Source organism: Actinomadura chokoriensis (genome assembly GCF_039529475.1).
GTDB classification, from domain to species: domain Bacteria; phylum Actinomycetota; class Actinomycetes; order Streptosporangiales; family Streptosporangiaceae; genus Spirillospora; species Spirillospora bangladeshensis.
The window spans coordinates 171,689-228,221 of the sequence record NZ_BAAAMW010000011.1; the positions used below are offsets into that span (position 1 = coordinate 171,689).

Below are 56,533 nucleotides of genomic sequence, written 5' to 3' on the forward strand. Positions count from 1 at the left end.
GAGGGGTTCGGGGTCGTCGGACAGCAGCGCGCGGGAGCGTGCGGCGAGGCCGAGCGCCCAGCCGGTGCGGGCGGCGCCGGCCATCTCGGCGAGGCGGTCGCGGGCGTCGGCGGCCGTCTCGCCGCTCCCGCCGCGCGCGGCGGCCTCGACGAGTTCCACGACGGCCCAGTTCGCGATGCCCGGATACCGCAGCTCGGGGTACCGCTGGTGGTCGAGGGCGCGCTGGGCGGCGGCCGCCGCCTCGGGATAGTCGCCGAGGCCGTTGCGCAGGACGGCGGTCGTCCATTCGGCGACGGCCGTCCCGATGCCCTCGCCGCGCCGGGCGACCTCGGCGCGGGTGCGGTCGACCAGGGCCGCCGCCTCGTCGGCGTCGCCGCGGAACGCGGCGAGGGCCATGGCGCTGTAGGGGGCGAGGTTGCCGCCGGTCGCCTCCGTGACGGCCGTGCCCTCGTCCGTCAGGGAGGCTGCGGTGGCGAGGTCGCCGGCGAACATGAGCATGTGGGCGCGGGTGCTCAGGGCGAGCGGAAGCTCGCTCAGCGCACCGGTCGTGCGGGCCAGGTGGACGTACCGGGCCGAGAGCGCGTCCCAGCGCTCGTCGTCCCACAGGTGCAGCGCGGCCTCGTTGAACAGCCACAGCCTGCGCAGTTCCTCGTCGGCGGACATGCCGTCGCCGAACGCCGCGAGCGCCCGCCGCAGGATCGGCACGCCGGCCGCGTACCCCTCCGTGAAGTTCGCCGCGAGCCCGGACAGCAGCAGGTCGGCCGCACGCTCGACCGGCGGCGGAGGCGCGGTGCGGGCCGCCGCCGCCACCTCGGGCGCGCCGCCTCCCGGGCTCGCGAGGCGCCCGGCGAACATCGCGGCGGACAGCGCGTCCAGATAGGTCGTCCGGGCGAGGGCGGCGTCGACCGGCGCGAGCCGGCCGGCGGCCTCGACCAGCAGGAGCGGGGCGTCGCCGCCCCGGTTCGCGACGAAGGCGAGCCGCGCCCGGACGAGGTCGGCGCGCGCGTGCTGCAGCTCGTCCAGCGGCCCGGCCTCGGCCACGGCGAGGAGGTTCCGCACGGCGTCGTAGGCGCCGGTCTCGTACTTGGCGAGCGCCGCGTCCAGCGCCCGCCCGGCCCGGCGCGCCGGGTCCAGGGTCAGCGCCGCCGCGCGTTCGAGGAACGCGGCGGCCGCGGCGGGCCCGCCCCGCGCGCGGGCCCGGCCCGCGGAGCGTTCGAGCTCACCGGCGACGTCCTCGTCGGGTCCGGCGGCGCCCTGGGCCCGGTGCCAGGCGCGGCGGTCGGGGTCGAGCCGCGGGTCGCTCGCCGCCGCCAGCGCGCGGTGCGCGGCGAGCCGCTCCGAGGGCGCCGCCGACCGGTAGGCCGCCGAGCGCACCAGCGAATGGCGGAACCGCACGCGGGTCCCGAACTCCGCGAGGTCGGCGTCGGCCACCGGCGGCGCGGCCTCGGCGCCGATGCCGAGGCTCCCGGCCGCCCGCCACACCAGCGCGGGGTCGCCGGTCGGGTCGGCCGCCGCGAGCAGCAGCAGGCGCCTGCTCGCGGCGGGCAGGGCGGCGGCCCGGCGCCGGAAGATCTCCTCGACGCCGCCGGAGAGCGGGACCGCGCCGGGCAGCCCGAAGCCGCCCGCCAGGTCCGCCGCCGTCAGGACGCGGGGCAGCTCCAGCAGGGCGAGGCAGTTGCCGCGCGCCTCGGCGATGATCTGGTCGCGGACCCGCTCGTCCAGCGGCCCGGTCAGCACCGAGTCCAGCAGCTCCCGCGCCTCCTCGTCCCGCAGCGGGCCGATCTCCAGGTCGGGGAGCCCGGCGAGGTCGTCGCCGGGCTCCCGGTCCGCGAACACCAGGCCGACCGACTCCGCGCCCAGCCGCCGGGCCACGAACGCGAGGACCCGCGCCGACGTCCGGTCGAGCCACTGCAGGTCGTCGATCAGGCAGAGCAGCGGGCGGTCGTCGGCGGCGTCGGCCAGCAGGCCGAGGACGGCCAGCCCGAGCAGCAGCCGGTCCGGGACGGGGCCCGCGCTCATGCCGAACGCGGTCCGCAGGGCGTCGCGCTGCGGCGCGGGGAGCCCGCCGAGGCCGTCCAGCATCGGCAGGCACAGCTGGTGCAGGCCGGCGAACGGCAGCTCCATCTCCCACTGGACGCCCGCCGCCCGCGCGATCCTGAGGTCCGGCGCCCGCCCGGCCAGCTCCTCCAGCAGGGCCGTCTTGCCCGCGCCCGGCTCGCCGTGCAGCACGAGGGCGCGGCTCTCCCCCGCGCGGACGGCCTCGACCAGGCGGTCGAGCGCGGCGCGTTCGGCCCGGCGGCCCGTCAGCTCCGGCGCCATGGCTACGCGGTGCGGGTGCGGGCGACCAGGAGGGCCACGTCGTCCTCGTTGGGGCCGTCCCCGGTCATGAGCCGTACGACGGTGGAGCAGAAGTCGTCGAGCGGCAGCGCGGCACGGGACCGGCCGGCGTGGGACAGCGCGCTGCCCAGGCGGCCGATGCCCGACTCGATGTCGGACTCGCGGGTCTCGATGAGGCCGTCGGTGTAGAGGGCGATGACGCTGCCCTCGGCGAGGTCGAGGGTGAGGGCGCGGTACGCGCCGAGGCCGAGGCCGATCGGCGTGCCCTCGGGCGGGCGGGGGAAGCTCACGACGCCGCCCGGCTCGACGATCGCCGGCGGCGGATGGCCCGCCGCGGCCACGGTGCACCGCCGGGAGGCCGCGTCGTAGACGGCGTACACGCAGGTGGCGCCGGTGATGTCGTAGGACGTGCCGTCCTCGGCCGCCTGCCGGACGACCAGCTCGTCGAGCCGGGCGAGCACCCGGTCGGGCGGCAGGTCCAGGTAGGCGAGGGTGCGGACGGCGGTGCGGAGCCGCCCCATCGTCGCCGCGGCGTTGATGCCGTGCCCGGTCACGTCCCCGACGACGAGGGCGACCCGGCCGCCGTCCAGCGGGATCGCGTCGAACCAGTCGCCGCCGACGCCGGCGTGCATGTCGGACGGCACGTAGCGGGAGGCGAGCTCGACGGCCTCGCCGCCCGCCAGGCTGCGCGGCAGCAGGTTGCGCTGGAGGGCGAGGGCGGCGGCGTGCTCGCGGGTGTACTGGCGCGCGTTGTCCAGGCTGAGCGCGGCGCGGGCGCCGATCTCCTCGGCGAGGACGAGGTCGTCCCTGGTGAACGGTGTCCGGTTGTCGGTGCGGACGAACACGGTGACCCCGAGGATGTCGCCGCGGGCCTTCAGCGGGACGATGATCAGCGTGTGCATCCCGGTGGCGCGGATGATCCTCGCCCGGTCCGGGTCCTGGCCGAGCCAGCCGCCGGGCGAGGTGTCGAGCTCGGGCTCGAAATGGGAGCGCCCCGAGGCCAGGACCTCCATGAAGGGCGACGCCGGCGGCACGAACACCGGCTCCCCGATCGGCCACAGCGACTCGGGGACGCCGTCGTGGATCGAGGCCACGCCCGCGCGGCGGAACACCGGGACGCTCACCTCCGTCGACGTCAGCCGCTCCAGGGGCTCGGCGTCCGGGAGGACGGACTCGGCGAGGTCGACGGTGACGTAGTCGGCGAGGACCGGTACGGCGAGGTCGGCCATCTCCTGCGCGGTCTGCCGGACGTCGAGCGCGGTGCCGATGCGGGTGCTGGCCTCGCGGAGCAGGGCGAGGCGGCGGCGGGCGCGGCTGTGGCTGATGTCCAGCGCCATCGAGCATACGCCGAGCGGCCGGCCGTCCACCCCGTCGAGGCGGAAGTGCGAGATCGAGAGGGTGATGTCGGCGCCGCCGTCCGGCGACGTCCGGTGGACCTCCTGGTCGAACAGCGGGTCGCCGTCGGCGAGCACCTTGCGGAGCGCCTCCTGCGCCGGCCCGGTGTCGACGCCCGGCGGCGGGTCGGTGAGCACGCTCCCCACCCGGTAGTGGGGGAAGGCGGGCAGCAGGCGCTCGGTCGCGGCGTTCACCCACACGCACCGCAGGTCGGTGTCCCAGATGAGCATGGCGATGGGCGTGCGGCTCATCAGCGGTTCGAGCACCGAGCGCGCCGGCTCGGGCGCGCCGTCCACCGCCGTCATGGCCACCGACCAGGAGTGCGGCGTTTCCGGGCCGTGCAGCCGCGCGACGTCGGCGCGCACGAGGACCATGCCGCCGTCGCGCCGCCGGGCCTCCAGCAGGCCCGACCAGTGGTCCCGGCCGCCGAACCTGCCGTCCCAGTCCGACGCGCCGCCGCACGTGAACGGGCGGGCGCCGCCGCCGGGGTCGGCGCCGGCGTAGCCGAGCAGCTCCTGCGCCGCCCGCGTCCAGCCGGTCACGGCGCCGTCCCGGCCGACCGTGACGACCGCCGGCGGCCGTTCCGCCGGTGCGTCCTGAATGCCGTCGGATGCGGCCATCGCGCGGCCTCCGTCCCTACCCCCGATGAACCCCGTTCCCAGGGTTATGCACGGCGGGCCCCGCTGTATTCCCGGCCGGGGCGCTCACCCGGAGGTCTGCCGCGCGTGCGGCCGGACGTGGTGCCGGCCGATGGGCAGCATCAGCGGCCGTCCGGAGACCGGGTCCTGGATGATGCGGCTGTCGAGGTCGAAGACCGCCCGGACGACCTCCTCGGTGAGGACGTCGGCGGGCGCGCCGGACGCGTGCAGCCGCCCGCCGGCGAGGGCGATGAGGTGGTCGGCGTAGCGGGCGGCGAGGTTGAGGTCGTGCAGCACCATCACGATGGTGGTGCCCCGGGTGCGGTTCAGGTCGGTGAGCAGGTCGAGGACGTCGACCTGGTGGCTGGCGTCGAGGAAGGTGGTGGGCTCGTCCAGCAGGAGCAGGTCGGTGTCCTGGGCGAGCGCCATGGCGATCCAGACCCGCTGGCGCTGCCCGCCGGACAGCTCGTCGACGCTGCGGTCGGCGAGGCCGGTGGTCCGGGTCGCCTCCAGGGCGGCGGCCACGGCGGCGTCGTCCCCGGCGTTCCACCGGGAGAAGATCCCCTGGTGGGGGTGGCGGCCGCGGCAGACGAGGTCGAGCACGGTGATGCCCTCGGGCGCGACCGGCGACTGCGGCAGCAGCCCGAGCGTGCGGGCCAGCTCCTTGGCGGGCATGCGATGCACCTCCCTGCCGTCCAGGACGACGCGCCCGGCGCGGGGCGCGAGCAGCCGGGACAGGGAGCGCAGCAGCGTCGACTTCCCGCAGGCGTTGGCGCCGACGATGGCCGTGACCTCGCCGGCCGGGACGGCCAGGTCGAGGGACTCGATGACGGCGCGGTCGCCGTACCCGAGCGTGAGGCGCTCGGCGGCGAGGGAGTGGGACGTGGTCACAGCGAGCCTCCGGACCGGTGGGTGCGGACGATCAGGTAGACGAGGTAGGGCGCGCCGAGGACGCCGGTGACGACGCCGACCGGGTAGCGGGTGTCGAACGCGAACTGGCCGGTGAAGTCGGCGACGAGGACGAGCAGCGCGCCGACGAGCCCGGCCGGGACGAGCAGCGAGCCGCCGGTGCCGAGCAGCCGTGCCGCGATGGGGCCGGACAGGAACGCCACGAACGCGATCGGCCCGGCCGCCGCGGTGGCGAACGCGATCAGCCCGGCGGCGGCGACGATCACGGCGATGCGGGTGCGCTCGACCCGGACGCCGAGCGCGGACGCCGTGTCGTCCCCGAGCTGCATCGCCGACAGGTCCCGCGCGAGGAACAGCAGCGCGGGCCCGAGGACGGCCAGCGCGGCGAGGGCGGGCAGCACCTGCGCCCAGGTGGCGCCGTTGAGGCTGCCGGCCAGCCAGCGCGTGGCCTCCTGGAGGTCCCACTCGGCGGCCCGGGACAGCACGTAGGAGGTGATGCTGTCGCCGATCGCGGCGACCCCGATGCCGATCAGGATGAGGCGCGTGCCGGCGACGCCGTCCCGGAACGCCAGCACGTACATCAGCACGGCGACGCCGATCGCGGCGGCGATCGCGAAGACCGACACCTGCGTCCCGCCGAGGGAGAACACGACGATCGCGACGGACGCGGCGGCGCCCGCGCCCGCGCTGATGCCGATGATGTCGGGGCTGGCGAGCGGGTTGCGCAGCATCGTCTGGAAGGTCACGCCGGCCAGCCCGAAGGAGAATCCGGCGACGACGGCGAGGACGGCCCGCGGCAGCCGCAGCCGTCCGACCGTGAAGGACGCGCCCGGGACCTGCTCGCCGAGCACGACGCGGACCACGTCGCCGGGCGGGTAGAAGGTGTGCCCGGCCATGAGCGTCACGGCGAACGCGGCGGCGGCGAGCAGCGCCAGCGTCAGCATGACGAGGCGGCGCCGGGCGGCGCGACGCCGCCTTCCACGGGCGACGAGCACCGCGGCCGGGCGCGTGGCGGTCGGGGCGCCGGGCGGGGCGGGTGTCACAGCTCACGCACCTTCTGCCGGCGGACGATCTGGATGAAGAACGGCGCCCCGATCAGCGCCGTCACGATGCCGACCTCGATGTCGGAGGGGCGTGCCACCACGCGGCCGACGACGTCGGCGGCAGTGAGCAGCGCCGCGCCGGTGAGGGCGGACAGCGGCAGCAGCCAGCGGTGGTCGACGCCGGCGAGCAGCCGGCACGCGTGCGGGACGATGAGCCCGACGAACGCGATCGGCCCGGCGACGGCCGTGGCGGAGCCGCAGAGCACGACGGCGCCGAGGGCGGCGGTCCCGCGGATGAGGGCGACGCGCTCGCCGAGCCCGGCCGCGATCTCGTCGCCGAGGGCGAGCGAGTTCAGGGACCGCGCGCACAGCAGGCAGATGGCGCATCCGGCGGCGAGGAACGGCAGCACCTGCCCGATGCGCTCGTAGGACGCGCCGCCGACCCCGCCGATCTGCCAGAGCCGGAAGCCGCCGGCGATGTCGTTGCGCGGCAGGACGACGGCGCTGACCAGGGACGCGAAGGCCGCCGAGGTGGCGGCCCCGGCGAGCGCGAGCTTGAACGGGGTGGCCCCGCCGCGGCCGAGCGACCCGACGGTGTAGACGAACACGGCCGAGGCGGCGGCGCCCGCCATCGCGACCCAGATGTACCCGGTCGGGGACGTGAGCCCGAAGAACGCGACGGCGGTGACGACCGACAGCGACGCCCCCATGTTGACGCCGAGGATCCCGGGGTCGGCGAGCGGGTTGCGGGTGACGCCCTGCATGACGCAGCCGGACAGGCCGAGCGCGGCGCCGATCGCCACCGCGAGCAGCGTGCGCGGGATCCGCTTGGCGACCGCGGCCTCTTCGAGGGTGCCGTCGGCGCCGCCGAGCGCGGCCCACACGTCCGACCAGGCGACGTCGCGCGACCCGAACGCGACGGAGACCACCATGAGCGCGGCCAGCACCAGCACGGTGGCCAGCAGCCACAGCAGGCGGGCGCGCGCCGGACGCCGCACGAGGGCGGCGTCCGGCGCGCGGTCGGCGGCGACCGCCGTCACTTGACCTTGCCGGCGGCGTCGGCGAGCGCCTTCACGTAGTCCTCCAGGACCCACGAGATCGCCAGCGGGGTCGGGTTCGCGGCCGTGCCGAGCGGCTTGGTCTCGGGCAGCAGGTAGACCGAGCCGCGCTCGACGGCGGGGATCTTCGACAGCAGCGGGTCGCCGCTGATCTTCTTCAGCAGCTTGTCGTCGCCGTAGCCCACGATGATGTCGACGTCGTCGAACACGTCGATCTGCTCGGCGCTGCGGGTCAGGACGAACTTGTCGGTGCCCTTGGACGCCTCGGCGATGCTGCCCGGGATGGTCAGCCCGAGGTCGGTGAAGAACTGGGTGCGGGTGTCGTGCGTCGTGTAGAAGCCGATCTGGCTCACGTCGTTGGGGTCGACGTGCGTCAGGAACATGACCGACTTGCCCTTGAGCGCCGGGTGCTTCGCCACGGCCGCCGTGACGTCGCCCTCGATGTCCTTGATGAGCTTCTCGCCCTCGTCGGCGAGACCGATGGCCTTGCTGTTGATGCGGATGATCTCGCGCCACGGGGTGGCCCAGGGGGCGTCGGGGTAGGCGACGACCGGGGCGATCTGGCTGAGGGTGTCGTAGTCCTGCTTGGTCAGGCCCGAGTAGCCGGCGAGGATGACGTCCGGCTTGGTGTCGGCGACGGCCTCGAAGTCGATGCCGTCGTTCTCGTCGAACAGGACGGGCGTCTCGGCATTGAGCTCCTTCAGCCGCTTCTCGACCCAGGGCAGGACGCCGTCGCCGTTGTCGTCGCCGAAGTTCGCGGCGGCCATGCCGACCGGGACGACGCCGAGGGCCAGCGGCACCTCGTGGTTGGCCCAGTTGACCGTGGCCACCCGCTTCGGCTTCGCCTTGATGGTGGCGGTGCCGAGCGCGTGCTCGATCGTCACCGGGAACGCGGCCGACGAGCCGCCGCCCGCCTTCGCCTCCTGCGTCTCGGACGAGTCGCCGCATGCCATGAGACCGCCGAGCAGGACGGCCAGTACGGCGATGACCCGGAGGCCATGGGGACGTTTCACTTCGTACTCCACTGTCAGAAATCCGCTGGTGCCGGGCCTCGCACGACCGGATCGCGGCTCTGCGTCCGTGGAGCGGTGCACCGTACTGCCGAGGCGAGCCTTGCTTAGGTAAGGCTTGCCTTGGTTGGACTGTAAGAGGAAGCGCCGCCGCGTCGCAATCGAGCGTTTGGGACGTCCGTTATCGAGATCGGGACATTCGGGCTAAATTCCCCGCACTCGGAACGCGCCGGGCGTCAGTCCCGTCGCCCGCCGGAACGCCACGCCGAACGCGCTGGCCGACCGGTAGCCGACCTCCTCGGCGACGGCGTCGATCTCCCACCCGCGTCCGAGCAGCGCGACGGCGTGCTGGGCGCGGACCGCCGCGACCCACCGCGCGAAGCTGGTGCCCGTCTCGGCGTGGAAGGCGCGGGTGATCGTGCGGGCGCTCACGCCGAGCGCGGACGCCCAGTCCGCGAGCGTCCGCCGGTCGCCCGGGTCGGCGCGGACCGCGTCCGCGATCGGGCGCAGCAGCGCGGAGGCGGGCATGTGCACGAGCAGTTCGCGCGGGGACGGGGCGAGCACGTCGAGCACCATGGCCTCGGTCACCGTCCGCGAGCCGGCCGGCAGCCCCGGGTCGGCGAGCCGCTCCAGCAGCAGCCGGAGCAGCGGGGTGATCTCCACGGCGACCGGCGTCGCGGAGATCGAGGTCGTCGCGCCGAAGCCGAAGAACCCGGCGCGGCACCGGGTGCCGGCGGTCGCCGAGCCGGAGTGCAGGGTGCCGGCGGGCATCCACAGGCCGAGCGCGGGCGTGACCGTCCAGACCCGCGACCCGACGACGGCGGTCGACGCGCCGCGCTCGTTCCAGAGCAGCTCGTGGAAGGGGTGCGAGTGCTCGTTCCAGGTGGTGTCGCGGGCGAAGTCCTCGCGCCAACTCGTGATCGCGAACGGCATCTCGGCCGGGCCCGCCGCGAGCGCGGGCAGTGTGCGGGTCTCCCTGTCCATGGCGCGTCCGGGCCTCGTTCCCTCTCTTCGGTAAGGCTTACCTTATAGTTCGGGCCATGCCCCCTAGTGAGCCGCGCACCGGCGAAACGCGCACGTCAGAGATGCACACGTCCGAGATGCGCGCGTCCGGGATACGCACATCCGAAATACGGGCCGTGCGGACCGAGGCCGAGCTGCGCGAGATCGTCCAGGAGCCGTCCCAGGTCATCTGGGACAAGGACATCGGCCGGATCGACGCGCACGCGCGCACGCTCATCGCGCACTCGCCGTTCGTGCTGGTCGCGACCTCGACCCCGGACGGGAGCTGCGACGTCTCCCCCAAGGGCGACCCGGCCGGGTCGGTGCTCGTGCTGGACGACCACCGGCTGGCGATCGCCGACCGGCCCGGCAACCACCGGGTCGACGGCTTCCGCAACGTCCTGCGCAACCCGCACGTCGGCCTGCTGTTCCTCGTACCGGGGATGAACGAGACGCTGCGGGTGAACGGGCGTGCCACGCTCGTCTCGGACGCGCCGTTCTTCGACGACCTGGCCGTCCAGGGCAAGCGGCCGCGGCTGGCCCTGCTCGTCGAGGTCGAGGAGCTGTACCTGCACTGCGCGAAGGCCCTGCTGCGCTCGTCGCTGTGGCGGCCCGAGACCTGGCCGGACCGGGGCGCCCTGCCCACGGCGGGCCGGGTCTTCAAGGACCACATCGGCATCAAGCAGTTCTCCGCCGAGCAGATCGACGAGGACCTCGACCGGGACGCCGAGACCAACCGCTACTGAGCGGGCGCCGCCGGGACCCGGTCAGACCTCGAGTTCGCGGCCGAGCCGGTGCAGCCGCAGGGCCAGCTGCACTTCGAGCGTGTGGTCCGGGCTGCTCCAGTCGACGCCGAGGAGGCGCTTCACGCGGTCGAGGCGCTGGGTGACGGTGTTCGGGTGGATGTGCAGCCGCTTCGCGCTCGCGACGAGGCTCTGCCCGGTCGCGAAGTAGGTCTCCAGGGTCTCCATCAGCATGGTCGAGCGCTGCTCGTCGTGCCGGATGACCGGGCCCAGCGTCCGCAGCACGTACCGGGTCGCGGACGCGCCGTCGCCGAGGAGCAGCCCGGCGTACCCGAGGTCGTCGGCCGTGGCGGAGGCGCCCTCGCGTTCGAGCCGGAGCAGCGCCTGCGCGCACGCCAGCGCCTCGGCGTAGGCGGCGGGCAGGTCGGCCGGGTCGTCCACGGGACCGGCCGCGCCGACGGTGACCGGCGACCGCAGCCGCACGGTCATCGACCGCGACACCTGCCGGCCCGTCAGCGACGGGTCGTCGGACGGGATGACCAGGACCGCGCGGCCGTCCCGCACGGTGCTCAGTCCGTCGCGGGCGGCGGCAAGGTCGGACGCCACGGAGGCGAGGCCCCGCCGCTTCTCCGGCCGGATGTGCGCGACGACCACGGCATGCCGCTTCTGCGGCTGGTACCCGATCCGCAGCGCGCGCTCGGCGAGCGAGGAGTACGTGCGGGCGTCGGGGGTGAGGAGGTCGTCCAGCAGCTCGCCGCGCACCCTCGCCTCCGCGGCGGCGAGGTTGCGGCCGAACAGCTGGAGCAGGGAGGCGACGACGGCGGCCCGTTCGAGCAGGCGCCGGTCCAGGTCGCCGACCCCGGCGGACGCGGCCGGCGGCGCCCAGACCAGGGTGCCGAGGTTCTCGCTGCCGGCGACGAGGTCGGTCGCCCAGTACGTCGCGCCGGGCCCGCGGCCGGGCTCGGCGTCCGCCGCGGCGCCGCTCGCCGCGGCGGACATGCCCTTCAGGACGTCCCCGGGCGCCCCGGGCGTCCACGCGACGGCGGTCTGGAACTCGTCGAAGATGGCGAGCACGCCGCCGAGCTGGTCGCCGGTCGCGGTCACGACCTCCTGCACGCCGCCGCCGCGGAGCACGATGTCCATGCTCTGGTCGTGCGCCGCGACGGCCCGCTCCTCCTCGACCGTGTGCCGCCGCAGCGCCTCGTTCGCCTGCCGCAGCGTCGCGAGCGCCTGGTCCTGGCGGTGCCGCAGCCGCGCCTGGTCCAGGGCGGACGCGGCGAGGGCGGCGAACGAGCCGAGCAGGGCGATGGCGTCGTGCGAGAACGGCCCCGGCGTGCGGTTCGAGGCGAACAGCACCCCGAGGACCTTTCCGCCGCGCAGCGGCACGCCGACGATCGACACCTGCCGCTCCGCGCGGACCGAGGCGTCCACGGCGGGGTCGTGCGCGAGCCGCTCGTCGCTGAAGTAGTCGGGCGTCGAGAACGGCGTGCCGGTGGCGGCGACCCGGCCGCCGATGCCGACGCCGAACGGGATCCGGACGTCCTTCCAGGCCGAGGACGTCGCGCCGACCATCACGCTCATCCGGGTCGCGCGGTCCTCGTCGTCGTTCAGGCTCAGGTAGGCCATGTCGCAGCCGAGCAGCCGCTGCGCCTGGCTCACGATCAGGGTCAGGATCGCCTCGGGGTCGCCGCGGTCCTCCGCCAGCTCCTTCGCGCACTCGACCAGCGCCCGCTGCTGCTCCTGCCGGGTGCGCTGCTTTTCCAGGGTGTCGCGCAAGCGGAGGGCGAGCGTGTGCTCGGCCTGCAGCTCCTCCAGCTCGGCGGGCGAGGCGGCCTTCGCCGCCATGCCGCGCAGGACGTCGTCGTAGTGCGGCAGCGGTGCCCCGTCGACCAGGAGCCGGAGATAGCCGTGCCCGTTTCCACCGTTCACGCCGTTCACACCACCGTCGGCCCTTCTCCGTCGTGAGCCCTCTATAGTGAGTAAGCGCATAGTCATCGCTGCGGGCGCACGTGTCAAGGCGCCGATAGCATGCCCCCCGGACTCGAAGGAGGCGAGGATCGCCGATGGCCAGACGGCAGGCCCGGTTCACCGCCCAGGACCTGGCGGACGATCCCCGGCTGCACGACCACTCCCCCGACCTCTGGCGGGAGGACCTCGGCGCGGTGCAGCGCGGCCTGCTGACCTCGGCGGTGCGGTGCTTCGCCGCGAACGGCTTCCACGCCACGACCACCCGTGACATCGCCGAGGGCGTGGGGCTGAGCCCGGCGGCCCTCTACGTCCACTTCCCGTCGAAGGAACTGGTCCTCTACGAGATCATCCGGGTCGGCCACGAGCGGGTCCTGGAGCACCTCCGGATGCCGTCGATCACGACGGTGGACGGTGCGGCGGACCGGCTGCGCGCCATCGTCTCGGCGTACACCGCCTGGCACGCCCGCCACCACGTGGCCGCGCGCGTCTGCCAGCTGGAGCTCAGCGGCCTCTCGGCCGAGCACTACGACGAGATCGTCGAGGTGCGCCGCCGGACCAACGCGTTCTTCCGCGAAGCGGTCGCGCGGGGCGTCGCCGAAGGGTCGTTCGCGCAGGTCGACGTCAACCGGGTCACGCGGGCGATGCTGTCGCTGAGCATCGACCTCGTCCGCTGGTACCGGCTCGACGGCCCCGACTCCCCGGAGCGGCTCGGCGAGTTCTACGCCGACCTCGCGCTGAAGCTGGTCGCTCCGTCTCCGGCCCTGTCTCCGTCCCCGGCCGGCGAGTAGCCCCCGGGCTCACCGTGACCGAACCGGCGAGAACCCCGGCCGACGCCCTGACTATGCGCTTAGTTAGAGCTACGATGTCCGGATCGGAGACCATGCCCGCCGCGGTGCTGGAGGTTCCATGCACGGTCTGATGCAGGACCGGCCTCTCGACGTCTCGATGCTCATGCGCCGCGTCGAGCGGCTGTTCGCCCACAAGCGGGTCGTCACCGCGACGGCGGACGGCGAGGTCGCCGCGACCTGGCGGGAGGTCGCCGCGCGTGCGCGCCGGCTCGCCGCCGCGCTCGACCTGCTCGGCGTCCCGCGCCACGCCCGCGTGGGGACGTTCGGCTGGAACTCCCAACGCCATGTCGAGCTGTACCTGGCGGTGCCGAGCGGCGGCCGCGTGCTGCACACCCTCAACCACCGGCTGTTCGCGGACGAGCTGGCCTACATCCTCACCGACGCCGAGGACGACGTCCTGTTCGTCGACCGCTCCCTCATCGCGGCGGTGTGGCCGCTGATGGAACGGGCCCCGGCCGTGCGCCACGTCGTGGTCATGGACGACGGCGGCGGGGACGAACCGCCCGACGACCCCCGGGTCATCGACTACGAGGCGCTGCTCGCGCGGGCCCCGTCCCCCGCGTCCCCCGTCCCGGTGGACGAGAACGACGCCGCGAGCCTCTGCTACACGTCCGGCACGACCGGCCGTCCCAAGGGCGTGCTGTACAGCCACCGGTCGATCGTCCTGCACGCGCTGATGCTCCTCGGCGCGGACAACTTCGCCATCAGCGAGCGCGACGTCGTGATGCCGATCGTGCCGATGTTCCACGTGAACGCGTGGGGGCTGCCCTACGCCGCGATGCTCGCCGGCGCCGACCTCGTCCTGCCCGGTCCGGCGATGAGCCCGGCGGCGCTCGCCCGTCAGATGGCGCGGCACCGGGTGACGTTCACGGCCGGGGTCCCGGCGATCTGGCGCTCGGTCCTGCCGCTGCTCGCCGATGTCGACGTCTCGTCGCTGCGCATGGTCCTGTCGGGCGGCAGCCCCGTGCCGGACGCGCTGGCGCGGGCGTGGCAGGAGGCCGCCGGCGTGCCGCTCACCAGTTCGTGGGGCATGACCGAGACCAGCCCGGTGGTGGCCGTGTCCCGGCTCGGGACCGTGCACGACGGGCTCGGCCCCGACGCCCGGCGCGCGATCCTCGCCGGTCCCGGCCCGTCCCTCCCGCTCACCGAACTGCGGCTCGTCGACGACGACGGGAACACCGTCGAGCACGACGGCACGACCCCCGGCGAGCTGCAGGTGGCCGGGCCCACCATCGCGTCCCGCTACTTCGGCGCCGACCCCGGCGGGGCGGGGTTCACCGAGGACGGCTGGCTGCGCACCGGCGACGTCGCGACCATCGACCGGTACGGGCACGTCCGCATCGTCGACCGCACCAAGGACCTCGTGAAGTCCGGCGGCGAGTGGATCTCCTCCGGCGTCCTGGAGAACGAGATCATGGCCCATCCGGGGGTGCTGGAGGCGGCGGTCATCGGCGTGCCGGACGACCGGTGGGGCGAGCGCCCGCTCGCCTGCGTCGTCCTCGCCCCCGGCGGCGCCCTCGACGAGGCGGGCCTGCGGGCGCACCTGACCGGGCGCGTCGCCTCCTGGTGGATCCCCGAGCGGCTCTGGATCCTGCCCGAGATCCCGAAGACGGCGACCGGCAAGTTCTCCAAGGTCGCCCTCCGGGAGCGGTTCGCCGCGCACATCGATGGCGGCATCCCGCTCTGAGCGATTACGGTCGACCATCCACCACTCCTGGGAGGGCATCATGGCGGCGACGGCGAGCACGGTGATCAGCGGCTTCCGCTTCCTGGAGGCGCCGCGCTGGCGCGACGGGCGCGTCTGGGTCTCCGACTTCTACACCCACGAGGTGGTCTCGGCGCGGGAGGACGGGTCCGGTCTCCGCGTCGAGGCCGAGGTCCCCGGGCAGCCGTCCGGGCTCGGCTGGCTGCCGGACGGCCGGCTGCTCGTCGTCTCCATGCGCGACCGGAAGATCCTGCGCCGGGAGCAGGACGGCACGCTCGCCGTCCACGCCGACCTGGGCGATCACGCGACCGGCCACCTCAACGACATGGTGGTCGACGCCGAGGGGCGGGCCTACGTGGGCAACTTCGGGTTCGACCTGATGGCCGGCGCGCCGCTGGAGCCGGCCGCCCTGCACCGGGCCGACCCGGACGGGACGGTCACCGAGGTGGCGTCCGACCTGTGGTTCCCGAACGGGAGCGCGATCACCGCCGACGGCGTCCTGCTGGTGAACGAGACGTTCGGCGACCGCGTCAGCGCGTTCGACGTGACCGGCGACGGTCGGCTCGTGAACCGGCGGGTGTGGGCGGAGTTCGGCCCGCTGCCGGCGGAGCGGTCCGTCGAGCGGATCCTGGCCGGGGTGTCGGTCGCCGCCGACGGCGGCTGCCTGGACGCCGAGGGCGGCTGGTGGCTCGCCGACGCCCTCAACGGCCGGGTGGTCCGGGTCGTCGAGGGCGGCGGCATCACCGACGAGGTCGCTCTCGGGACCGGCGTCTACGCCTGCGGGCTCGGCGGCTCCGACGGCCGGACGCTCTTCGCCTGCACCGCGCCCGACTTCGACGAGACGGCCCGCAAGTCCGCCCGGGAGGGCGCGCTGGTCGCCGTCCCGGTCACCGTCCCCGCGGCCTGACCTGCGCCGGGCCGGGCGGCCCGCCGCCGGGCGGCGAGCAGGTGGCGGGCCGTCCCCCAGATGCCCCGGCGGAACAGCAGCACGATCACGATGAAGATCGAACCGGTGACGATGCCGGTCTCCTGGAACCCGGCGGTCGCCAGGTAGTCTTGGAGCTGGACGACCAGGGCCGCGCCGATGGCCCCGCCCCACAGCGTGCCGATGCCGCCGAGGATCACCATCATCACGGCCTGCCCGGAGGTCGTCCAGTAGACGCCTTCGAGCGAGGCGAAGCCGTGGCCGATGGCGAACACGCCGCCGGCCAGCCCGGACAGCCCCGCCGACAGGACGAAGGCGAGGAGCTTGTACCGGTCGACGGGGTAGCCGAGCGCGCGGGCGCGGGCCGGGTTGTCGCGGATCGACACGAGCACCCGGCCGAACGGCGAGCGGACGATCCGCCAGGCGGCGAACAGCCCGGCCAGCACGAACGGCAGGCCCGCGTAGTAGAAGGAGAACGGCTCGGACAGGTCGAGGCCGAACAGCTCGCGCGGGATGCCCTGCAGGCCGTTCTCGCCGCCCGTCGCGTCCCGCCACTGGTTGGCGATGAAGTACACCATCTGCGCGAAGGCCAGCGTGACCATCGCGAAGTAGATGCCGGTCAGCCGGACCGACAGGTAGCCGATCGGCAGCGCGAGCAGCGCCGCGAACGCCGCGCCGCCGAGGATCGCGACCGGGAACGGCAGGCCGCTGTGCAGCGCGATCAGCCCGGTGCAGTACGCCGACCCGCCCCAGAAGGCGGCGTGCCCGAACGACAGCAGCCCGGTGAAGCCGAGCAGCAGGTCGACGGCGGCGGCGAACAGCGCCCAGCAGGCGATGTCCATCGCGACCGGCGGATAGACCATCCAGGGCAGGGCGAGGGCGGCGGCGAGCCCGATCGCGAGGAGCAGCGGCCCGCTCCGCCCGGAGCGGGCCAGCCTGGACAGGATCACCGGAACGCCTCCTCGCGTCCGAACAGGCCGGCGGGTCGCCACAGCAGGACGGCGGCCATGAGGATGAACACCAGGGTCTGGGAGAGCGACGGGATGTACAGGTTGCCCAGTGCCGACACCACGCCCACGGCGAAGCCCGCGGCGACCGAGCCGAACACCGACCCGAGCCCGCCGATCACCACGACCGCGAAGACGGTGATGATGAGGTCGGAGCCCATCAGCGGGTTGACGGCCCGCATCGGCGCGGCCAGCACCCCGGCGAGCGCGGCCAGCGCGATGCCGAAGCCGAACACGGGGGTCACCCACCGGCCGACGTCGATGCCGAGCGCCCGGGTCAGCTCCGGGCGCTCGGTCGCCGCCCGGACGATCATGCCGACCCGTGTGCGGGTGAGGACCAGCCACACCGCGGCGCACACCACGGCCGAGACCGCCAGCACGAACACCTGGTAGGCGGGATAGGTGAACAGGCCGAGGTCGAACGTCCGGTCCAGCTGGGAGGGCCGGGGGTACGGCTGGGAGTTCACCCCGTACTGCCGCTTCACCAGGTCCTGCAGGATGAGCGCCAGGCCGAAGGTGAACAGGAAGTTGTAGAGCGGGTCCAGCGGCGCGAGCCGCCGGACGAACAGCCGCTCCAGGACGATCCCGGCGATGCCGAGCAGCGGCGGCACCAGCACCAGCGCCAGCCAGAAGTTCAGGCCGAACGAGTCGAGCGCGATGAACGCTCCGAACGCGCCGAGCATGTAGAAGGCGCCGTGCGCGAGGTTGACCACGCCGAGCATCCCGAAGATGACGGACAGGCCGAGGGCGAGCAGGGCGTAGAACGCCCCGCCCACCAGCCCGTTGAACGCCTGCTGGAGCACGCCCGCCGCCTACAGGTTGCAAGCCGGGTCGGGCTGCGGCTGGAACGCCTCCGCCGCCGGGATGGTCTTCAGGACCTTGACGTAGTCCCAGTCCTCCTTGACCTCGCTCGCGGGCTTCACCTGCCCGAGGTACGCGTCGTGCAGCAGCAGGTGGTCCTTCGCTCGGATGGTGGCGTTACGGGCGAAGACGTCGTTGAACGTGTGGCCTTCCAGCTGCTTCACCACGTCGTCGGACTTGTCCGTGCCGCCGCGCTGCACCGCTTCCAGGTATTGCAGGGCCGCCGAGTAGTTGCCGGCCATGTTGGCCGTGGGCCGCTGACCGGCCTTCGCCTGGAACTTGTCGGACCAGGCGCGGGCCGTGGGGTCGAGGTTCCAGTACCACATGTCGGTGTAGCGGGTCCCGGCCAGGGCGTCCGCGCCGAGCGAGTGGATGTCGGTGATGACCAGCAGCCCGACCGCCAGGCCCACGCCCTTGTCCTTGAGCTTGTACTCGTTGTACTGCTTCACCAGGTTGATCAGGTCGCCGCCGGCGTGCATCGTGCCGATGACCTGCGGCTTGGGGTCGAGGTCGGGCGCCTTGAGCAGGAACGTGGAGAAGTTGTCGTTGGGGAACGGCGTCGGGTCGGTCTTGACGACGGTGCCGCCGGCCTCCTTGATCGCCGCGCTGAAGGTCTTCTGCATGTCCTGCCCGAACGCGTAGTCCGGGTAGATGATGTACCAGTTCTTGGCGCCGTCCTTGGTCACCTCGGCACCGGTGCCGTGCGCGAGCATGTAGCTGTTGTAGCCGTAGTGGAAGGTGTACTTGTTGCACTGCTTGCCCTCCATCTCCGTGCTCGCGGCGCCGACGTCGATGAACACCTTCTTCTTGTTCTTGGCGATGGTCGCGACGGCGAACGCGGCGGACGAGGTGGGCACGTCCAGGATCACGTCGGCGTGCTTCCGGTCGTAGAGCTCCTGCGCCTTGGAGTTGGCGATCTCCGGCTTGTTCTGGTGGTCGGCGGACAGCACCTCGATGTTCGTGGTGACCGCCTTGTCGCCGTACTTGGCCTTGAAGTCGGCGACCGCCATCTCGACGGCCTCGACCGTCTTGCGGCCGGAGGTGTCGGCGTAGATGCCCGACTGGTCGTTCAGCACCGCCAGGACGATCTTGTCGTTGCTGATCTTCCCTCCGCCGCCGCCCGGCCCGCCCCCGCACGCGGCCAGCAGCAGCCCCGCGGCGACCAGGCCACCGCTCCACCCCATCGTTCTCATTCCGGCGTCTCCTTCGGTCTCCACGGTTCGGTTCCACGGGCTCGGCCCCGTGGCGGTGCGCGGCGGTCAGATGCCGAGGTACTCGAGCAGCTCGTGCTCGCGTTCACGGACCTGGGCGTTGTCCAGCGCGTCGACGATCCGGCCCTCCGCGAGCAGGTAGTGGCGGTCGGCGACGGTCGCCGCGAAGTGCACGTTCTGCTCGATGAGCAGGACGGTCACCCCGGCCGCCTTGACCTCGCGGAGGATCGCGCCGATCTGCTGGACGATCAGCGGCGACAGGCCCTCGGTCGGCTCGTCGCACAGCAGCAGCCGGGCACCGGTCCGCAGCACCCGGGCCAGCGCGAGCATCTGCTGCTCGCCGCCCGACAGCTTCGTCCCGGGAAACCGGCGCCGTTCCTTGAGGCGGGGGAACGTCTCGTACACCTGCTCCAGCGACCACGGCTTCGGCCCCATGCGCGGCGGGAGCGTCAGGTTCTCCTCGACCGAAAGCGTGGCGAAGATGCCACGGTCGTCAGGGACGTAACCGAGGCCGCGCCGCGCGCGCTTGTGGGAGCTCATGGCGGAGATGTCCGCGGCGGACAGCGCGACCGTCCCGGTCGTCCTGCCGTGCGCCGCGTGCAGGCCCATCAGGCAGCGCAGCAGCGTGGTCTTGCCCGCGCCGTTGCGGCCGACGAGCGTGACGATCTCGCCCTCGTCCACCCGCAGGGACACCTCGCGCAGGGCCTGCGCCTCGCCGTACCAGGCGGACAGCCCGTCAACGCTCAGCATGGGAGTCCCCCAGGTAGGCGGTGATGACGCGCGGGTCGTGGCGGATCTCGGCGTAGGGGCCCTCGGCCAGCACCTTGCCGTGCTGCAGGACGGTCACCCGGTCGGCGAGGCTGGCGACGACGTTCATGTTGTGCTCGACCAGGACGACGGTGCGGCCGGCGCGGATCCTGCGGATCAGCTCGATGGTGCGCTCCACGTCCTCGACGCCCATGCCGGCGGTCGGCTCGTCCAGCAGCAGGACCCCGGGGTCGAGGGCCAGCGCGAGCGCCAGTTCCAGCGCGCGCTTGCTCCCGTACGACAGCGAACCCGCGGGGACGTCGCCGCGGCCGGACAGCCCGACCTCGTCGAGCAGTTCCCCGGCGCGGCCGGCGAAGCGGCTCAGGGTCCGGTCCGAGCGCCAGAACCGCCAGCCGAGGCCGGTGCCGCTCGCCAGCGCCAGCTCCAGGTGCCGCAGCGGGGTCAGCTCGGCGAACAGGCTGGTGATCTGGAACGAGCGCGCCACGCCGAGCCGCGTGATCGCCTCGGGGCTGCGCCCGGCCAGCTCGCGGCCGCCCTCCAGCAGCACGCTGCCCGCGGTCGGCTTCAGGAAGCCGGTGAGCAGGTTGAACAGCGTGGTCTTGCCGGCGCCGTTCGGGCCCACCAGCGCGTGGACGGACCCCTTCCCGACGTCGAGGTCGACGCCGTCCACGGCCCGGAAGCCGCGGAACTCCCGCACGAGCCCCCGTGCTCGAAGAACCGGTGCTTCCAGAGCCGGCGCCTCCGGGGCGGGTGCGCCCATGGGCCCTCCTCCTGCGTCCATCCGGTGACCCGCGCCACACCGGGCCGCCGTGGTCGTGAACGCTAGGCGGCGCCCGCACCGGCGAACCAGGTGACCCGGCACATATTCGGGCCGCCGGCTATGAGGCGGCGCACACCGCAGGGGGCCGGCACCACTGGACGCGCGCGAAGAGTGTGCCCGGCGACGTGGCACCGCCCGGAACGCCTCGCGCAGCATGGCCTCTCGCGCGGGGCGGACCGACGAGCCCCGTCCCCACCCCCGGAGGCCGCACATGCCCTTTCTCCGCAGATCCTCCGTCCTCTCGATACTGCTGGGGTCGCTGCTGGCGGCCCCCCTCGTCGCGGTGACCGGCGCGTCCGCGCAGGCGGACGGCCGCTGCGCCCGCATGGACACGGTCCGCGTCCCCGGAGCGGAACGCCAGGTCGCCGCCTGCCTGGACGACCTGACCACCGCCGGCACGGTCGCGTCCGGCCACACCGTCCAGGCCCAGTGGGCGGGGCTGAACGCCGCCGCCACCCGGAACCCGAGCGGGGTGCCGGGCATCCAGATCGACGGCTACTTCCACGACACGTCGACGTTCAACACCACCCACGGCTGGAACCACGACTCCCAGTTCGTGATCCGGCTCCCGGAGAACTGGAACGGCGGCCTGGTGGTGTCCGGGGCACCGGGGACGCGCCTGCAGTACGCCAACGACTTCACCATCTCCGACTGGGTGCTGGCGAAGGGGTACGCGTTCGCCTCGACCGACAAGGGCAACAGCGGCAACACGTTCTACAAGGACGGCACGCGCCCCGGCGACGCCATCGCCGAGTGGTACCGCCGGATGACCCAGCTCACCGTCGCCGCCAAGGTCACGGTCGCCCGCCACTACCGCAAGCCGCTGCGCAGGACGTACGCGGCCGGCATCTCCAACGGCGGCCAGCTCGTGCGCTGGGCCCTGGAGAACCACCCCGAGCTGTACGACGGCGGCATCGACGCCGAAGGCACGTACTGGCCGCAAGACGACGCGAACAACGCGCTCGTCTACCTGCCCGTCGCGCTGCGGAACTACCCCGAGTACGCGGCGACCGGCGACCCGAAGGCGCACGCCGCGATGCTCAAGGCGGGCTTCGCTCCCGGCTCGGAGTTCCTCTGGGACTTCAACTACACCGTCCTGTGGGACAACACGCAGCGCATCTACCGTGAGGAGGTCGACCCGACCTACGACGGCGATCTGGAGGCGGGCATCCCGTACTGCGAGAGCGGGACGCCCAACTGCGACACCGATTACAACTTCTACGCGCGCCCGAAGAGCGTCCACCGGACGGTGAAGCGGCTGGGCATGACGGGTCGCATCGGCAAGCCGATGATCACCGTGCAGGGGACGCTGGACACCCTCCTGCCGATCAAGGTGCACGGCGACGCCTACGACCGGAAGATCCGGGAGCAGGGCAGGGGGAGCATGCACCGCTACTACCGGATCGAGGGCGCGTCCCACCTCGACCTCGAATACGACATGTTCCCCGACCGGATGCGGCCGCTGCTGCCCTGCATGCGGACGGCGTTCGACGACCTCGAACGCTGGACCGCCCCGCGCGGCGGCCAGGCGCCCCCGCCCAGCGCCACCGTCCCGCGCCAGACCGCCGGCGACGTGGTCAACACCTGCTCCATCGGCTGACCGGAGCGCCGCGCCCGGCCCCTGAGCCCCCCTGGCGGGCCGCCACCCACTCACCGGCTTCCCGGTGGCCCGTCAGGGGACCCGGTCCCGCCGGTCCCGTCCGGCCAGTTCCTCCGCCTTCGCCCGGATGAGCCGCTGGACGATGACCGCGGACCGCGAAGGCCGCCCCTCCCGCCGCTGCGTCAGGCACAGGTGGACGGAGGGCGCGTCCCGCAGCGGCAGCCAGACCAGGTCGGTGATGTCGGCCGAGGTCTCGAACCGGGCGAGCACGCCGAGCCCGGCGCCCTGCGCCACCATCACCTTCACCGTGCGCGCCGACATGGCCTGGACGACGACGTCCGGTTCGGGGACGTACCGGTGCAGCGCCTCCCACAGGACCGTGCCCGCCCGCATGGTGACGATGGGCCACGTCTCGAGATCGCGCCAGTGGACGCCGTCGCGTCCCGCCAGCGGATGGTCGGTGCGCACGCAGATCCCGAGCGGGGCCGACACGAGCGGGGTCCGGCGCAGCTCGGGCGCGGCCGGGCGCTCCGGCATCGTGACGACCCCGAAGTCGAGCGCGCCGTCGAGCACGGCGTCCTCGATGGCGGACGAGGCGCCCTCGCGGACGGTGAACCGCAGCCCCGGATGCCGCTCGCGCAGCCGTCCCACGACCGGCGCAATGATCGTCTCCGCGGTCACCGAGACCCCGCCGATCTGGACCCGCCCCCGGTAGGCGCCGCTCGACTCCATCGCCGACTCGCGCACCGCGTCCTCCGCCGCGACCAGCCGCTGCAGCGGCTCGATCAGCGCCTGGCCTGCCGGCGTCGGCCGCACGCCGTGCCTGCTGCGGGTGAGCCCGACGACGTCGAGCTCCTCCTCCAGCAGTGCGATCTGCTGCCCGATCGTCGGCTGGCTGACGCCGCACCGCCCGGCCGCCGCGCGCAGCGACCCGGTCTCGACGGCGGCCAGGAAGTACCGCGCCCGCTCCACACGCACCGGCCAACCATAAAGGAAAAACCTTTCACCGGTGAACGCCACCCGCGTCTTCCCTGGCAGGCCATGGACGGTGCATCGTTCCGTAGGCCGGTTCCCCCGGCCCGACCGACCATCGCCTGTGAAAGGAATCCCCGGTGCCCGACGGTCCGCTGAGCGGAGTGCGCGTCCTGGACGTCTCGACGATCTTGGCCGGTCCCCTGGCGTCCTCGCTGCTCGGCGAGTTCGGCGCCGAGGTCATCAAGATCGAGCATCCGGCCGAGGGCGACCCGGCGCGCCGCTACCCGCCGCTGGACGGCGGCGAGTCGGTCACCTGGACGATGCTGGCCCGCGCCAAGCGCAGCGCCACGGTCGACCTGCACCACCCGGAGGCGGCCGGACTGGTCGGCCGGCTGGCCGCCGCCGCCGACATCGTCGTGACGAACTTCCGCCCGGCGACGCTGCGCCGCTTCCGCATCGACTTCGACGACCTGCGGGCCTACCGGCCGGACCTGGTGATGGTCCACGTGAGCGCGTTCGGACGCACCGGCCCCTACGCCGACCGCCCCGGCTTCGCCCGCGTCGCGGAGGCGTTCGCGGGCCTGACCTACCGCACCGGCGACCCGGAGCGGCCGCCCGTCTTCGCCGGCTACCCGGTGGCCGACGGCGTCACCGGCATCTACGCCGCGTTCGCGGCCATGCTCGCGCTGCGCCAGCGGGACCGCACCGGCGAGGCCCAGCTCGCCGACATCCCCCTCTACGAACCGCTGCTGCGGATGATGGAGGACTTCGTCGTCGAGTACGGCGCGACCGGCGAGAGCCGCGAACGCCAGGGCAACCAGAACCCCCACATCAGCCCGAACAGCCTCTACCGCACCCGCGACGGCCGCTGGCTGGCGCTGCCCGCCTCCACCGAGCAGATGTGGCGCCGCCTGGTCGCGGTCATGGACGCCGCGGACCTCGCCGTCCACGACACCATGACGGCCCGGCTGGAGCACCGCGAGGAGATCGAGGCCCGCGTCGCCGCCTTCGTCGCGTCCCACGACCTCGAACCGCTGATGGCGCTGCTGCTCGACGCCGGCGTGGCGGCCGGGCCAGTGAACTCGGCCGCCGACATCTGCGCCGACCCGCACATCCGGGCCCGCGGATCGGTGGTGGAGGTGGTGGACGAGGGGACCGGCCGCCGGCGGCTGATGCAGGCCCCCGCCGGCCGCTTCTCCGGCTTCGACGCCGTGATCGGCGGCGCCGCCCCGGCCCTCGGCGAGCACACCGCCGACGTACTGCGCGACCTCGCCGGGCTCACCGACCCCGAGATCAAGGAGCTACGCCACCGAGGAGTGGTCTAATGGCAGCCCTTTCCATCATCATCCTGGTCGCCCTGTTCGCGGCGACCCTGATCCCCGCGTTCGACCTCGGGCTCGGCGCCCTCGCCGCCGCGTTCCTCCTCGCCCTCGCCGCCGGCGTGGCCACCGACGACGTGACGGGCTTCTTCCCCGCCGACTTCTTCGTGCTGATCGTCGGCGTGACGGCCCTGTTCGCCGTCGCGCACCTCAACGGCACCCTCGACTGGCTGCTCGACCTGCTGCTGCGGCTCGTCCGCGGCCGGCTGGTGCTGATCGTGCTCGTCCCGTTCGTGATCGGCGCCGTGCTCACCGCCGTCGGCACCCTGCCCGCCGCCGCGACCGCCATCGTCTCCCCGATCGCGCTGGGCTTCGCCGCCCGGTACCGCATCTCGCCGCTGATCGCCGCCGTCCTCGGCATCACCGGGATCATCGGCGGCCTGCTCTCCCCCCTCGCCGTCTACGGCGTCACCGCCCGCGAGATGAGCGAGAAGCAGGGCATCGCCCTGCCCGGCTCGGCCCCGGTGACCTTCCTCCTGGGCGGCCTGGCCACCGGCCTGGTCATATGCGCGGCCCTGCTGACCGTCGGCACCCGCACCGGCGCCATCCCACCCGGCCGAATCACCGGCGCCCCGGACGGCCCCGCCCCGGAGCCCCCGGGAGCCGCCTCCGTCGCGACGTCCACCGGCGGCACGGCGACGCTCGTCTCCACGGCACCGGCGGGAACGCACGAACGACTCCGGGCGCGCGTCCTCACGATCACCGCCCTGCTCGCGGTCGTCGTCCTCTCCGTCGGCTTCGACATGAACGTGGGCTACCTCGGCCTCACCGCCGCGCTGATCCTGCAACTGGTGCTCCGGCTGCCGTCCGGCGACATCATCTCCCGGATCCCGTGGAACGTCGTCCTGCTGATCGGCGGCCTGCTGACCTACGTGGGCCTGATGCAGCACCTGGGCGCCTTCAAGAAGATCAGCGACCTGCTCAGCATCGAAGGCTCACCCCTGCTCAGCCTCCTGGTGCTCTGCTACATCGCCGGCGTGACGTCCTTCGCCGCCAGCTCCATCGCGGTCTTCGTGACCACAATGCCGCTGCTGCCCCCACTGGTCGCCGACGGCGTCTCCCCAGTCGGCGGCGTACTGGCCCTGGCCCTGGCCTCCGTCCTGGTGGACATCAACCCGCTGGGCATCACCGGCGGCCTGATCCTGGGCGCCGCCGAGCCCTCAGCCCGCCCCCGCCTGTTCCGCCAACTCCTCACCTACGGCCTGGTCTCAATCCCCGTAGCCCCCTTCCTGACCTGGCTCGCCTTCGGCTGGTGGTGAGGCCGCCGGGCTCAGACGCGGATGGGGAGGGTGGTGAGGCCGCGGACGATGGAGCCGGTGCGGTGGTGGCGCAGGTCGGCGGGCGGAACGGCGAGGGCCAGGTCGGGGAAGCGTGTCAGCAGGCTTCCGATGGCGATCTGGCCCTCCAGGCGGGCCAGCGGTGCGCCGAGGCAGAAGTGCAGGCCGTGGCCGAAGGCGACGTGGCGTCTGGGGGCGCGGGTCACGTCCAGGCGGCCGGGGTCGTCGAACGCTGCGGGGTCGCGGTCGGCGGCGGCGAGCGCGACGTGCACCCAGGCGCCCTTGGGGATCGGGGTTCCGGCGATCTCCATGTCCGTCAGGGCGATGCGCTGGCTCGCCCGTTCCACCGGGCCGTCGTAGCGGAGCAGTTCTTCGACGGCGGACGGCAGCAGGTCGGGGCGCGTTCGCAATAGTTCGCACTGGCCGGGGGCCTGGAGGAGGGCGAGGACGCCGTTGCCGATGAGGTTGACCGTGGTCTCGTGGCCGGCGATGAGGAGCAGCACGATGCCGTTCAGGAGTTCGGGCTCGGTGAGGGCGGCGTCGCCGTCCCGCGCGGCGATCAGGGCGCTGATCAGGTCGTCCTCGGGACGGGCCCGGCGTTCGGCGATGATCTTGATCAGGTGGGCGTTGAACTCGCGGGCGGCGTCGCGGCGGCGGGTGCGGGCCTCGGCGGTGAGCGCGGGGACGGTCAGCACCGCCGTCCAGGCGCGGAACCGGGCCCGGTCCGACGCCGGGACGCCGAGCAGCTCGCAGATGACCTGGACCGGGAGCGGGACGGCGAGGTCCTCGATCAGGTCGGCCTCGCCGCGGGCCGCGATGCCGTCCAGCAGCGCGTCGGTGATCTCCTGGACGCGGGGGCGCAGCTTCTCGACCCGGGCGGCGGTGAACGCCTTGGCCATCAGCCCGCGCAACCGGGTGTGGCCGGGCGGGTCCATGGCGAGCATCGTCCCGGCGAAGAACTGCTCGCCGTCGACGGGCACGGAGCTGTGCGCGACGTCCTTGGACAGGCGCGGGTCGCTCAGCGCCGCGCGGCCGTGCTCGTGGTCGACCACCAGGAAGGCCGTGGCTCCGCGCGGGAAGTCGATCGGGTGGACCGGGCCCTGCTCGCGCAGTTCGGCGTACGCGGTATGGGGGTCCTCGCTGAACGTGCGGCTGAACAGGAATTCCAGCGGCAGCATCGGGCCGTCCCTCCCGGCTACCCGCCCGGGTGGCCGATCGCACGATTGTAAAGGCGTGCCCCGCGCGGTTTCTGATCACTGCGGTGGGAAGATGGGCGGCATGGGACAGGTCGTGGTCACCGCGGAGAAGACGCTCAGTGCGAGCCCGGAACGGGTGCTCGCGGCACTCGGCGATTACACGGGCGTGCGGTCGCGCATGCTGACCGAGCATTTCAGCGAGTACGAGGTGCGCGAGGGCGGCCAGGGCGAGGGCACGGTCGTGCACTGGAAGCTGGCGGCCACCAGCAAGCGGGTGCGCGACTGCCTGTTCACCGTGAGCGCGCCGGGCAGCGACCGGCTGGTGGAGCGGGACGCCAACTCATCCATGGTCACCACCTGGACGGTCTCCCCCGCCGGTGAAGGCGCCCGGGTCCAGGTCCGGACGACGTGGGACGGGGCGGGCGGCATCGGCGGCTTCTTCGAGCGCACCTTCGCCCCCAAGGGGCTGCGGCGCATCTACGACGCGCAGCTGGCGAAACTGGACTCCGAACTGGCCGCATGACCGCCGTCGAGGACGGCCCGGTCCCCGCAGAGGGCTTTCGGAGGCGGACCGCCCGGGTGCTGCTGGTCGACGACGCCGAGCGCGTCCTGCTGTTCCGCTGGCCGCTCAGCCCCAAGCCCGGATCGGGCTACTGCTGGATCACGCCGGGCGGCGGCGTCGAGGACGGCGAGACCGTGCGCGCGGCGGCGGCCCGCGAGCTGCGCGAGGAGACCGGGCTGGTCGTCTCCCCCGGCGACCTCGGCCCGCAGGTCGCCCTGACCTTCGGCCACGCCGACCTCGGCTGGGCCAAGGGCCTGTTCCGGGACGACTTCTTCCTGGTCCGCACGGCCGCCTACGACATCGACACCACGGGCTTCACCCCCATCGAACGCGAGCACGTCGGCGCCCACCGCTGGTGGACGCTCGACGAGCTGGCGCGCGCCGGAGAGCCGGTCTACCCGCTCAAGCTGGCGGAACTGCTCACCGACCTGCTCTCCGGCACCGTCCCGGCCGAACCCGTCCGCCTGCCCTGGCACCACTGAGGGGCTATCGGCGGCCGCCGAACTCCCAGGAGTGGACTTCGACGGCGGCGTAGCGGTCCTCGGTCAGCAGGGCGCGGGCCGAGCGGGGGTCGGGGGCGCGGAGCAGGGCCGCCGTGCCGAGCCAGGCGGTGCCGTCGTCGGACAGCAGCGGCCCGTAGGCGATGAGGTCGTCCTCGCGGGGCGGGACGGCGAGGTCGGCGGGCTCGCCCGAGCCGAGGCCGAGGACGAGCCACCGGTCGCCGCCGGTCCGGCCGCCGGGGAAGTCCCACATGGTGCGGCCCAGCGCGTTGCGCCAGCGGCGCAGCAGGACGTCCCGGTACACGCCGGCCTGGTAGTTGGGCTCGTCGAAGGCGAACGCGCGGGCGGCGGCGGGGTCCGGCAGGTCGGCGATGTGCAGGCTGCCGGAGACGGTGTCGCCGTCGAACGTCGGGCCGCGGGCGATCAGCCGCGCGTCGAAGCGGTCCATGTAGGACCAGTGCTCCTCGCCCAGTTGTTGGCGGAGCGGCAGGGAGCCGGGCCGGTCGCGGTGTTGACGCGCTCCCCGGCCTGAAGACCGGGGATTCGGCCTGTGCCGCACCTCTTGCCGGTGCGGTCACTTCCGTGGCTTCCTGCTTCAACGGGCCGTGCCCCAGCGAGCTGGGGTCTTACCTGCCCTCCATCAGGCGTTTAAGGTCTCCGCCTCCCCCGGGCGCCCGGGGGTTTCCGTCCAGCGGCGACCAGCAGAGCATCACCCGGGGGCGATACGGCGCCCCTCGTCCAGAATGTTGCGGGCGGCGTTGACGTCCCGGTCGTGCACCGCCGCGCACCGCCCGCACGTCCAGTGGCGGACGTGCAGGGGTTTGGGGCCGTCGCGGTGCCCGCAGTGCGAGCAGATCTGCGAGGACGCGAACGACCGGTCGACCCGCGCGAACACCCGCCCGTACCGGGCCGCCTTGTACTCCAGCATGGTCACGAACGCCGACCAGCCCGCGTCGTGCACCGACGTGGCCAGCCGGGTCCGCGCCAGCCCCTTCACACACAGCGTCTCCACATAGACCGCTTGGTTATCGCGGACTAATTCGGTGGAGAGCCGATGTTGGAACTCGCGGCGCGCATCGGCGACCTTGGCGTGCGCGCGGGCGACGTCCAGGCGTGCCTTGGCCCGGTTGGCCGATCCCTTCCGCTTGCGCGACAGCGCCTGCTGGGCCTTGCGCAGCTTCTTCTCGGCACGGCGCAGTAACCGGGGGGAGGCGATCTTGCGGCCGTCCGACAGCACGGCGAAGTGCTCCAATCCCAGGTCGATCCCGACCTCGGCCGTCGTGCCGGGCGGGCCTTGCACGTCGGCGGTCTCCACGACGAACGAGGCGAAGTACCGACCGGCGGCGTCCTTGATCACCGTCACCGACGACGGCACCGACGGCAGCCGCCGCGACCACCGCACCGCGACGTCACCGACCTTGGGCAGCGCGAGTCCGCCGCCTTCGGTGATCTTCCAGCGGGCGTTGGCGGTGAACCGGATCGACTGCCGAGCGTCCTTGCGGGACTTGAACCTCGGCGGCCCCATCCGGGGGCGTTTGCCGGCCAGGCCGTCGAAGAACGCCCGGTAGGCGGTCTCCAGGTCCCGCAGCGACTGCTGCAGCACCACCGACGACACCTCACCCAGCCAGCCGCGCTGCGGGGTCTTCTTCGCCGCCGTCATCGCCGCCGACAACTCGGCCGCCCTGATGTAGGGCAGCCCGGCCGCACGGGCGTCCTCCCGCGCCCGCAAGGCGTCGTTGTAGACCACGCGGGCGCAGCCGAACGCCCGCGCCAGGGCCTGGCGCTGCCCGGCGGTGGGGTAGAGGCGGAACGCATACCGCAACTGCATTCCGTAATATTATCAACACTTTAAGCTAGTGTCGGGTTCATGGACGGGCAGGCACCGCGTTTTCATGCCGCACGTCCATGCCGCACGCGCACTTGGATCTTCGTGACCAGGGCCGGACCCCGGAACGCCTGAAACGCCCGAAGCGCCTGGAAGAGATCATGCGGGCGGTGTGCGGTGACAGCCTCAAGGAGTCTCCGCCCGCCGGATTCGCCAAACCGCCGACAGCACAACCGACCCGGCCCGACAGGCCAACCGGTACACCAACGCCCTGCGCCGCCTTGGCTACGACGTGACCCTCACCCCGATCACCCCACCACCCCGACAACCCGCAGCCTGAACACCCACCCACCCCGACTGGCAAGACCACCGGCCGGGGCTGCAACCACGCGGCGGCTAGGGTCCCCAGTTTCGTTACAGGTCGTTGCCCGCGTAGGAGAGATTGAAGCTCTTGTTGACGAGCGGGAAGTCGGGGACGATCGTGCCGGTCAGGGCCACCGGGAGGGCCGGCCAGTTGAAGAACGACGGGTCGGCGATCTTCAGGCGGGTCAGCGTGCCGTCCGGAGCGAGCTCGACGCGGTGCACGATGGCGCCGCGCCAGCCTTCGACGATGCCGGTGCCGGACGTCGGGGCGGTGGGGGCGGTCGGAGGCCAGGCGGTGACCAGGCCCGGGTTCATCGCGTAGGTCAGATCGCGGATGATCTCGATGGACGCGGCCGTCTCGCGGACGCGGATCTGGAACCGCGCCAGCACGTCGCCGGTCGTCGCGGTGGGGACGGTCAGGGCCGGTCGCAGGTCGGTGAACGGGTGGTCGCGGCGGGCGTCGGCGTCCAGGCCGCTGGCGCGGGCGACCGGGCCGAGGACGCCGAGGTCGCGGGCGGCCTCGGCGGTGAGCGGCGCGGTGCCGGTGAAGCGGTCGGCGATGACGGTGTGGCCGAGGGCGAGGTCGGCGAGTTCGGTGATGCCGGCGCCGATCGCCGTGAGCGAGGCCGGGTCGGGCAGCGTGCGCAGGACGGCGCCGCCGAGGAGGACGCCGCCGCGCAGCAGCCGGTGGCCGGTGACGCCCGCGTTGAGGCGCAGGAGCTGCTCGCGGATGCGGCCGAACTGGGCGTTGAGCACGGAGTGCCCGACGTCGTTGCAGAGCGCGCCGAGGTCGGTGACGTGGTTGTAGAGGCGTTCGAGTTCGAGGAGGACGGCCCGCATCCGCTGCGCGCCGGGCGACACGACGCACCCGGCGGCGTCCTCGACGGCCAGGCAGTAGGCGAGGGCGTGGCCGACGGTGGTGTCTCCGCTGACGCGTTCGGCCACCGGGAGCGCGTCGAGCGGCAGGCGTCCCTCGACCAGCTTCTCCAGGCCCTTGTGGACGAACCAGAGCCGCGCCTTCAGCTTGAGGATGCTCTCCCCGACGACCGAGAACCGGAAGTGCCCCGGTTCGATCATGCCCGCGTGCACCGGCCCGACCGGGATCTCGTACACGCCGGGCCCGTCGACCTGGACGAACGGGTAGGGGCCCTCGGGGTCGCCGAACGGCGGCGGCGCCCCGGCGTCGGCGCGCATCGGGTACCAGCCGCGCGGCCAGTGGTGGTGCCGGACGAGCCGGCGCGGCAGCGGATGCCCGTCCGGGACGATCCCGTACAGGTCGCGCATCTCGCGTTCGAACCGCCCGGCGGGGAAGCTCAGCGCGGCCAGGCTCGGCACGTGCGGGGCGTCCCGGTCGAGCCGGACGTGCAGTTCGGTGCGGCGGTCCGGGCCGGGCGCGGTGAACAGGTAGACGACGCGGGGCCCGGCCGGGTCCTCGTGGGCGGCGGCCAGGGCGAGGCGGTGCCCGTCCCGGAGCAGCCCGGCGGCGCGCTCGGGCAGGCGGGCGGCGTCGATGTCGATCACGGTGGTCATCAGGGTGCTCCGAGAACGGCGGCGGCATCGAGCAGGAGCGTGTGGAGGGGCCACAGCGAGACGCCCAGCGCGGCGCACGCCGACAGCCCGAGCAGCAGCCCGGCCGCCGCGCCCAGCGGCGGGCGGGACGGGAAGGTCGCGGCGCCGGGCCCGGTGCGCGGCCCGCCGAGCAGCATCCGGGCCGTCCCGGCGGCGACGGCGGCGGTGGCGACGAGCAGCAGGACGAGCGCTGCGGCGACGGCCCAGCCGAGCCCGGCGGCGAACCCGGCGCGGAAGACGGCGATCTCGCTGGCGAACAGGCTGAACGGCGGGAAGCCGAGGAGCGCGAGCACGGCGGCCCCGAACGCCCCGCCGACCAGCGGCGACCGGGCCGCGAAGCCGCGCACGGCGCCGATCCGGCTGGTCCCGGCGGCCTGCTGGACGTGCCCGGCAGCGAGGAACGCGGCCGACTTGGCGAGCCCGTGCCCGAGCACGTGCAGCAGGACGGCGGCCATCGCGAGCCTCGTCCCGATCGCGGCGCCGAGCGCGAGCAGGCCCATGTGCTCGATGCTGGAGTAGGCGAGCATCCGCTTGTAGTCGCGCTGGCCGAGCAGCAGCGCCGCCGCGAGCGCGAGCGACGCCAGCGCGATCACCAGCAGCAGCGCCCGGACGAACCCGGCGCCGAGCGCCGCGTCCGCGATCACCTTGACGCGCAGCACGGCGTAGAACGCGACCGACAGCAGCACCCCGGACATGAGCGCGGACACCGGCGCCGGGGCCTGGCTGTGGGCGTCCGGCAGCCAGGCGTGCAGCGGCGCGAGCCCGGCCTTCGCGCCGAACCCCACGACGAGCAGGGCGACGGCGATGCGGGTGACGTCCGGGTCGAGGCGCCCGGCGTGGGCGGCGAGCTCCGCCCAGTCCAGGGAGCCGGACGAGGGGACGTGGGCGTGCTGGGCGGCGAAGTGCAGCAGCGTGACGCCGAGGAACGCCAGCGCGATCCCGGCCGAGCAGATCACGACGTACTTCCAGGCGGCCTCGGTCGCGTTGCGGGTGCGGCGGTGCCCGACGAGGAACGCGGTGACGATCGTGGTGGCCTCGATCGCGACCCACAGCGTCCCGAGGCTCGCGGCCAGCACGGCGAGGGCCATCGCGGCGACGAACGCCTGGGTGAGGACGCCGTAGCGGCGCCGGTCGCGGGCGGAGGCGTCCTCGGCGGCCAGGTACGCGGGGCTCGCGAGCATCGCCGGCAGCGCCACCGCGCCGATCACGATGACCATGAACGCGCTGAGCGCGTCGGCGCGCAGCAGTCCGTCCAGCCCGGTGCGGGGGCCGGCGGCGGCCAGCGCGATCCCGGACGCGAGCACCCCGGCGGCGGCCGCGGCGCCCAGCCAGGACGTCCCGCGCCACCGGCCGAGCACGGCGTGGGCGGCCGAGGCCAGGAGCGGCAGCCCGATCGGGGCGGTCAGCAGCAGGCTCATCAGTCGCGCAACTCCCGCAGGTCGTCCAGGTCGGTGTCGCCGAAGGCGTCCCGCATCCGCGCGGTGAGCACCTGCAGCACCAGCACCGCGAGCAGCACGTCGAGGGAGACGCCCAGCTCCACGATGAGCGGCACCCCGGACGTGGTCAGGAACGCCACCGCGGTGATGCCGTTGTCCATCAGCAGGAACCCGACGATCTGGGACAGGGCCCGGCGCCGCGTCACCAGCACGAACAGCCCGATGAGCACCACGGTCAGCGCGATCGGGACGGCGTGGGTCGCGGGCGAGGGGTCGAGCCGGACGATCGGGCGGGTGACCGCGTAGGCGAGCAGCCCGAGCAGCGCCGCGACCGTGAGCGAGGCCGCCACGTTGACCAGCGGCTGCGTCTCCCGGCCCGGCCCGCCCCCGGCCATGGCGCGGCGCAGCAGCCACGGCAGGACCAGCACGCGCAGCACCCCGATCCCGGCGGCCAGCACGACGACCTCGGCGTCCTCCTCGTGGACGCCGAGGACCGCGATGAGCAGCGCGAGCGCCGCGCCCTGCAGCGCGAACAGCCGCACGATCGCGGCGAGGTCGCGGCGCCACAGCACCAGCACGCCCGTGAGCAGGAAGGCGCCGCAGGCCGCGTCGAGCAGCTGGACGTAGAGGGCGTCGTTCACGGCGCCACCAGGAAGAAGGAGGAGGCGACCGCGAACAGCGCCAGCACGAACGAGCCGGCGAGCAGCTCCGGCACCCGGAACATGCGGAGCTTCGCCATGAAGACCTCGCCGGCGGCCAGCGCGCCGCCGGCGACCGCGACCTTGGCGGCGATCGCCGCGACGGCGACCGGCAGCATGGCGAGCGAGTCCCCGGCGATGCCCCACGGGACGAACAGGTTGGACAGCAGGGCGAGCAGCACCGTCAGCCGCATCGCCGACGCCCACTCGACCAGCGCGAGGTCGGGCCCCGCGTACTCCAGCACCATCGCCTCGTGGATCATCGTCAGCTCCAGGTGCGTGGACGGGTTGTCCACCGGCATGCGGCCCGCCTCGGCGATGACGACGATCACGAGGGCGACGAGGGCGAGCAGGCTCGCGGGGAACACGGCCTGCTGCGGGTCGTCCAGCGTGGACCCGACGATCGCGCCGAGGTTCGTGGAGCCGACCCGCACCGACAGCGCGAACGTCGACAGCAGGATGGTCGGCTCGACCAGCGCGAGCACGACCATCTCGCGGCTCGCGCCCATGCCGCCGAACGCCGTTCCGGTGTCGATGCCGGCGAGCGCGAGCGCGACGGTGCCGAGCGCGAGCAGCGCGGTCACGGCGAACAGGTCGGCGGCGCCGTCCAGCGGCGAGCGCGTCGTGACGATCGGGACCGCGGCCGCGATCACGAGCGTCGTGCCCGCGAGGACGAGCGGCGCCGTCCGGAACAGCGGCCCGGTCCCGTGCGGGGCGATCGGCTCCTTGCGGAGAAGCTTGCGCAGGTCGCGCCAGGGCTGCAGGACGCCGGCGCCGGCCCGTCCCTCCGCCCTGGCGCGGATCTGCCGCATCAGCCCGACCAGCAGCGGCGCGCCCGCCGCGACGAGGGCGACCTGCAGGACCGTCCCGAGGATCCCGGTCACCGGACCACCGCCAGCGCGATCAGCAGGCCGGTGAAGGCGTAGAAGCCGTACCCGACGTAGCGGTGCACGCTGCCGTTGGCGAGGCCGCGCGCCGCCTCGCCCAGCCGCGCCGCCGCGGTGAGGACCGGCCGGTACAGCCGGTGCTCGACCCGGTCGCCGATCCGCGTCCGGTAGGTCACGCTGTCCACGAGATAGGCCGACTCCTTCAGGGGGGTGACGTCCAGGTCGGTCTCGGGGGCGAGGACGTTGTCGAAGACGCGCTGCAGGGGTTCGGCGAACGAGGTCGCCGTGTACTCCATGCGCGGCGACATGGGGCCGGCGCCGCAGTCCCAGAGCCGGGCGCGGCGGCGGGCCGCCCGGCGCGTCGCGGCGGCGCGCAGCACGGCGAGCAGCCCGACCACCGCGACCAGCAGGGACGCGGCGATGAGCAGGGGCGACACGGTCCCGGACGTGCCGGCGAGGTGCAGGGTCACCGGCCCGGTCACGGCCTCGGGCCCCGGGACGGCGACGGCGACCGGCCGGGCGATCGCGGGCAGGACGAGCCCGGGCGAGAGCGCCAGGACGAGGCAGCACGCGGCGGCCATCGCCATCCCGGCGAGCATCGCCGCCGGCGCCTCCCGGGCCCGCTCGGCCGCGGCACTCCGCGCCCGCGCCAGGAACCCGACGCCGAACGCCTTCACGAACGCGGCGATCGCCAGCCCCGCCGACAGGGCCACGGCGGCGACGGCGAGCGGCATGGTGACCGCCGTCGCCGTCCCGCCGGACGGGAGGGCGCGGACGAGGCTCTGCAAGAGCAGCCATTCGCTGACGAACGCGTTGCCGAGCGGGAGCGCCGACGCCATCAGCGCGCCGATCCCGAAGAGCGCCGTGGTGGCCGGCATCCGGGTCCGCAGGCCGCCGAGGGCGTCCAGGTCGCGGGTCCCGGTGGCCTGCAGGACCGATCCCGCCGCGAGGAAGAGCAGCGTCTTGAACCCCGCGTGGTTGACGACGTGCAGCAGGGCCGCGGTCAGCGCCAACGCGGCCAGCGTCCGCGCACCCGACGCCGCGAACAGCCCGGACGCCCCCACGCCGACCAGGACCAGGCCCATGTTCTCGCAGGTCGAATAGGCCAGCAGCCGTTTGAGGTCGGCGGCCACGGCCGCCTGGAGGATGCCGTAGAGGGCCGATCCGCCGCCCGCCGCGAGGACGAGCAGCCACCACCAGGCCGCCCCGCCGCCGAGCAGGTCGAACCCCACCCGGACGATCCCGTACACGCCGAGGTTCACCATCGCCGCGCTCATCAGCGCCGACACGTGGCTCGGCGCCTCCGGATGGGCGCGCGGCAGCCACACGTGCAGCGGGGCGATCCCGGCCTTGGACGCGAAACCGGCGAAGACCGTGAGGAACACGGCGGCGCGCCCCCACTCCGGGAGGCCGTCCGCCGCCGCGCGGAGCCGCTCGAACGACTCGCCGTGCGCGGCCGCCGCGAACCCGGCCAGCCCCGCGAGGATCGCCACCAGGCCGGCGTGCGTCATGACCGCGTACCAGAGGCCCGCCGTCCGGACCTCGTCCCGGCTCCGGTGCTCGGCCACGACCAGCAGCAGCGACGCGAGCGCCATCAACTCCCACGCCAGCAGGAACGTGCTCACGCTCGCCGCCGCCGGGACGAGCAGCATCGACGCCAGGAAGACCGGCGCCATCACCTGCGGGACACGCCCGTCCAGGCCGCCGTGCCGGGTGTAGCCGACCGCGTAGACGGCGGCGCACACCGCCACCGCCCCGGTGACGGCGAGGAAGAGGCCGCCGAGCGGGTCGAGGGCGAGCCGGACGCCCGCGAGCGGCAGCAGGTCCGGCAGCCGGACGCTCCACTCACCGCCGCGCATCGCCGCGACCCCGGCGGCGACGGCCGCCGCTCCTCCGGCCGCCGTCAGCGCCCCGGCCGCCGGACGCCGGACCCGGCGCGGCAGGACGAGCCCGGCGAGGGCCGCGACCAGGTTCAGGGCGAGGGCGGCGGAGAACGCGGCGGACGTCATCGTCCGGACAATCCGCGCAGGGCGGCGACGATCGCCTCGGGTGCGGGCGGGCATCCGGGGATCTCGACGTCCACCGGCACGACGTCCCCGACCGCGCCCGCGACCCCGTACGCCTCGGCGAAGACGCCGCAGTTGCGCGCGCAGTCGCCCAGCGCGACGACGACCTTCGGCGCGGGGACGGCCTCATGGGTGCGCCGGAGCGCCACCTCCATGTTGCGCGTGACCGGCCCCGTCACGAGGAGCGCGTCCGCGTGCCGGGGCGAGGCGACGAGCCGCACGCCGTACCGCTCCACGTCGTACACCGGCCCGAACGCCGAGGCGATCTCGACCTCGCAGCCGTTGCAGGAGCCCGCGTCGACGTGCCGGACCTGGACCGATCCGGCGAGGTCGCGGGCGCGCTCGGGAAGGGCCCGCTCGGGGGGCTCCGGCGCGTCCTCGGCGGCGCGCCCGGTCGTGCGGATCTTGCGGAACAGGTCTCTCACGCGGGTCCTCGGGGTCGGCTACTGACATGCGCAATTGCCAACTTTAGCAACTTATAAGCGCAGAAAAGCCACCCGTGCGGCGAGGGGGCGGTCAGCCGCGCCCGCGCTCCGGCCCGGACGCCGGCCCGGACGCCCGCATCTCGTCCAGGAGCTCGGCCTGCCCGGACAGCACCCCGGTCAGGATCTCCCGCGCCACCGCGAGCAGCTCCGCGACGCGGGGGCTGGTCAGCGAGTAGATGACCGACGCCCCCTCCTTGCGCGACACGACGAGGCCCGCCCGGCGCAGCACGGCGAGCTGCTGCGACAGGTGCGCCGGCTCGATGCCCACCTCCGGCAGCATCTCCGCCACCGCGTGGTCGCGCTCGCTCAGCAGCTCCAGCACGCGGATCCGCGCGGGATGGCCCAGCGTCTTGAAGAACTCCGCCTTCAGCTTGTAGAGCGGCGTGCTCACCGCACCCGCCCGCCCGCCGTCCGTGGCAGCATCGTCCCGGTACTCCCTCGCCGGAGTAGCAACATTAGCAATTGCTAAGGTTAGCAACTCCGGCCCGCGACCGTGCGGCGGCGGCCGGGCGCCGCCGCAGGGCCGTCAGCGGACGTCGATGAAGTCGTCCCAGGACTTCTGCCTGTCGAAGTTGCTCGTGCCGGGGAAATAGGCGCGCCAGACGCCGTCCCGCTTGGCCGTGAACGCCTTCCGGAAGCGGCCGTCCCTCGCCGTCTTGGTGGCTCCCATGTACGTCCAGGACTTGGCGCCCTTGGCGAGGAAGAACACCTCGATCCTCTTGCCCGAGTACGAGGTGTATCCGGTACCCAGGTTGTTCACCCGGAGGAGGCGACCGGAAACGGAGAGCGTGCGCCCCTTGCGGATCGGCTCCGGCGCGGCGTTGTAGCTCTTGATGACCGTGTCGAACTTCTCGTACCAGGACTCTTCGCGGCTGCCGAGCGCCTTGCCCTTCCGGTCGTAGGCGACGACGCGGACGCGCCACTTCCCGAGGTCGGACACGGTGGACGGGCAGCCCACGCCCCAGCCGACCTGCTGGCCCGGCAGGACGCGCTTGTAGACGGGCCAGGTCACACCGTCGGCACCGGTCACGGACGCCCTGGAGTAGGCGACCCCGGGCCCTTCGGTGCCCCACACCCACACGTCCATGGCGCAGGCCTTGGTGTATTCGCCCTTGCCCACGGTGAGGCGCTTCGGCACCTCGATGCGGAACTGCAGCGCGGCGGCGTCCGCGGAAACGGCGCCCGCGACGAGCAGGCCGCCGGCGACCGCCAGCGCCGCGGCGCCGGAGACAAATCTGTAATAGATCGACATATCGTCCTTTTCTAGACCGAGACGATCATGCCACTGGTGTGCGGAGATTTCCAGCGATTTACCGATTCCGCCGTCCCGCCCCGCTCGTTTATCGGCGGCTCTCCGCGGAATGGTCCGCAGCGGAAGCAAAAGGAGGATGCCCGTGGCCACCTACCGGTACCGCTGCGCGGAGTGCGGACCGTTCGACGTCGTCCGGCCGATCGGCACGGCCGGGGACGCGGAGCCCTGCGGGTCCTGCGGCGGGGAGGCGTCCCGCGTCTTCACCCCGCCGCTCGTCGCGCGCACGTCGCGGCCGCTCGCCCGGGCGCTCGGCGCCCAGGAGGCGAGCGCCCACGAGCCCCGCGTGGTCGGCCGTGTTCCCGGCGCCCCGCGCCGGCCCGCACCGCCCGCCGACCCTCGGCACGCGCGGCTTCCCCGTCCCTGACCGGGGCGGACACAGCAGAGACCGGAGGAAGACATGCCCGATGTCGTGTTCAGCGTCGACCAGTCGAAGTCCATGCGCGACCAGCAGGTGCCCGGCCACAACCGGTGGCATCCCGACATTCCGCCGGCGGTGACCGTGCGTCCGGGGGCGGAGATCCGCGTCGAGTCGCGGGAGTGGATGGACGGGCAGGTCGGCAACAACGACTCCGCCAACGACATCCGGGACCTCAACCTCAACGTCAACCACATGCTGAGCGGGCCGATCGCGGTGGAGGGCGCCGAGCCCGGCGACCTGCTCATCGTGGACGTCCTCGACATCGGGCCCGTCCCCCAGCAGACCGGGGACATCGCCGGTCAGGGCTGGGGCTACACCGGCATCTTCGACCGGAACAACGGCGGCGGGTTCCTCACCGACCGGTTCCCCAACGCCTGCAAGGCCATCTGGGACTTCCACGGCCAGATGGCCACGTCCCGGCACATTCCCGGTGTCCGGTTCACCGGCATCACGCACCCCGGGCTGTTCGGCACCGCGCCGTCCGCTGACATGCTGGGCCGCTGGAACGCCCGCGAGCAGGCGCTCATCGACACCGATCCCGGCCGGGTGCCGCCGCTCGCGCTGCCGCCGGAGCCGCAGGACGTCCTCGCGGGGCCGCTCACCGGCGCCGACCTGGAGCGCATCGGACGCGAGGGCGCCCGCACCGTCCCGCCACGCGAGAACGGCGGGAACCAGGACATCAAGAACTTCAGCCGCGGGTCACGGGTGTTCATGCCGGTGTTCGTCCCGGGCGCGCTGCTGTCCACGGGCGACCTGCACTTCAGCCAGGGGGACGGCGAGATCACCTTCTGCGGCGCCATCGAGATGGGCGGCTTCATCGACCTGCACCTCGACCTGATCAAGGGCGGAATGGAGAAGTACGGGGTCACGACGAACCCCGTCTTCATCCCCGGGAACGTCGAACCGCGTTACGACGAGTACATCTCCTTCATCGGCATCTCCGTCGACCATGCCAATGACACCAACCATTACATCGACGCCACCCTCGCCTACCGGAACGCGTGCCTGAACGCCATCGAGTACCTGCAGAAGTTCGGTTACACGGGCGAGCAGGCGTACCTCATCCTGTGCGCGGCGCCGATCGAGGGACGGGTCAGCGGCATCGTGGACGTCCCCAACGCCTGCTGCTCGCTCTACGTGCCGACCGCGATCTTCGACTTCGACGTCCGGCCCGCGGCCGGCGGCCCGCAGCGGGCGGACCGCGGGCAGTGCGCCGTCACGTCCTAGAGGGGCGTTCTTTTTTCGCGGGTGCCCGGGACCGGTTCGGGCCGCCAACTGGGGTGGTCGAGCGGCCCGGGGAGACGGCCGCCCGAAGGCACCCGCCAGGGGGTTGCGGGAGCGCTCCAGGCCGGTTACCGTTCAGTCGATTTATAGGAAAGTTTCCTATTAGAAGGCCGATCGCATGCCGCGCCCGCCGCCACACCGCTGAGGAACCGCACAGCACGACCCGCTCGGGGTTCGGGGGATTCCCGCTCAATCCACGTCTCCTACCCGGGAGTGACCTTGCGAAGAACACTTCTTCCCGGCTTCCTCTTCACCGCCCTCTGCTCTCTCGTCCTCGCCCTGCTCGTCCCCACCGCGGCCAACGCGGCCTCCGTGACGGCGACGTTCACCAAGTCGTCCGACTGGGGTTCGGGCTACGAGGGCAAGTACACGATCAAGAACGAGACCGGCTCGGCGATCTCGTCGTGGAAGGTCGAGTTCGACCTCCCGTCCGGCTCCTCCGTCGGGACCTACTGGGACGCGCTGCTCACCACGTCCGGGCAGCACGCCACGTTCACCAACCGCAACTACAACGGGACCGTCGCCGCCGGCTCGTCCGTCTCGTTCGGCTTCATCGTCGGCGGATCCGGGACGCCCCAGGGCTGCCTGCTCAACGGCGCGTCCTGCGACGGCGGGGGCGGCCCCACCGAACCCGGCACACCCTCGGCGCCCGGCACCCCGACCGTGACCGGCAAGACCGACACGTCGCTCACCCTCTCGTGGTCGGCCTCGTCCGGCGGGCCCACCGGCTACCGCGTCTACGAGGGCTCGGCCGTCCGCGCGACCGTGACCGGGACGAGCACCACGATCAGCGGCCTGACCAAGTGCTCGAACCACACCTACACGGTGAAGGCGTACAACGCCTCCGGCGAGTCCGCGGCGAGCGGTTCGGTGTCGGCCACGACCACCGGCTGCACGACGCCGCCGACCGGCACCCGCCGGGCCGCGCCCTACCTCTACATGGGCTGGGGCGAGCCGCCGAACCCGGCCACGGTCATGAGCGCGTCCGGGATCAAGTGGTTCACGATGGCGTTCATCCTGTCCGGCGGCGGGTGCAGCCCGGCGTGGGACGGGAACCGTCCGCTCAAGGGCGGCGCGGACGAGCAGGCGATCAGCCAGATCCGCGCGGCCGGCGGTGACGTGCTGCCGTCCATCGGCGGCTGGTCGGGCAACAAGCTCGGCCCGAACTGCTCCTCCGCCGACGCCCTCGCCGGCGCCTACCAGCAGGTCATCGACGCGTTCGGCCTCAAGGCGATCGACGTCGACATCGAGAACAGCGACGAGTTCGAGAACGCCGCGGTCCAGGACCGCATCCTCGGCGCCCTCAAGATCGTCAAGCAGCGGAACCCCGGCATCCAGACGATCCTGACGTTCGGCACCACCACCACCGGTCCGAACTACTGGGGCCAGCGGCTCATCACCCAGGCCGCGGCGCTCCAGGCGAACGTGGACGTCTTCACCATCATGCCGTTCGACTTCGGCGGCGGCTCGGACATGTACGGCAACACCGTCAACGCGTCCGAGGGCCTGAAGAACCAGCTGAAGTCGGCCTTCGGCTGGTCGGACGCCACCGCCTACTCGCACATGGGCATCTCCGGCATGAACGGCCTGTCCGACCAGCAGGAGCTCACCTCGACCCAGACGTGGACGCAGATCCGCGACTGGGCGAACTCGAAGGGCCTCGCCCGCCTCGCGTTCTGGTCGGTCAACCGCGACCGCCCCTGCGCGGGCGGCGGCGTGACCTCCAACTGCAGCGGCATCGACCAGCAGCCCTGGCAGTTCACCAAGATCACCGCCGGCTTCTAACCACCCCTCCCCGCGGCCCGCGTCCTCCCTCCCTGGACGCGGGCCGCCCCTTTCCACAACGCTTCGTTCATGGACCGCCGCGAAGACGCCCCGCAGAACTCCCGCGTCCTCGGCCTGACGCCTCCGGCCCTCCTCCTCGAACTACTGGCCGCGCAACGATGGCGGCATCCGGGCGACGACGCCATGCGCAAGGCCATCCCCTGGTTCGCCGACCCGCTGATCTTTCTCACGACCCTTGACTACATCCGCTTTAATTCGCAGTCGCTCGAACTGTTCGCCGACGACCCAGGATTGTCGGATCTCTTCCGCGTCAAGCGCGGCGGTACCGCAGGCACAGTCGACCTGCCATGGCTGGACGCCGACCGCGCCTTCTTCATCGCCGTGAACCGAATACCGGGCGATGACGTCGCGATCGCCCTGGACTATCGCAGCGACACGACTAATCCAAGAGTGGTCGCGAGCGACGCCTGGTCGACGCGCCAGTACACATGGCGAGTCATAGCGCCGACATTGCGATCGTTCGCCGACGCACTGGGCCTGCTAGGCGACAAGCCCCTCCCGAGATTCAGCCCCGGCGAACCCGGCGCCCCCATCCCGTGACCGCCGGGCCGGTTCGGCGATCGCCGCCAGTTCGCGCGCCTGCGCCAAGGACGTCCGCCGCCGCGCCGCAGCAGCAGTGACAAGCAGAGAGCCTCGATCCATAAGGACCGAGGCTCGAACGTTGTTTCGGGGGGTGTCAGTGCTTCAACGCGGCCACCAGCATCGCGAACTCGCCTCGGCTGACGACCAGCTTCGGGCCGTCCGGGTTCTTCGAGTCGCGGACGCCGACGCCGGAGGGGAGGCCGGCGACCTCAACGCAGTTGCCGCCGTTCGGCGAACTGCGCGACGACTTTCGCCATGTCGCCTTACTCAGGTCCATGGAAATCTTCCTTCATGATCAGGCGGATCAGGTCCGCCGACTGCCTTACCGGCAAGGCCACCGATTTGACCGACTCGTAGCACGTAGCCCAGTGGGCCACGTCCTCGGGACGCTCGATGAACCGGCCGCCCGATAGATCTTCAGCGTAGACCACGAGCCTGCCGCCATCGAGAGACAGGAGACTGAAGCAACTCGTCAGTCCCGCGTGCGCTCCCGTGTCGAAGGGGACCACTTGAAGTGAAACCTTCGGGTGCTCCGCGGCTTCCAGGAGATAGCCGAGCTGTTCTCTGGCGATCTTCGCCGACCCGACCGGTCGACGTAGGACGGGCTCGTCCACCACAACCCACAGAGTCGGGCCGTCCGCCTGGGCAAGGATCTGCTTTCGCTCTATGCGGGTCGCGGCGATCGCCTCGATCGCATCAGCGCTGTCGCCCGGATGCCCCACTCGTATGAGCTCACGCGCATACTCGGGTGTCTGGAGCAGGCCCGGGATGCAGAGGCCCTCGTACCAGCGGATCATGGACGTCTTCTTCTCGACCTCCAGGTACTCCGCGAACCCGGTCGGGAGGCGGTGGGACTTCTTGAAGTCGAGCGTCCGGGTAAGCGCTCCGCCGGTCTCCAGTTCACGATCGCACGACTCCGCGAACGGCAGGGAGGCGGCGAGCTGCCCCGTCTCGGCGCCGGAGATCAGCGACTCCGAGAAGCTGATCCGGGTGGCGAGTTCCGCCTGCGTCAGCCCGGCTTGCTTGCGGTAATGGCGCAGCTCACGTCCCCATATGGCTTGAGGGCTGTACGGGTCGACCACCATTTCGGCCTCCAGCGTCCGAGTTCAAGGACTTCACCGAGCTTCGACGGCGCCCCGGTCGAGTTCAGGGCCATCCCAGAGTGTCACGAGTCCCACACGGAACGTGGCCTTTTCGGTCCAGTCTGTGAACGCACGAGTTCGGACGGTGTTTTCAGGGAGGTCAGACACATGGCGACGGCAGCGCACGCACCCGAGACTCCGACACTCGTCCTTGAGCCCGACGCTGAGGCGCCTCGGCTGGCGCGGCGGTTTCTCGCCGAGCGGTTCGCCGAGTGGGGGATCTCGGACGACTACATGGGACGGGTCGTGGTCAGCGAACTCGTCACCAACGCCTACCTGCACGGGAAGGGGCAGATCGTCGTGCGAGTGTTCCGTGACGAGCGCGACGGCCTGGTGGTCGTGGAGGTGTGGGACGCCGGCGAAGGACGCCCGCAGGCCCGGCCGGAGGACCACGCGGCCACGTCGGGGCGGGGGCTCCTGCTGATGGCGGAGATCGTCCACAGGTGGGGCGTCCGCCCGCTGAACGAGGGCGGCAAGGTCACGTGGGCGAAACTGCGCTGAACGAGCCGGTCGCGCTGCTACTGGTTCAGCACCTCTTCCAGCCGGAGTGGACGATCACACTCGACCGCGATGGCGTCTGGCATGCTGTTCGCCGGGTTTCGGTGTCCGCGTCCGACCTCGATGGGCTGCTGGACATGATCGGCGCCGCGGACGCCGCCGCTGTCGAGCGCGCAAGGAACCTCGTGCGGGAGCGCTGACCGCCCGCCATTTCGGCGGGATGGGGTCGCGGTGCGGGCTGGCCGCTTGACCGCAGGTAAGGGATCATGAGCGACATGGCCCGTTATCAGCGTGATGCCCAGCTTGAACCGTTTCCTCGCGAGCTGCTGGACGAGGTCGTCCGCGCGCTGATGAACGTGGCCGAGCAGGCACCCGTCACCGGGGAAGGCTTCGCATTCGAGGGGGAGGTCCTCGACAGCCTGCGGCTGGTGGAGGGCCGGCATCTCGCCGCCGGAGCCCGCTACCAAATGGCGGCCGAGGGGGTCACGGCGGACCTGAGCGTCGCGGCGTGGAACAAGGGCGGGGAGACGCGGATCGACGTCACCGCCGGTTCGGAGGGCCATACCGTCGATCTGCACGTGGATTTGCGCATGTCGGGGCAGCGGTTCCACAGCATCCGCATCACGGGTGGCTACCAGGGGCCGAAGCCGTTTCGCTGGTTGCGGCGGGCGAAGTGGGAATGCGAGGTGCGGGCCGAGGAATGGTGGCGCCTGCTCGGTCCGAAGACCTCTCCCCTCTCGCTGCGGGTCGAGCACCCGTTCGCCGTCGTCGGTCTACGGATGGCGCGCGGCAAGGACGAAGGCGGACGTTGGTCCGTCGATACCACGGCGCGGTTCGGTGGACGTTGGATTCTGCGCCCGCTCGCGGCCGTGGCGCTCGCCGTCATGCGGCGCCGCATCCGGCGGATGCTGGACGAATGGATCGACGAGGCCGTGTCCAGGTGGAACGCCGACGTTCCCGTCATGGTCGAGCACGGCCTGCGGGAACGGCTCGACTTCGAGCACCGGGTAACGCTCAAGGCCGTGTCTCGCGAGTGGGCCGAGGCGTACACGACGGCACTCCATCGGGCGATCGAGAATGCGCCCTTGGAGGAGGGCGGGCTCATAAGAAGCTCTGAAGGAGACGTCAGTGTGCGGCTCCTCGAGGGCGAGCACATCGGGCCGGGTGCCCGTTACCGCATCGCTCCCATTCCGGAGGACAGTGCCGACCCGCTTGACGTGAACGTCGTGGCGTGGGAGCTGGACGGGCCGAACCGCGCGGAGTTCAGCAGCCCGGACGACGCGCAGACGGGATGGGTCGAGATCGACAGCGCGCGGAAACCCACCGTTGCGCGTGCTGCGATCGCCGGCGCCCTTGAGGGTTTCACGCAGGCGAGCTGCGAAGCCGAGATGGACCTTGAGCGCTGGTGGGCGTCCGAAGATCCGGCCCTGACGGCGACCGCGGACAGCCCGCTGGGCGAGGCGGGCCTGACCATCAGGAGGACGCCCGCAGGCACCGGAGAGTGGACGGTGAACATCGCCGCGACGGCCGAAGGCCGCGCGTGGGCACGTCAACTGGTCGCGGTGGCCGGTCTGCTCGCCGCCGTCCCCATGAACCGTTCGTTCGAAGAGAAGGCCGATGCGGCCGCGGCGCACTGGCACGACCTCGTGGGCGGAGAAGAGGAGACCTCCCCCCAGGACGCCGCCAACGCCACTCTTCGGGCACTTCTCGACCACGGTTCACCGGACTGGACCGGTACCAGGCGTGCACTGCGCCGCATGGAGGCCGATCTTTCGCGGCGGCTCGGGGAACTGGAAGCGCTCACCGCGTAAGCCCGGCGCGACGTCCGCCCGCGTCGCGTGACTGGCAACTTTTGCCCAACTCCAGGGGATTTCACGGCGTTTCATGCTGATTTTTGGTCGGGTCGGGGCTGGTTCGGTGCTCAAGCTGGGGTGGTTGCCCTAGGGGGCACATCTGGGGGGTTGCCCAGGTCACGGTCGCTGGTTACCTTGCTCTCAAATAGATAGGAAACCTTCCTATCAAATAGCGGTCGATCGGGGTTCGGGGGAATCCGCCAGCGTCGAACCGAGGGAGTCAGCCCTTGCGCCCCCGCTCTGTTCTCAGTGTCCTCGCCGTCCTTCTGCTCGCCCTCCTCGTGCCCGCCACCGCGCATGCCGCCGGTGCGTCCGCGACGTTCACCAAGCCGTCCGACTGGGGCTCGGGGTGGGAGGGGCGGTTCACGCTCGCCAACGGCACCGGCGCCGCGATCAACGGCTGGCGGGTCGAGTTCGACCTTCCGGCCGGCACGTCCGTCGGGTCCTACTGGGACGCCCTGCTCACCAAGGACGGCCAGCACCACACGTTCACCGACCGCGGTTACAACGCCGCCATCCCGGCGGGCGGCTCGGTCACGTTCGGGTTCCTCGGGAACGGTCCCGGAAGCCCGCAGAACTGCACGTTCAACGGTGAGCCCTGCGCCGGCGGGCCCACCGATCCGGGCGGGCTCGGGACGCCCGGCACGCCGGCCGTCACCGGACGCACCGACACCTCGCTGACGCTCACGTGGGAGGCCGCCACCGGGACGCCGATCGGATACCGCGTCTACGAGGGCTCGGCCGTCAAGGCGACCGTCACCGGCACCACGGCCACCATCGGCGGGCTCTCGAGGTGCGAGACGCACACCTACACGGTCAAGGCGTACGACACCGAGGGCGAGTCGGCCGCCAGCGGCCCCGCCACCGCGACGACCAGCGGATGCGCGACCGGGCCGCTCCCCCGGCACTTCCTGACCGGCTACTGGCACGACTTCGTGAACCCGGCCCAGGAGCTCAAGCTCTCCCAGGTGCCGGACGAGTACGACCTCATCGCGGTGGCGTTCGGCGAGTCGACGGCCAGGTCCGGCGAGGTCACGTTCCGGGTCGACCCCGAACTGTCGACCGCGCTCGGCGGCTACACCGACGCCCAGTTCACGTCGGACATCGCCGCCCTGCACGCCAAGGGCAAGAAGGTCATCCTGTCGGTCGGCGGCGAGAAGGGCGCCATCCGGGTGGCGGACGGCACGTCCGCGCAGCTCTTCGCGAACTCCGTCTACGGGCTGATGACCCAGTACGGGTTCGACGGCGTCGACATCGACCTCGAGAACGGCCTCAACCCGACCTACATGGAGCAGGCGCTGCGCGCGCTCCGCGCCAAGGCGGGCGCCGACCTGATCATCACAATGGCGCCGCAGACGCTCGACATGCAGTCGACCGGCGGGTCCTACTTCCAGCTCGCGCTGAAGATCAAGGACATCCTCACCGTCGTCCACATGCAGTACTACAACTCGGGCGCGATGCTCGGCTGCGACCAGAAGGTGTACGGGCAGGGGACGGTCGACTTCATGACCGCGCTGGCCTGCATCCAGCTGGAGGGCGGGCTGCGTCCCGACCAGGTGGCGCTGGGCCTGCCGGCCGGTCCCGGAGCGGCGGGCGGCGGCGTGGTGGCGCCGTCGGCGGTCAACAACGCGCTCGACTGCCTCGCGAAGGGCACCGGGTGCGGGACGTTCAAGCCGTCCCGCACGTATCCCGACATCCGCGGCGCGATGACCTGGTCCATCAACTGGGACGTCACCAACGGCGGAGCCTTCGCGAGCACCGTCGGCCCGCACCTCGACACGCTGCCGTAGGAGGCCGGAGATGAGGAAGATCTGGGTCCTGGCGGCGCTGGTCGCCGGGATGCTGGTCGGGGTCACCGCCCCGGCGCAGGCGGCGAACATCCTGGCCAACGCCGGGTTCGAGAGCGGGTCGCTGAGCCCGTGGGCGTGCGACGGCGGCTCGGTCGTGGACAGCCCTGCGAGGACTGGAAGCCACGCCCTCGCGGGCGGTGTCACGGCGGGCAGCACCGGGCAGTGCACGCAGACCGTGTCGGTGCTGCCCAGCACCGCCTACACGCTCGTCGGCGGCACATCCCCAGATCTGCGCGGCCTGATGACCTTCTACCACGGCTGGGAGTTCTTGACGTCCTCCTCCGCATGAAAGCGAAGGATTCCAACCCGTCCCTAGGTAGGTAGGAGAGCAGGTTGAGGTTCGCGGTTCACCGGCCGGGCCACCGCCCCGCCTCCCCGCGCGGCCACCGTGCGTCCCACGGCGGTGTCTCGGATGTTGCGTGCGGCGTTGACGTCGGCGTTGGCCCGATGCCCGCAGGCCACACACCGGAACACCGCTTGGCTCTCGCGGTTGCCGGGTGCGCGGTGCCCGCAGGCGTTGCAGGTCTGCGATGTATAACGCGGGTCTACCCGGACCACGCGTCCGGGCGCCTTGTGCTCCAGCCGGATGACGAGCCGACCCCACCCGTTGGCGAGAATGGCCCGGTTGAGCCCGGCTTTGGCACGGACGCCCGTACCGGGGACGTCCAGAGTGCCGCGCGCCGACCGGGTCATCCCCGCGATGTTGAGGTCCTCAACCGCGATCACATCGAAACGGCGCGCCAGGCTCGTCGAGGTCTTCTCCACCCAGTCCTTGCGGCGGTCTGCCTCACGCGCCTTGAGCCGGGCGATGGCGGCCTTGACGCGGGCGCGGCGGTTCGACCCCCGCTTTGCGCGGGCCAGGCGGCGCAGCAGCCGTTCCAGCCGCTCGGCCTCACCCGGCGTCAACCCCGGCACGGTGAAGGTCTGGCCGGTGGACAGCGCGGCCGACACCGCCACGCCCCGGTCCACTCCGACCGCCGCACCGTTGCCGGGCGCGAGGACGGGGTCGGGGACGGCGGCGAATGCGACATGCCAGCGTCCGGCGCGGTCACGCGTCACCCGGAACGACCTCACCTCCGGCGGGACGGGCTGGGACCAGCGAAACCGCACCCACCCCACTTTCGGTACCCGTACCTCACCGGTGCGGCGCGACAGCCGCCGCACCTCCCACGCCCGGCCCCGGGCTCCGACGATCCGGAACCCCTCGTGCAGACCGGCCTTGCGCCAGGTGGGGCGGCGGTGCGTGCCCGCGAAGAAGTTCGCCATCGCCTGCGCGAAATCCTTGAGCGCCTGCTGCTGCACCGTCTGCGAACCGGCCGCCAGCCACCCGAACGCGGCGCGGGCCTCGGTCAACTGCCGGGACTGGGCGACGTACCCCGGCGCCGGGCCCCGTCCCGGACGCCACCACCCCTGCTGCTCCACAGCCAGATTCCACACGAACCGGGCATGCCCGCAATGCTCCAAGAGCAGCGCCTCCTGGGCAGGGGTCGGGCGCAGCCGGTACCGAGACACACCCCGCAACATACCGACCGCCACCGACATGGCACGGAGAGCCATCATGCCGAACCGCTCCACGTGCCCACCCCGTCCCGAAGGACCGGGTTTCCACACTGCGGGCATTTCCGCGAACAGCCACGAGCCCTTCCTGAACGGCCTCCCCTAACCCGTCCCGGTACCCCCACCCCCACCGGAGGAAGAAGCACATGAGATCCATCCGCTCGAAGGCCGCCGCGGTGGCGCTCGCGGTCCCGGCCGCGTCCGCGCTGGTCGTGCTCGGCACCGCGACCGCCGCCAGCGCGCACGGCACGATGTCGGACCCGCCGAGCCGCGTCTACACCTGCTTCCTGGAGGACCCGGAGGCCCCGCAGTCGGACGCCTGCAAGGCGGCGGTCGCGGCCAGCGGCACCCAGGCGTTCTACGACTGGAACGAGGTGTCGCTGCTGAACGCCGGCGGACGGCACCGCGAGCTCATCCCGGACGGCCAGCTGTGCAGCGCCGGACGCGCCAAGTACCGGGGCCTCGACCTGCAGCGCGCCGACTGGCCCGCCACGCACATGGAGCCCGGCCAGCGGACGATCACCTACCACGCGACCGCGCCGCACTCCAACAGCAACTTCGAGTTCTACATCACCCGCGAGGGCTGGGACCCGACGCAGCCGCTGCGCTGGGCCGACCTCGTCCCGCTGGCGTCGTTCACCCACCAGTACCCGACGACGTTCACCAAGTGGACGCTCACCATCCCGCCCCGGACGGGCCGCCACATCCTGTACTCGATCTGGCAGCGCGTCGTGGGCAGCGAGGAGGCGTTCTACACCTGCTCGGACGTCGACTTCGGCGGCTCCAACACCCCGACCCCGACACCGACCCCAACCCCGACCAACACCCCGACGCCGACCCCCACCCCGACCGAGACTCCCACGCCGACTCCGACCCCCACCGAGCAGCCGAGCGACACCTGGCAGGCGGGGACGGCCTACGCCGCCGGCGACCGGGTCACCTACAACGGTGCGACCTACCGGTGCCTCCAGGCGCACACGGCGATCGCCGGCTGGGAGCCCCCGAACACGCCCGCCCTCTGGCAGCCGGCCTGATCGGGGCACCATGAGGCGCAGCATGTCGACGTACGCGGCGCTGGTGCTGCTCGCGGCGTGCGGGCTGCTGCTGGCCGTGCAGTGCGGGGCCGTCGGCGGGTCCTCGGCCGACGGCTCCGCACCGGCGACGCCGCGCGGCGGAGGCGGGTTCAACGGCACCGACGTGATGTTCCTGCAGATGATGCTTCCGCATCAGGAGCAGGGCGTGGCGCTGGTCCGGCTCGCGAAGCGGCATCCCGTCCGTCCCGAGGTGCGGACGCTCGCCGCGGCGATCGAGGCGACCGAGATCGCCGAGGCGCGGCAGATGCAGACGCGGCTGCGCGGCTGGCACCGGCCCCTGCGGGCGGACCCGGGCGCGCACGCCGCGCACGGCGGGATGCCGCAGACGACCGACGCCGAACTGAACGCACTGGCCAAGACGCCGCCCGACCGGTTCGAGCGCGCGTTCCTCAACCTGCTCATCGCCCATCAGGACGACGCCGTCCAGTTCGCCCGGCTGGAGATCGGCAAGGGCGAGGACGCGTGGACGCGGCAGCTCGCGCAACGCGTCGAGAAGTCCCGTTCCGCCGAGATCGACCAGATGCTGGCGCTCCTCGACTCCCCGCCCCGGAACACTCCCCTCAGAAATAGGTAGCGAGTATGCGCAGATTAGTCGGATTCCTCCTTTCCTTTGTGGTCGTCGCGGCGCTGGCCGTCGCGCCCGCGCAGGCGGCCGACCGGCTGACGGCGGCCTTCAGCCTGTCCGGAACGACCGGTAAGTACGTGGTCAGCAACCCCGGGACGTCCGCCGTCAGCGGCTGGAAGCTGAAGTTCGAGCTCCCGGCCGGCGTCACCGCGAGCAACCCGCAGAACGCCGCGCTGTCGCAGAACGGCACGACGGTGACGCTCACCCCGGCGTTCTACATCGATACGGTCAAGGCAGGCGGCAGCACCGAGCCGTACAGCCCGACGTTCACGCTCAGCTCCGCCGTCCAGCCGACGAGCTGCACGCTGAACGGCGCGAACTGCGACGGGACCGGCGCACCGCCGCCCACGCTCACCGGCGTCACCGCCGACTACACCGTCAGCGGCAGCCAGGCGACGTTCGTGGTCGCCAACCACACCTCCGCGGCGATCGCCAACTGGACGATCGTGTTCGACCTGCTGGCGGGCGTGACCGCGAGCAACGCCTCCAACGGGTCGATCAGCCAGAGCGGCACGACCGTCACCCTCAGCCCGGCCTACTACAACGCGACGATCGCGGCCGGACGGACCACCGACCCCTACAGCCCGACGTTCACCGTCAGCCGCTCGGGCGCGGAGCCGACGAGCTGCCGGGTCAACGACGCCAACTGCGACGGGTCCGCGGACGTCCCGCCGAGCGCGCCCGCCGGGCTGAAGACGACGGTGAAGACGACCAAGACCGTGTCGCTGGCCTGGGACGCGGCCAAGGCGGGCAGCCTGCCGATCACCGCGTACGAGGTCTACAACGGCTCGGCCCTCGCGACGACCGTCCCGGAGACGAACGCCACCGTCACCGGCCTCACGCCCAACACCGAGTACACGTTCACCGTGAAGGCACGCGACCGGAAGGGCAACCTCTCCCCTGCCAGCGCACCCGTCACGGTGAAGACGAACAACCCCGCCGATGACACGCAGGCGCCGTCCGTCCCGTCCGGGCTGCACAGCACCGGTAAGGACTCGGGCAGCGTGAAGCTCGCGTGGACCGCCTCGTCCGACAACACCGGCGTCGCGAACTACGACGTGCTGGTGGACGGGAAGGCCGCCACGACGGTGACCGGCACGACCGCGACCGTCGCGGGCCTTTCACCGTCCACCGAGTACACGTTCACCGTCCGCGCCCGCGACCTGTACGACAACATGTCGGCGGCGAGCGCGGCCGTCAAGGTGACGACGGACGACGTGGTCGCGAACGGTTACGCCCGCGTCGGCTACTTCGTCCAGTGGGGCATCTACGGCCGCCAGTACTTCGTGAAGAACCTCGACACGACCGGCAACGCCGCGCGCCTGACCCACATCAACTACGCGTTCGCGAACATCGACCCGACCAACCTCACCTGCCTGCAGGGCGTGACCAAGGGCACCACGTCCGACCCGCAGGACCCGAGCCAGGGCGACGGCGCGGGCGACGCCGAGGCCGACTACGGGCGCCCGTTCAGCGCCGCGCAGTCGGTGGACGGCGTCGCCGACACCGGCTGGGAGAAGCTGCGCGGCAACTTCAACCAGCTGAAGAAGCTGAAGGCCAAGTACCCGAAGCTCAAGGTGCTGATCTCCATCGGCGGCTGGACGTACTCCAAGTACTTCTCCGACGTCGCCAAGACCGACGCGTCCCGCAAGAAGTTCGTCGCGTCCTGCATCGACACCTACATCAAGGGCAACCTGCCCGACTACAACGGCGCGGGCGGGCCGGGCACGGCCGCCGGCATCTTCGACGGCATCGACCTCGACTGGGAGTGGCCGGGCGCCGAGGGGCACCCCGGCAACCACGTCAGCCCGGACGACAAGCACAACAACACGCTGCTCATCGAGGAGTTCCGCCGCCAGCTGGACGCCCTGACGACCTCGACCGGCGAGCGCTACCTGCTGTCGGCGTTCACCCCCGCCGACCCGGCGAAGATCGAGGCCGGCTGGGAGCTGGCGCAGGTCGCCAAGTCCATGGACATCTTCAACATCCAGGGCTACGACTTCCACGGCGCGGGCAGCGACAACTCCTGGGAGCCCAACCGGACGGGCCACCAGGGCAACCTCTACACCGACGCCGACGACCCGTACTCGTTCCACTTCAGCGTCGAGAACGCCGTCCAGCCGTATCTCGACGCGGGCGTCAACCCGCGCAAGCTGACGATCGGCCTCGCCTACTACGGGCGCGGCTGGCAGAACGTGGCGGACGGCGGCAAGGGCGGCGAATGGCAGTCCGCGAACGGCGCCGCCCCCGGGCAGTTCCAGGAGGAGGCCGGGACGCGCGGCTACAGCAACCTGATCTCCAGCCTGCCGAACTGCAAGATCGTCCATGACGAGCAGGCCGTCGCGACGTCCTGCTACACGGGCGACAACGGCCAGTGGTGGAGTTTCGACGACGCCTGGTCCATCCAGAAGAAGACCGAATGGCTGCGGAGCAAGAACCTGCTCGGCGCCATGATCTGGGAGATGTCCGGCGACCCGGGCGTCCTCACGAAGGCCCTCGATGACGGCCTGAGCTGATCCCGTCCCCGATCCCAGGGCCGGCGTCGCTGCCCCGCTCGCGGCGCCGGCCCTGTTCCATTCCTCCGGTCAGGGGGTCTTCTCGGGGGTCGGGACGGCCGCGCCCGGCTGCTGCCTGCCGTCCGGGTCGGTCATGCTCTCGTTCGCCGCGCCGACCGACGTCACGTCGGTGACCTTCCACGCACCGCCCCGCCGGACGAGCTTCATGTCGAGGTACGAGCCGAGGACGCGGCGGGTGCCGGCCGTGCTGTGCACCTCGGAGTCCATGACGACGACGGCCTTCGCCGCCCCTTCTTCGATCTTCTCCAGGTACACGGCCCTGACCTCCGCCGTCGCGTCCGCCTTCAGCTTGGTGATGACGCCTTCGAGCCCGCCGGTGAACGCCTCGTCGTAGGTCTTGGCGAAGTCGTCGGTGGCCAGCGCGAGGACGCGGTGCCGGGCGTCCTGCAGCTTGGTGTGGTCGTAGCTGAGCAGCGCCTGCCCGAACTCGGCCGCGCCGGCCCGCACTTCCTGCCGCTCCCGGTCGCGCTGCGCGGCCTGGTCTGCGGCGTGCCACTGGAGGCCCGCCGTCACGGCCGACCCGACGACCGCCACCGCGACCGTCGCCCGCACCAGCCACGCCTTCACCACCACGCCCCGCCACACCCGCTGTCCCTTGCTCGGCTTCGCCTCGGCCGCCGCGGGCTCGTCCCCGGCGTGCTCTGCCGCTTCCGACTCGTCCTCGTCGGGCGCGTCCTCGATGTCGGGTTCGTCGGCGGCTTCGGGCTCCGGGGCGTCCTGGGGCTCGGCGTCCTCGTCGGCCGGGGTCTCGGTCTCGGGGACGTCCTTGCGGGTGTCGATCTTGCTCACGGGTCCTCCAAGGGCTATCGGGAACGGCGGCGCAGGGCGACGCGGAGGGTGTTGAGGACGGCGGCGGCGACGATGAGGCCGCCGAGCACGGGTGGCAGGAGGGGCAGCCGGCTCGATTCCGGCCGGTGCTCATCGGACTTCACCGGACGCAGGGCGCCGTCCGGTGACGTGCCGGCGGGCTCGTCGTCGGCGGCGGCGCTGCCCGGCGTGGGCTTGACCTTGCCGGCGGCCTTCGCGGCCTGCTGGTTCGCCGGGCCGTTGGCCTGGCAGTAGGTGAGGTTCGGGGCCTGCGGCTTCGCCACCGGGCTCGTGTACTCGGTCGCCGCCTTGGCCGGGCCCGTCAGCGTGATGACGGGCGTCACGCGCAGGTACTTGCCGCTCGCGTCGGTCGCGGTGACGTCCGCGACGAGCGCCTGCAGCGTCGGGACCAGCCGCAGCACATGGTCGATCTTCTTCTGGGTGGCCGGCGTCATCAGCGGCGCGGTCGGCGTCGAGGCGGCGGTGAGCAGGCAGTCCAGGCCGGGCCGCGCGTCCTGGAGGAGCCCGTGCAGGTTCTTCATCGCGCCGGGGCCCTGCGCGAGGACGCTGTCGAGGTCGCGGTTCGACTGCCGCAGCGACGCGGTGAGCAGCGCGAGGTCGCCGACGCCGGAGGCGATGTCGCCGCGGTGGGCGGTGAGCGTCGCGGTGAGGCGGGTGAGCTCGCGGGACAGCGCGTCCAGCGTGCCGGCGTCGGCGGCGAGGGTGCCGGTCAGCCGGTGCGCGTCGGAGATCATGTCGTGCAGGTCGTCGCCGCGCCCCGCGAGGCCGGTGGCCAGTTCGTGGACGAGCGTCCGGGCGTCGCGCGGGTCGACCGCGTCGAGGGTGCGGCTGAGGCCGTCGAACAGCTGCTTGTAGTCGGTCGTCCCGGCGGTGCGGGCGAGCGGGATGTGGTCGCCCGCCTCCAGCACCGCCGCCCCGGTGGACGGCGACGCCGCCGGGGTCAGTTCGATGTACGGCTCGCCGATCGCCGACTTGCGCAGCACGCGCGCGCCCACGCCGGCGGGGATCCGCGCTCCCCGGTCGATGTTGAGACCGACCGCGACGTGGTCGCCGCGCAGCTTCACCGTGCCGACCTCGCCGACCCGGACGCCCCGGTGGGTGACCTCCAGGTCGCCGTGCAGGCCGGGCGAGGACGCGAAGTCCGCGGTGACGGTGAAGGGCCGTTCGAGCGCCTCGATGTGGATCACGCTGCGGACGGCCCAGACCGCGAGCACGACGCCGAGCACGGCGAAGAACACGAGGTTGACGGCGACGCGGGGATATCTCATGGGCGCGGCCCCAGTAGTCCTCGGAGGTTGGTCCGCTCGCCGGAACCCCCGGCCGCGGCGGCGTTGGGATGCGGCAGGAACCCCTTGATCCACAGGAACAGGAGGGCCTGCCCGCCGGACGACACCGACGGCCCGTTGAGGAAGTCCAGCACGGTCCCGGCGAGCGCCTTCAGCTCCTCGCGTCCGCGCAGCGCGGCGGCGAGCAGTTCGTCCGCCCGCTCCAGCAGGACGCCGAGCCGCTCGGCGTGCCGCCGCTGCACCTTGGCGTTGACGGAGGTGGCGAGCTTGAGCAGCGCCTGGATGGTGCGCTTGAGGTTGTCCCGGTCGTCCTGGAGCCGCCGGGTGGCGAGCTCCACGTTGCCGGGCAGCCGGTCGATCTCCTTCGAGCCCTTGCCCAGCGACCGTCCGAGCCGCCCGAGGGAGTCGAGGGCGCGGCCGAGGTCGGCGCTGGCGGCGGCGTACTCGTCGCCGACGCCGGCGGCCCGCGCGATCAGCGTGTTGAGCCGGTGGCCCTTGCCGTCCAGCGCGGTCGCGGACTCGGCGCTGATGGTGGCGATGTCCTGCCCGCCGAGCGCGGCGAGCAGCGGGCCGACCTTCTCGCTGATCTGCTCCAGGTCCGGCTGCACGGACGTGTTCGCGATCGTCGCGCCGGACGCCAGGAACGGGCCGGTGTCCAGCCTCGCCCCGGCGGGCGGCTCCAGCCGCACGTAGTTCTCGCCGAGCAGCGACGACTTG

The 56,533-nt window shown here is 72.6% G+C and carries 51 protein-coding genes and 1 pseudogene (2 of these 52 cut by a window edge); 21 read left to right on the forward strand and 31 right to left on the reverse strand.

The genetic code is table 11. The features are described 5' to 3' along the window. The 7 genes from ABFX46_RS23930 to ABFX46_RS23960 all read right to left on the reverse strand — a co-directional run. On the reverse strand, positions 1–2,319 hold the 5' portion of the coding sequence (locus tag ABFX46_RS23930; RefSeq protein ID WP_346045333.1) for a helix-turn-helix transcriptional regulator. The gene continues 414 nt to the left of window position 1, outside the view; the window shows 2,319 of its 2,733 coding nt (coding positions 1–2,319); its start codon is at positions 2,317–2,319; its stop codon lies off the left edge, out of view. A gap of 2 nt (positions 2,320–2,321) precedes the next feature. Further along, positions 2,322–4,352, reverse strand: a complete 2,031-nt coding sequence (locus tag ABFX46_RS23935; RefSeq protein ID WP_346045335.1) for a SpoIIE family protein phosphatase — start codon at positions 4,350–4,352, stop codon at positions 2,322–2,324. Between the two features lie 84 nt (positions 4,353–4,436). Continuing rightward, entirely contained in the window at positions 4,437–5,261 is an 825-nt protein-coding gene (locus ABFX46_RS23940; RefSeq protein WP_346045337.1) for an ABC transporter ATP-binding protein, read from the reverse strand. Beyond that, positions 5,258–6,322 (reverse strand): FecCD family ABC transporter permease, encoded by a 1,065-nt coding sequence (locus ABFX46_RS23945; RefSeq protein ID WP_346045339.1) that lies wholly within the window; start codon positions 6,320–6,322, stop codon positions 5,258–5,260. Before ABFX46_RS23945 ends, ABFX46_RS23940 begins: the two co-directional genes overlap by 4 nt. Then, entirely contained in the window at positions 6,319–7,362 is a 1,044-nt protein-coding gene (locus ABFX46_RS23950) for a FecCD family ABC transporter permease (RefSeq protein WP_346045341.1), read from the reverse strand. Before ABFX46_RS23950 ends, ABFX46_RS23945 begins: the two co-directional genes overlap by 4 nt. Beyond that, positions 7,359–8,393 (reverse strand): iron-siderophore ABC transporter substrate-binding protein, encoded by a 1,035-nt coding sequence (locus ABFX46_RS23955; RefSeq protein ID WP_346045343.1) that lies wholly within the window; start codon positions 8,391–8,393, stop codon positions 7,359–7,361. Before ABFX46_RS23955 ends, ABFX46_RS23950 begins: the two co-directional genes overlap by 4 nt. 201 nt (positions 8,394–8,594) lie before the next feature. Further along, positions 8,595–9,374: a helix-turn-helix transcriptional regulator gene (locus tag ABFX46_RS23960; RefSeq protein ID WP_346045345.1), complete on the reverse strand. Its 780-nt coding sequence runs from the start codon at positions 9,372–9,374 to the stop codon at positions 8,595–8,597. A 56-nt stretch (positions 9,375–9,430) separates the two neighbouring features. Between ABFX46_RS23960 and ABFX46_RS23965 the strand changes: the two genes are divergently transcribed. Then, positions 9,431–10,138, forward strand: a complete 708-nt coding sequence (locus tag ABFX46_RS23965; protein ID WP_346045347.1) for a pyridoxamine 5'-phosphate oxidase family protein — start codon at positions 9,431–9,433, stop codon at positions 10,136–10,138. Positions 10,139–10,159: 21 nt separating this feature from the next. Here the strand turns inward: ABFX46_RS23965 and ABFX46_RS23970 are convergent, their stop codons facing one another. Then, a complete protein-coding gene (locus ABFX46_RS23970; protein ID WP_346045348.1) occupies positions 10,160–12,064 on the reverse strand; it encodes a helix-turn-helix domain-containing protein in 1,905 nt (634 codons plus the stop codon). A gap of 134 nt (positions 12,065–12,198) precedes the next feature. On the opposite strand from ABFX46_RS23970, the gene ABFX46_RS23975 reads away from it, so the two are divergent. The 3 genes from ABFX46_RS23975 (at position 12,199) to ABFX46_RS23985 (ending at position 15,563) form a co-directional block, all read left to right on the forward strand. Next, positions 12,199–12,891 carry a TetR/AcrR family transcriptional regulator gene (locus ABFX46_RS23975; RefSeq protein WP_346045350.1) on the forward strand — a complete coding sequence of 231 codons (693 nt, stop codon included), beginning with the start codon at positions 12,199–12,201 and terminating at the stop codon, positions 12,889–12,891. A gap of 118 nt (positions 12,892–13,009) precedes the next feature. After that, positions 13,010–14,638 carry a long-chain fatty acid--CoA ligase gene (locus ABFX46_RS23980; RefSeq protein WP_346045352.1) on the forward strand — a complete coding sequence of 543 codons (1,629 nt, stop codon included), beginning with the start codon at positions 13,010–13,012 and terminating at the stop codon, positions 14,636–14,638. 40 nt (positions 14,639–14,678) lie between these two features. Beyond that, positions 14,679–15,563, forward strand: coding sequence for an SMP-30/gluconolactonase/LRE family protein (locus ABFX46_RS23985; protein WP_346045353.1), 885 nt, complete (start codon positions 14,679–14,681; stop codon positions 15,561–15,563). A gap of 95 nt (positions 15,564–15,658) precedes the next feature. Here the strand turns inward: ABFX46_RS23985 and ABFX46_RS23990 are convergent. From ABFX46_RS23990 to ABFX46_RS24010, 5 genes and pseudogenes are all read right to left on the reverse strand, one after another. Further along, a pseudogene (locus ABFX46_RS23990) lies at positions 15,659–16,444 on the reverse strand (branched-chain amino acid ABC transporter permease); the annotation flags it as partial. Positions 16,445–16,527: 83 nt separating this feature from the next. Beyond that, positions 16,528–17,391 carry a branched-chain amino acid ABC transporter permease gene (locus tag ABFX46_RS23995; protein WP_346045354.1) on the reverse strand — a complete coding sequence of 288 codons (864 nt, stop codon included), beginning with the start codon at positions 17,389–17,391 and terminating at the stop codon, positions 16,528–16,530. 9 nt (positions 17,392–17,400) lie between these two features. Next, positions 17,401–18,642 (reverse strand): ABC transporter substrate-binding protein, encoded by a 1,242-nt coding sequence (locus ABFX46_RS24000; protein WP_346045355.1) that lies wholly within the window; start codon positions 18,640–18,642, stop codon positions 17,401–17,403. A 66-nt stretch (positions 18,643–18,708) separates the two neighbouring features. Further along, positions 18,709–19,410 (reverse strand): ABC transporter ATP-binding protein, encoded by a 702-nt coding sequence (locus ABFX46_RS24005; protein WP_346045356.1) that lies wholly within the window; start codon positions 19,408–19,410, stop codon positions 18,709–18,711. Next, positions 19,397–20,188: an ABC transporter ATP-binding protein gene (locus ABFX46_RS24010; RefSeq protein ID WP_346045357.1), complete on the reverse strand. Its 792-nt coding sequence runs from the start codon at positions 20,186–20,188 to the stop codon at positions 19,397–19,399. The genes ABFX46_RS24005 and ABFX46_RS24010 overlap by 14 nt, the downstream gene beginning before the upstream one ends. Positions 20,189–20,459: 271 nt before the next feature. Here ABFX46_RS24010 and ABFX46_RS24015 point away from each other — a divergent pair, with 271 nt between their 5' ends. After that, positions 20,460–21,848: a tannase/feruloyl esterase family alpha/beta hydrolase gene (locus tag ABFX46_RS24015; protein ID WP_346045358.1), complete on the forward strand. Its 1,389-nt coding sequence runs from the start codon at positions 20,460–20,462 to the stop codon at positions 21,846–21,848. 72 nt (positions 21,849–21,920) lie between these two features. Here ABFX46_RS24015 and ABFX46_RS24020 read toward each other — a convergent pair whose 3' ends face one another. Continuing rightward, complete coding sequence (locus ABFX46_RS24020) at positions 21,921–22,826, reverse strand: LysR family transcriptional regulator (protein WP_346045359.1); 906 nt, start codon at positions 22,824–22,826, stop codon at positions 21,921–21,923. Between the two features lie 134 nt (positions 22,827–22,960). On the opposite strand from ABFX46_RS24020, the gene ABFX46_RS24025 reads away from it, so the two are divergent. Beyond that, positions 22,961–24,148, forward strand: a complete 1,188-nt coding sequence (locus ABFX46_RS24025; protein WP_346045361.1) for a CaiB/BaiF CoA transferase family protein — start codon at positions 22,961–22,963, stop codon at positions 24,146–24,148. Then, entirely contained in the window at positions 24,148–25,461 is a 1,314-nt protein-coding gene (locus ABFX46_RS24030; RefSeq protein WP_346045363.1) for an SLC13 family permease, read from the forward strand. Before ABFX46_RS24025 ends, ABFX46_RS24030 begins: the two co-directional genes overlap by 1 nt. Before the next feature lie 11 nt (positions 25,462–25,472). On the opposite strand, the gene ABFX46_RS24035 is transcribed toward ABFX46_RS24030, so the two are convergent. Next, entirely contained in the window at positions 25,473–26,657 is a 1,185-nt protein-coding gene (locus ABFX46_RS24035) for a cytochrome P450 family protein (protein WP_346045364.1), read from the reverse strand. A gap of 100 nt (positions 26,658–26,757) precedes the next feature. Here ABFX46_RS24035 and ABFX46_RS24040 point away from each other — a divergent pair, with 100 nt between their 5' ends. Then, positions 26,758–27,198, forward strand: coding sequence for an SRPBCC family protein (locus ABFX46_RS24040; RefSeq protein WP_346045366.1), 441 nt, complete (start codon positions 26,758–26,760; stop codon positions 27,196–27,198). Then, positions 27,195–27,719, forward strand: a complete 525-nt coding sequence (locus ABFX46_RS24045) for an NUDIX hydrolase (RefSeq protein WP_346045368.1) — start codon at positions 27,195–27,197, stop codon at positions 27,717–27,719. Before ABFX46_RS24040 ends, ABFX46_RS24045 begins: the two co-directional genes overlap by 4 nt. A gap of 4 nt (positions 27,720–27,723) precedes the next feature. Here ABFX46_RS24045 and ABFX46_RS24050 read toward each other — a convergent pair whose 3' ends face one another. From ABFX46_RS24050 to ABFX46_RS24095, 10 genes are all read right to left on the reverse strand, one after another. Continuing rightward, positions 27,724–28,296 (reverse strand): YciI family protein, encoded by a 573-nt coding sequence (locus ABFX46_RS24050; RefSeq protein WP_346045369.1) that lies wholly within the window; start codon positions 28,294–28,296, stop codon positions 27,724–27,726. A gap of 150 nt (positions 28,297–28,446) precedes the next feature. Beyond that, a complete protein-coding gene (locus ABFX46_RS24055; protein WP_346045371.1) occupies positions 28,447–29,565 on the reverse strand; it encodes an RNA-guided endonuclease InsQ/TnpB family protein in 1,119 nt (372 codons plus the stop codon). A 411-nt stretch (positions 29,566–29,976) separates the two neighbouring features. Further along, the gene (locus ABFX46_RS24060; protein ID WP_346045372.1) at positions 29,977–31,455 is read right to left on the reverse strand and encodes a hydrogenase large subunit; all 1,479 of its coding nucleotides are present in this window, start codon (positions 31,453–31,455) and stop codon (positions 29,977–29,979) included. Then, positions 31,455–32,912 carry a proton-conducting transporter transmembrane domain-containing protein gene (locus ABFX46_RS24065; RefSeq protein ID WP_346045374.1) on the reverse strand — a complete coding sequence of 486 codons (1,458 nt, stop codon included), beginning with the start codon at positions 32,910–32,912 and terminating at the stop codon, positions 31,455–31,457. Before ABFX46_RS24065 ends, ABFX46_RS24060 begins: the two co-directional genes overlap by 1 nt. Then, positions 32,912–33,571, reverse strand: coding sequence for a hypothetical protein (locus ABFX46_RS24070; protein ID WP_346045376.1), 660 nt, complete (start codon positions 33,569–33,571; stop codon positions 32,912–32,914). The genes ABFX46_RS24065 and ABFX46_RS24070 overlap by 1 nt, the downstream gene beginning before the upstream one ends. Then, positions 33,568–34,512, reverse strand: a complete 945-nt coding sequence (locus ABFX46_RS24075) for a respiratory chain complex I subunit 1 family protein (protein WP_346045377.1) — start codon at positions 34,510–34,512, stop codon at positions 33,568–33,570. The genes ABFX46_RS24070 and ABFX46_RS24075 overlap by 4 nt, the downstream gene beginning before the upstream one ends. Then, a complete protein-coding gene (locus ABFX46_RS24080) occupies positions 34,509–36,524 on the reverse strand; it encodes a proton-conducting transporter transmembrane domain-containing protein (RefSeq protein WP_346045379.1) in 2,016 nt (671 codons plus the stop codon). The genes ABFX46_RS24075 and ABFX46_RS24080 overlap by 4 nt, the downstream gene beginning before the upstream one ends. Then, positions 36,521–37,006, reverse strand: coding sequence for an NADH-quinone oxidoreductase subunit B family protein (locus tag ABFX46_RS24085; protein WP_346045381.1), 486 nt, complete (start codon positions 37,004–37,006; stop codon positions 36,521–36,523). The genes ABFX46_RS24080 and ABFX46_RS24085 overlap by 4 nt, the downstream gene beginning before the upstream one ends. A 91-nt stretch (positions 37,007–37,097) precedes the next feature. Further along, entirely contained in the window at positions 37,098–37,457 is a 360-nt protein-coding gene (locus tag ABFX46_RS24090; RefSeq protein ID WP_346045383.1) for an ArsR/SmtB family transcription factor, read from the reverse strand. A 135-nt stretch (positions 37,458–37,592) separates the two neighbouring features. Then, positions 37,593–38,318, reverse strand: a complete 726-nt coding sequence (locus tag ABFX46_RS24095; RefSeq protein WP_346045385.1) for a hypothetical protein — start codon at positions 38,316–38,318, stop codon at positions 37,593–37,595. Positions 38,319–38,460: 142 nt separating this feature from the next. Between ABFX46_RS24095 and ABFX46_RS24100 the strand changes: the two genes are divergently transcribed. The 4 genes from ABFX46_RS24100 (at position 38,461) to ABFX46_RS24115 (ending at position 42,465) form a co-directional block, all read left to right on the forward strand. Further along, positions 38,461–38,742, forward strand: coding sequence for an FmdB family zinc ribbon protein (locus ABFX46_RS24100; RefSeq protein WP_346045386.1), 282 nt, complete (start codon positions 38,461–38,463; stop codon positions 38,740–38,742). Between the two features lie 33 nt (positions 38,743–38,775). Continuing rightward, positions 38,776–40,023, forward strand: coding sequence for a formamidase (gene fmdA, locus ABFX46_RS24105; RefSeq protein WP_346045388.1), 1,248 nt, complete (start codon positions 38,776–38,778; stop codon positions 40,021–40,023). A 276-nt stretch (positions 40,024–40,299) separates the two neighbouring features. Further along, the gene (locus ABFX46_RS24110; protein WP_346045390.1) at positions 40,300–41,865 is read left to right on the forward strand and encodes a cellulose binding domain-containing protein; all 1,566 of its coding nucleotides are present in this window, start codon (positions 40,300–40,302) and stop codon (positions 41,863–41,865) included. 69 nt (positions 41,866–41,934) lie between these two features. After that, positions 41,935–42,465: a hypothetical protein gene (locus ABFX46_RS24115; protein WP_346045392.1), complete on the forward strand. Its 531-nt coding sequence runs from the start codon at positions 41,935–41,937 to the stop codon at positions 42,463–42,465. Positions 42,466–42,601: 136 nt separating this feature from the next. Here the strand turns inward: ABFX46_RS24115 and ABFX46_RS24120 are convergent, their stop codons facing one another. Beyond that, on the reverse strand, positions 42,602–42,784 hold the full coding sequence (locus tag ABFX46_RS24120; protein WP_346045394.1) for a DUF397 domain-containing protein: 183 nt from the start codon (positions 42,782–42,784) through the stop codon (positions 42,602–42,604). Then, positions 42,771–43,592 carry a helix-turn-helix domain-containing protein gene (locus ABFX46_RS24125; RefSeq protein WP_346045396.1) on the reverse strand — a complete coding sequence of 274 codons (822 nt, stop codon included), beginning with the start codon at positions 43,590–43,592 and terminating at the stop codon, positions 42,771–42,773. The genes ABFX46_RS24120 and ABFX46_RS24125 overlap by 14 nt, the downstream gene beginning before the upstream one ends. A 165-nt stretch (positions 43,593–43,757) precedes the next feature. On the opposite strand from ABFX46_RS24125, the gene ABFX46_RS24130 reads away from it, so the two are divergent. From ABFX46_RS24130 to ABFX46_RS24150, 5 genes are all read left to right on the forward strand, one after another. Further along, on the forward strand, positions 43,758–44,150 hold the full coding sequence (locus ABFX46_RS24130; RefSeq protein WP_346045398.1) for an ATP-binding protein: 393 nt from the start codon (positions 43,758–43,760) through the stop codon (positions 44,148–44,150). Beyond that, complete coding sequence (locus ABFX46_RS24135) at positions 44,132–44,347, forward strand: hypothetical protein (RefSeq protein ID WP_346045400.1); 216 nt, start codon at positions 44,132–44,134, stop codon at positions 44,345–44,347. Before ABFX46_RS24130 ends, ABFX46_RS24135 begins: the two co-directional genes overlap by 19 nt. 66 nt (positions 44,348–44,413) lie before the next feature. Continuing rightward, positions 44,414–45,958: a hypothetical protein gene (locus tag ABFX46_RS24140; RefSeq protein WP_346045401.1), complete on the forward strand. Its 1,545-nt coding sequence runs from the start codon at positions 44,414–44,416 to the stop codon at positions 45,956–45,958. 269 nt (positions 45,959–46,227) lie between these two features. After that, positions 46,228–47,790 (forward strand): chitinase, encoded by a 1,563-nt coding sequence (locus tag ABFX46_RS24145; protein ID WP_346045402.1) that lies wholly within the window; start codon positions 46,228–46,230, stop codon positions 47,788–47,790. 10 nt (positions 47,791–47,800) lie between these two features. Next, complete coding sequence (locus ABFX46_RS24150) at positions 47,801–48,139, forward strand: hypothetical protein (RefSeq protein WP_346045404.1); 339 nt, start codon at positions 47,801–47,803, stop codon at positions 48,137–48,139. A gap of 23 nt (positions 48,140–48,162) precedes the next feature. Here the strand turns inward: ABFX46_RS24150 and ABFX46_RS24155 are convergent, their stop codons facing one another. Further along, on the reverse strand, positions 48,163–49,362 hold the full coding sequence (locus ABFX46_RS24155) for an RNA-guided endonuclease InsQ/TnpB family protein (protein ID WP_346045406.1): 1,200 nt from the start codon (positions 49,360–49,362) through the stop codon (positions 48,163–48,165). 191 nt (positions 49,363–49,553) lie between these two features. Here ABFX46_RS24155 and ABFX46_RS24160 point away from each other — a divergent pair, with 191 nt between their 5' ends. Genes ABFX46_RS24160 through ABFX46_RS24170 form a run of 3 tightly spaced genes read left to right on the forward strand, consistent with a single transcriptional unit; the run spans position 49,554 to position 53,642 of the window. Next, on the forward strand, positions 49,554–50,441 hold the full coding sequence (locus tag ABFX46_RS24160; RefSeq protein ID WP_346045408.1) for a lytic polysaccharide monooxygenase auxiliary activity family 9 protein: 888 nt from the start codon (positions 49,554–49,556) through the stop codon (positions 50,439–50,441). Between the two features lie 22 nt (positions 50,442–50,463). Next, positions 50,464–51,075 carry a DUF305 domain-containing protein gene (locus ABFX46_RS24165; RefSeq protein WP_346045410.1) on the forward strand — a complete coding sequence of 204 codons (612 nt, stop codon included), beginning with the start codon at positions 50,464–50,466 and terminating at the stop codon, positions 51,073–51,075. A gap of 5 nt (positions 51,076–51,080) precedes the next feature. Beyond that, a complete protein-coding gene (locus ABFX46_RS24170; RefSeq protein ID WP_346045411.1) occupies positions 51,081–53,642 on the forward strand; it encodes a glycosyl hydrolase family 18 protein in 2,562 nt (853 codons plus the stop codon). A gap of 69 nt (positions 53,643–53,711) precedes the next feature. On the opposite strand, the gene ABFX46_RS24175 is transcribed toward ABFX46_RS24170, so the two are convergent. The 3 genes in view from ABFX46_RS24175 to ABFX46_RS24185 are tightly spaced (at most 14 nt apart) and all read right to left on the reverse strand, a layout consistent with a single transcriptional unit that may run on beyond the window. Then, the gene (locus ABFX46_RS24175; RefSeq protein WP_346045413.1) at positions 53,712–54,491 is read right to left on the reverse strand and encodes a hypothetical protein; all 780 of its coding nucleotides are present in this window, start codon (positions 54,489–54,491) and stop codon (positions 53,712–53,714) included. A 14-nt stretch (positions 54,492–54,505) separates the two neighbouring features. Next, a complete protein-coding gene (locus ABFX46_RS24180) occupies positions 54,506–55,798 on the reverse strand; it encodes an MCE family protein (protein WP_346045415.1) in 1,293 nt (430 codons plus the stop codon). Then, on the reverse strand, positions 55,795–56,533 hold the 3' portion of the coding sequence (locus tag ABFX46_RS24185; RefSeq protein ID WP_346045417.1) for an MCE family protein. Its footprint extends 266 nt past the window's final position; only the last 739 of its 1,005 coding nucleotides appear in the window; its start codon lies beyond the right edge, outside the window; it ends in the stop codon at positions 55,795–55,797. The genes ABFX46_RS24180 and ABFX46_RS24185 overlap by 4 nt, the downstream gene beginning before the upstream one ends.

What these genes read in the sequence shown, in the direction of transcription:
- ABFX46_RS23980 (WP_346045352.1), top strand. Translation starts at nt 13,010, where the DNA reads ATGCACGGTCTGATGCAGGACCGGCCTCTCGACGTCTCGATGCTCATG.
- ABFX46_RS24035 (WP_346045364.1), bottom strand. Translation starts at nt 26,657, where the DNA reads ATGCTGCCGCTGGAATTCCTGTTCAGCCGCACGTTCAGCGAGGACCCC.
- ABFX46_RS23935 (WP_346045335.1), bottom strand. Translation starts at nt 4,352, where the DNA reads ATGGCCGCATCCGACGGCATTCAGGACGCACCGGCGGAACGGCCGCCG.
- ABFX46_RS24170 (WP_346045411.1), top strand. Translation starts at nt 51,081, where the DNA reads ATGCGCAGATTAGTCGGATTCCTCCTTTCCTTTGTGGTCGTCGCGGCG.
- ABFX46_RS24095 (WP_346045385.1), bottom strand. Translation starts at nt 38,318, where the DNA reads ATGTCGATCTATTACAGATTTGTCTCCGGCGCCGCGGCGCTGGCGGTC.
- ABFX46_RS23965 (WP_346045347.1), top strand. Translation starts at nt 9,431, where the DNA reads ATGCCCCCTAGTGAGCCGCGCACCGGCGAAACGCGCACGTCAGAGATG.
- ABFX46_RS24160 (WP_346045408.1), top strand. Translation starts at nt 49,554, where the DNA reads ATGAGATCCATCCGCTCGAAGGCCGCCGCGGTGGCGCTCGCGGTCCCG.
- ABFX46_RS24180 (WP_346045415.1), bottom strand. Translation starts at nt 55,798, where the DNA reads ATGAGATATCCCCGCGTCGCCGTCAACCTCGTGTTCTTCGCCGTGCTC.
- ABFX46_RS24140 (WP_346045401.1), top strand. Translation starts at nt 44,414, where the DNA reads ATGAGCGACATGGCCCGTTATCAGCGTGATGCCCAGCTTGAACCGTTT.
- ABFX46_RS24040 (WP_346045366.1), top strand. Translation starts at nt 26,758, where the DNA reads ATGGGACAGGTCGTGGTCACCGCGGAGAAGACGCTCAGTGCGAGCCCG.
- ABFX46_RS24015 (WP_346045358.1), top strand. Translation starts at nt 20,460, where the DNA reads ATGCCCTTTCTCCGCAGATCCTCCGTCCTCTCGATACTGCTGGGGTCG.
- ABFX46_RS24000 (WP_346045355.1), bottom strand. Translation starts at nt 18,642, where the DNA reads ATGAGAACGATGGGGTGGAGCGGTGGCCTGGTCGCCGCGGGGCTGCTG.
- ABFX46_RS23960 (WP_346045345.1), bottom strand. Translation starts at nt 9,374, where the DNA reads ATGGACAGGGAGACCCGCACACTGCCCGCGCTCGCGGCGGGCCCGGCC.
- ABFX46_RS24005 (WP_346045356.1), bottom strand. Translation starts at nt 19,410, where the DNA reads ATGCTGAGCGTTGACGGGCTGTCCGCCTGGTACGGCGAGGCGCAGGCC.
- ABFX46_RS24065 (WP_346045374.1), bottom strand. Translation starts at nt 32,912, where the DNA reads ATGAGCCTGCTGCTGACCGCCCCGATCGGGCTGCCGCTCCTGGCCTCG.
- ABFX46_RS24115 (WP_346045392.1), top strand. Translation starts at nt 41,935, where the DNA reads ATGGACCGCCGCGAAGACGCCCCGCAGAACTCCCGCGTCCTCGGCCTG.
- ABFX46_RS23975 (WP_346045350.1), top strand. Translation starts at nt 12,199, where the DNA reads ATGGCCAGACGGCAGGCCCGGTTCACCGCCCAGGACCTGGCGGACGAT.
- ABFX46_RS24130 (WP_346045398.1), top strand. Translation starts at nt 43,758, where the DNA reads ATGGCGACGGCAGCGCACGCACCCGAGACTCCGACACTCGTCCTTGAG.
- ABFX46_RS24010 (WP_346045357.1), bottom strand. Translation starts at nt 20,188, where the DNA reads ATGGGCGCACCCGCCCCGGAGGCGCCGGCTCTGGAAGCACCGGTTCTT.
- ABFX46_RS24120 (WP_346045394.1), bottom strand. Translation starts at nt 42,784, where the DNA reads ATGGACCTGAGTAAGGCGACATGGCGAAAGTCGTCGCGCAGTTCGCCG.
- ABFX46_RS24150 (WP_346045404.1), top strand. Translation starts at nt 47,801, where the DNA reads ATGAGGAAGATCTGGGTCCTGGCGGCGCTGGTCGCCGGGATGCTGGTC.
- ABFX46_RS24060 (WP_346045372.1), bottom strand. Translation starts at nt 31,455, where the DNA reads ATGACCACCGTGATCGACATCGACGCCGCCCGCCTGCCCGAGCGCGCC.
- ABFX46_RS23985 (WP_346045353.1), top strand. Translation starts at nt 14,679, where the DNA reads ATGGCGGCGACGGCGAGCACGGTGATCAGCGGCTTCCGCTTCCTGGAG.
- fmdA (WP_346045388.1), top strand. Translation starts at nt 38,776, where the DNA reads ATGCCCGATGTCGTGTTCAGCGTCGACCAGTCGAAGTCCATGCGCGAC.
- ABFX46_RS24165 (WP_346045410.1), top strand. Translation starts at nt 50,464, where the DNA reads ATGTCGACGTACGCGGCGCTGGTGCTGCTCGCGGCGTGCGGGCTGCTG.
- ABFX46_RS24080 (WP_346045379.1), bottom strand. Translation starts at nt 36,524, where the DNA reads ATGACGTCCGCCGCGTTCTCCGCCGCCCTCGCCCTGAACCTGGTCGCG.
- ABFX46_RS24045 (WP_346045368.1), top strand. Translation starts at nt 27,195, where the DNA reads ATGACCGCCGTCGAGGACGGCCCGGTCCCCGCAGAGGGCTTTCGGAGG.
- ABFX46_RS24030 (WP_346045363.1), top strand. Translation starts at nt 24,148, where the DNA reads ATGGCAGCCCTTTCCATCATCATCCTGGTCGCCCTGTTCGCGGCGACC.
- ABFX46_RS24055 (WP_346045371.1), bottom strand. Translation starts at nt 29,565, where the DNA reads ATGCAGTTGCGGTATGCGTTCCGCCTCTACCCCACCGCCGGGCAGCGC.
- ABFX46_RS24125 (WP_346045396.1), bottom strand. Translation starts at nt 43,592, where the DNA reads ATGGTGGTCGACCCGTACAGCCCTCAAGCCATATGGGGACGTGAGCTG.